The sequence below is a fragment of the Kribbella sp. NPDC049227 genome, from assembly GCF_043197265.1.
Lineage (GTDB): Bacteria > Actinomycetota > Actinomycetes > Propionibacteriales > Kribbellaceae > Kribbella.
The window spans coordinates 451,627-506,039 of record NZ_JBICST010000009.1 but is presented as its reverse complement, the minus strand read 5'-3'; the positions used below and the strand labels follow the sequence as shown (position 1 = coordinate 506,039).

Below are 54,413 nucleotides of genomic sequence, written 5' to 3'. Positions count from 1 at the left end.
GATCCCTCGGTCCCGTCGACATGGAACTCGACCAGCTCGTCGCGGAACACCCGCGTCGCCCAGGACGAGTTCATCTGCGCGATGATCCCGCCCTCCAGCTCGAAGACGCCGTACGCCGAGTCGTCCGCGGTGGCGGCGTACTCGTTGCCCTGTTCGTCGACCCGGGTCGGGATGTGGGTCGCGCCCTGGCAGTACACCGACTTGACCTGGCCGAAGGTCTGGTCGAGCACGTACCGCCAGTGGCAGAACATGTCGAGGATGATGCCGCCGCCCTCTTCGAGCTTGTAGTTCCACGACGGCCGCTGCGCTTCCTGCCAGTCACCCTCGAAGACCCAGTAGCCGAAGTCACCGCGGACCGAGAGGATCCGGCCGAAGAACCCACCGTCGACGAGGCGCTTGAGCTTCCGCAGGCCGGGCAGCGACAGCTTGTCCTGGACGATGCCGTTCTTCAGTCCGGCGTCGCGGACCAGCCGGGCCAGGTCGATCGCCGCGTCCAGGCTCTCCGCGATCGGCTTCTCGCAGTAGATCGCCTTGCCCGCTTCGACCGCGGCGCGGACGCCCTTCTCCCGGAGCTGGGTCAGCGACGAGTCGAAGTAGATCTCGACGTCCGGCTCGGCGAGCGCCTCGGACAGGTCGGTGGTCCACCGGGTCAGGCCGTGCTGCTCCGCGATCCGGCGCAGCTTCAGCTCGTTGCGGCCGACCAGGATCGGCTCGGGGATGATCATCGTCCCGTCGGCGGCGGGCAGGCCGCCCTGCGCGCGGATCGCCACGATGGAACGCTCGAGGTGCTGGCGCAGGCCCATCCGGCCGGTGACGCCGTTCATCACGATGCCGACGCGTCGCTCGTTCACTGTTCTGCCTCTCGCGAAGAAATGTCGTAGGTGTCGAGGCGACCGCACATGCCATGCAGGCCGAACTCGGTGGGGGCGGGTAGTTCGTGGAGTTCAGCGGTCTGTAGGTGCGGCGCCGTACCGGCTTCGAGAGCATCGAGGGCGGCGCCGGTCTGCTCGGCCAGCCGGCGAGCGCCCTGCGCCCAGCGGCGACGCCAGTCCGGCAGTTGCGGCTGGACGATCCGGATCGCCGCCGCGTAGAAGTCGTCCAGCGCGGACGGCCCGTCGGTCTCGTAGGACTCCCGCAGGACGGCGAAGCCGTCGAGCGCGAGGTTGCGCCGGGCCATCGCGGACGTGGTCCGGACCTCACCCTCGCCGGTGAGGGTGGTCGCCTTCAGATAGGTCGTGCGGTCCGTCAGGTGCTCCGGCGGCAACGTCAGTACCGCGTCGCCGGCCTCGGGGAGCCCGGAGTTCGACATCAGCGCCAGGATCTGGAGACCGCCGCCGTTGACCAGCCGGTGAATCGTCCCGGGGTCGAACCAGACCACAGCGCCGGCCTCGAGCGGGGTCTCCGCGAAGCCCTTGGGGTTCAGCGTCTGGACTGCGCCGGAGCCGGCGACCACGTAGTACCCCTCGGAGCAGGCCAGGTGCACGTGCGGGGAGCCGCCGGCCGAACCGTCCGGGGCCTGCCGGTCGTACACCTTCAGCAACGAGATGCCGATGCCGCCCGGCAGCGCCGTGGCCGAGCCCGGTCCGAACTCGCACATCGCTGCCTCCCCTCGTGAGCCTGGGAAAGGGCTTTCCGAGGCCTGTGGCCGCAACTTTAGGTGGGCCGTCACGACGAGTCAACCCGTCACGGAAAGCGATGTCCGACCGCATCCGGTCAGCGCACTCAGAGCGAGATGGACGTCACTTCGAGGTGCGAACCGAGGCGACCGCGGCCGCCCACTCGGCGCGGCGGCTCGCTCGCGCAGCGGGGTCGATGGCGGGCTTGAAGTCGCGGTAGCCGCGCTGGGTGGCCCAGCCGGTGGGAGCGCCGAGAGTGGTCCAGGCGAGTTCGGCGGCGCCGAGGGCCGAGATCTCGGCCACATCGGCGGCTTCCACGGGGTGGCCGAGCAGATCGGCCTGGGTCTGCATGAGGAGATCCGAGACGGTCGCGCCGCCGTCGGCGCGCAGGCGTGCGGGTGTGCCCGGAATGGTGTCGGTGACGTCGCAGATCTGGTGAGCGACGGCATCGACGCAGGCACGGGCCAGATGCGCGCGGGTGGTGGAGCTGCTCATCCCGGTGATCGCGGCCCGCGCGGCGCGGTCCCAGTGCGGGGCCCCGAGGCCGGCGAACGCGGGCACCAGGCTGACTCCGCCGGCGTCGTTCACGCTCGCCGCGAGTTCCATCAACGCGCCGACGTCCGGCAGTCCGAGCATGGTGGCAGTCCAGGCGAGCGCGGCGCCCGACGAGACGATGTTCCCCTCGAGCGCGTACAGCGGCTGGTCCGTCAGCCACGCCAGGGTGCATCCGTCCGCGACGAACTCATCGACCGGCGTCATCACCGACGACCCAGTCCCGTACGTCGCCTTGATCATCCCGGCCTGCGTGCAGCCCTGGCCGTACATCGCCGCATGCGAGTCCGCCAGCACGGCAACGATCGGGATCCCGTCCGGCAGGCCCGAAACGCCCGCGGTGACGCCGAATCCGGCGTTCGACGGTCGTACCTCGGGCAGTACGGATCGGGGTACGCCGAAGGCCTCGAGCAGTGCCGGGGACCAGTCGAGCTCGAGTACGTCGTACAGCAGAGTCCGTGAGGCATTGCCCGCGTCAGTCAGGTGCTCACGGCAACCAGTCAGCCGATGGATCAGCCACGAGTCCACGGTGCCCACCCGATCGGCGTTCGTGTGGTCGAGCAGCCAGCGCAGCTTCGGCGCCGAGAACATCGCATCCACCCGCAGTCCGGTGCGAGATCGCACCAGCGTGTCCAAGCCGGCCGGGAGCGACGAACACCAGGACGTCGTACGCACGTCCTGCCAACCGATGACCGGGCCCACAGCCTCGCCGGTACGACGGTCCCAGCCGACCACCGATTCACGCTGCGTCGACAATCCGATCCCGGCGATCTCGACGGGCCCCGCGGCGGCCAGACACGACGAGATCGCCTCGAGCACGCTGCGCCACAGGTCGTCGGCATCCTGCTCGGCCCAGCCGGGCCGCGGAGCCGAGAGCCGGACCGGCGCGGACCCGGTGGCCAGTACGGTGCCGTCGGCAGTCGCGAGGACGGCCTTCGAGTTCGTGGTGCCCTGGTCCACGGCGAGTACGGCCGGCGCCATCGATCGCCCTCCAAGTCAGACAACGTTCAACCGAGCCCTTGACGGGACTCTAGCGTCGTGGCGACACTCATGGCGACAGGTTATGCAGTAGTGAATATATATTCGAGCCACCGACGGAGGTCGACGCAGGTGAAGCCGAGCAGACGCCGGGTGATCATCAACACCGACGCCAAGAACGAGGCCGACGACCAGTTCGCGATCGTGCATGGGCTGTTGTCGCCCACCTTCGACATCCGCGGGCTGATTCCCGCGCACTTCGGCACCCGCCGGTCGGACCGGAGCATGGAGGAGTCACGCGAGGAGATCGACCTGCTGCTCGGCCTGCTGGACCTGACCGGCAAGGTGCCCGTCGCGAACGGCGCTCCGACAGGCATCCCGGACGAGCAGACCCCGCTGGACTCGCCCGGTGCGCAGCTGATCATCGAGGAGTCCAAGCTCGCCTCGAAGGACGACCCGCTGTTCGTCTCGTTCCTGGGCCCGCTCACCGACATGGCCTCGGCGATCCTGCTCGACCCGGCGATCGTCGACCGGGACGTCATCGTGATCTGGATCGGCGGTCGCGGCTACCAGGGTTACAGCGCGGACCACCGGATGGAGTTCAACCTGTCGAACGACATCCACGCCGCGAACGTGGTCTTCGGCTCCGGCATGACGGTGTGGCAGGTCACCAGCGACGTCTACACGAAGGTCTCGGTGAGCTACGCCGAGCTCGAGGAGAAGATCGGCGACGCCGGCCCGCTCGGCAAGTACCTGATCGACCAGCTGATCGACTGGAACGCCACCTGGCACGGCGAGCCGATCGAGTCCCGTTCGCTCGGCGACTCCCCGGCCATCTCACTGATGCTCTACCCGCACAGCGGCAACTTCCGGGTCCGGCCGGCACCGCGCTTCGGCGTCGACGGCTGGTACCTGCCCGGCACCGACAACCCGATCCACGTCTGCGAACAGGTCGACGTCCGCTTCCTGCTGGAGGACATGTTCGCCAAGATCCGCCGCTTCGCCCGCCAAAGGAGCACATCATGACCGACCTGCCGGTGTTCGGTGCCGGGATCTGGCACTTCGCGACGTACAAGGACCGCTACGCCACCGACGGCTACGGACCGCCGGTGGGGCTGCTCGAGCAGATCGACCGGGCCGGCGCCGTCGGCGACCTGTCCGTGGTCGACCTGAACTGGCCGTTCGCGGGGTACGACGGGACGCTGGACGAGGTGAAGGACGCGCTGAAGCGCAACAACCTCAAGGCGATCGCGATCACGCCGGAGATCTACACCCGCGACTTCGTCAAGGGCTCGCTGACCAACCCGGACCCGGGCGTTCGCAAGCAGGCGACGGAACTGTTGCACCAGGCAACCGAGCTGGCCAAGGACCTGGGCTGTTCGTACGTGAAGCTGTGGCCCGGCCAGGACGGCTGGGACTACCCGTTCCAGGTGAACTACCACGACATCTGGAACCTGGCACTGGACGGCCTGAAGGAGCTCGTCTCGGCGCACCCCGACATCAACTTCGTGATCGAGTACAAGCCGCGCGAGCCGCGGGTGAAGATCATCTTCCCGAACGTCGCCCGTACGCTGCTCGGCATCGAGAAGATCGGACTGCCGAACCTGGGCATCCTGCTCGACTTCGGCCACTCGCTCTACGGCCAGGAGACACCGGCCGACGCGGCGCAGTTGGCGATCGACTACAACCGCCTGTTCGCGATCGATGTGAACGACAACCTGCGGGGCTGGGACGACGACATGGTGGTCGGTTCGGTCCACCTGGTCGAGACGTTCGAGTTCTTCCACACGCTGCGGAAGAACAACTGGGAGGGCGTCTGGCAGCTGGACCAGTTCCCGTTCCGCGAGGACAGTGTCGAGGCCGCCAAGCAGGCGATCCGGTTCCTGAAGGCGGTGCACCACGCGCTCGACGTACTCGACGACGAGGCACTGGCCGCGGCCCAGGCGTCGCACGATGCTTTGGCGGCACAGAAGCTGGTGCAGAAGGTCTTGCTGAGTTCCATGGCGGAGATCGCATGACGCTGACCGTCGAACACACGACGATGCCGATGCTCGGGCGGCTGCCGATCCACAGCAGCCGCGCCGAGCAGGTGGCGCACATCGCCGAGGCGGCCCGGCAGATCCGGATCCAGGACCTCAAGCTGGTCCACTACGCCGGAGCCGGCCACATCGGCGGTGACTTCTCCGCCATCGACATCCTGGCCACCCTGTACGGCGCGGTCCTCGACATCACGCCGGACTCGGTCACCGACCCCGAGCGCGACCGGTTCATCCTCAGCAAGGGCCACGTCGCCGGGGCGCTGTACACCACGCTGGCCGCCTTCGGGTTCCTGCCGGTCGACGACCTGGCCACGTTCCTGAAGCCGCTGTCCGCGCTCAACGGTCACCCGAACCGGCGCAAGGTGGCCGGCGTCGAGGCGAACACCGGTCCGCTCGGTCACGGCCTGCCGGTCGCGGTCGGGCACGCGTTGTCGGCCAAGCTCGACGTGTCACTGCGGCGTACGTATGTGCTGGTCGGCGACGGCGAGTTGCAGGAGGGCAGCAACTGGGAGGCGATGATGGCCGCGTCCCAGTACCAGCTCGACCGGCTGACCGTGATCGTCGACCGGAACCGGCTGCAGCAGGGCGCCACCACGAAGGAGACCAACGACCTGGATCCGTTGCCGGACAAGGCGGCGGCGTTCGGGTTCGCGGTGGCCGAGGTGAACGGTCACGACCACGGCGAGCTGCTCGACGTGCTGTCCGCCGTACCGTTCCGGCCCGGGAAGCCGACCTTCGTGATCGCGCACACCCACAAGGGCCACCCGATCTCGTTCATGAGCAACAACGTCGCGTGGCACCACCGGGTGCCGGACGTGGCGGAGTTCCAGCAGGCACTGGCCGAGCTGGAAGCTGTTGTTCCCGGCTACGCCAAGGAGCTTCGATGACCATCGTCGAGACCTCGATCGCCGACCGGCCGCGGTACGACTGCCGGGACGCGTACGTCGAGACGCTGGTCGAGCTCGCGCACGCGGACCACCGGATCGTCGGGGTGGTGAACGACTCGGTCGGCTCGAGCAAGCTGAGCAGCTTCCGCAAGGCGTTCCCGGACCGGTTGATCAACGTCGGCATCGCCGAGCAGGACATGGTCGGGGTCGCCTCCGGCCTGGCCAACGGCGGCCGGATCCCGTTCGTGTCGGCCGCGTCCTGCTTTCTCACCGGCCGCGCGCTCGAGCAGATCAAGGCGGACGTCGCGTACTCGAACACCAACGTGAAGCTGTGCGGGATGAGTCCAGGGGTGGCGTACGGCGAACTCGGCCCCACCCACCACTCCATCGAGGACATCGCCTGGCTGCGGGCGATCTCCAACCTGACGGTGATCGTGCCGGCCGACCCGATCGAGACGGCGGCCGCGTTGCGCTGGGCGGCGGCCTCGGACGGGCCGGTGTTCATCCGGGTCAGCCGGATGAGCGTGCCGAAGGTGTACGACGAGGACTACGAGTTCCGGCTCGGCCGGGCGATCACCGTCCGGGCCGGCGACGACGTGACGCTGATCAGCAACGGGACCGTGCTGTGGCGAGCGATCGCCGCGGCCGAGCAGCTCGCCACGGAAGGGATCTCGGCCCGGGTGCTCTCGATGCCGACGGTGAAGCCGTTGGACACCGGTGCTGTGGTCGCGGCCGCGCGGGAGACGGCCGGAATCGTGACCGCCGAGGAGGCGGTGTCCGGCGGCGGGCTAGGTGGCGCCGTCGCGGAGACCGTCGTCCAGCAGCATCCGGCCCGCGTGACGATCCTCGGGATCCCCGAGTTCGCGCCCACCGGGTCAGCCGGATACCTGCTGGACCACTTCGGGCTCTCACCCGACGGCATCGCGGCGGCCGCCCGCAGGCTGATCAGCCGAGGAAGGTGACCAGATCCGCGATCGACACCATCGCGAAGCCGTGGGTGTCGGCGAAGGCGCGCAGGTCGGCTCCGGTCATCAGCGTGCCGTCGTCGTTCATCAGCTCGCCGATCACGCCGACCGGTGGCAGCCCGGCCAGCCGGACCAGTTCGACCGTGGCCTCGGTATGACCCGGCCGCTGGCGGACGCCGCCGGCCACCGCGCGCAGCGGCAGGATGTGGCCGGGCCGGATCAGGTCCGTGGGCCGGGCCGCCGGGTCGGCCAGCACCCGGACGGTCCGGGCCCGGTCGGCGGCCGAGATGCCGGTGCCGACGCCACTGCTCGCATCGACCGACACGGTGTACGCCGTACGCAGGCTGTCCTGGTTGTCCGGCACCATCAGCGGCAGTTCGAGCCGGTCGAGCACCTCCGGCGCGGCCGGCGCGCAGACGTAGCCGCTGGTGTGCCGGACGAGCAGCGCCATCAGCTCGGGGGTCGCGAGGCTCGCGGCGAACGTCAGGTCGCCCTCGTTCTCGCGGTCCTCGTCGTCGACGACCACCACGGGTCGCCCGAGGGCGATCTGGTCGACGGCGTGCTGGATGGTGTCCAGGCGGGTTGTCACGGTGGTCACGGTCGTTGTCCTCTCGGCCTGGCACTCCGGGGCAACGACAACTCCACGACGGGTCCGATCGCGCGGACAGCGCACACCGGACGGCATCGCGAAGACTGCCACGTGCATCTTCCCATCCGGACTTTCACCGTCGGTCCCGGAGTTCCACCAGGTCAACCGGACACCCTCGCGGGTGTACGGGTCGCGGACTGTCACCGCCGGCTCGGAATTTCACCGACCCCAGAGCACGTGTGGTCTTGCAAACTGCGGTCAGTTTATCGGGTTCGCCCGCCGCCGCTGACCTATAGTCCATTCCTGATCGTGTCCTAAGGGGAGTCGACGTGGCCAACGGCAACCGCGCGGTGCGCCAGCCCGGGCTGGACGAGTTGCGGCTGCTGGCGAAGGTGGCCCGGATGTACCACGAGAAGGGCATCCGGCAGCCGAGGATCGCGGCCGAGCTCAACCTCTCCCAGGCGCGAGTGTCGCGGATGCTCAAGCAGGCCGTCGAGGTCGGCATCGTGCACACAGTGGTGACCATGCCGAGCGGGGTGCACAGCGACCTCGAGGACGAGTTGCAGGGCCGCTACGGGCTTCGGGACGCGGTGGTCGTCGACACCGCGGGCGCCGGGGACGACGTACTGCCGGCGCTGGGTTCGGGTGCGGCGGCGTACCTGGACATGACGCTGACCGGTGCGCACGTGATCGGGATCTCGTCCTGGAGCGAGACGCTGATCAGCGCGGTCGACCGGATGCCCCGCAAGAGCGTCCCGGTGGTCGACCGGGTGGTCCAGATCGTCGGCGGCCTGGGTGACGCGGCGGTGCAGATGCAGGCGACCCGGCTGACCGCGCGGTTCGCCGAGCTGACCGGTGGGATGCCGGTCTACCTGCCCGCGCCCGGACTGGTCGGGACGCCCGCGGTCCGGCGGGCGATGATGAACGACGTGTCCGTTCGGGACGTTCTGGGCACCTGGGGACAGCTCACCGACGCCCTGGTCGGGATCGGCAGCCTCGAGCCCTCGCCGCTGCTGCAGCGCAGTGGGAACGCGGTCGCCGAGGCCGACCAGGACGAGCTTCGCCGGCTGGGTGCCGTCGGTGACGTCTGTTTCCGGTTCTTCGACGAAGAGGGAAGGCACGTGCGCTCGACGTTCGACCAGCGGGTCATCGGGGTGACCGCCAAGGAGTTGCTGGCGGTGCCGCGCCGGATCGGCGTCGCGGGCGGGGACCGGAAGTTCTCCGCGATCCGCGCCGCGTTGCTCGGGGGCTGGGTCAACATCCTGATCACCGACCTGGCGATGGCCCATCGCCTGCTAGGTGACGGCTGAGTGATGGAGCGGGACGAGCAGCGGGAGGTCTACCGGACCCTCGACCTGGCGTTGCGGGTCGGTGAGGTGCTGCTGTCCAGCGGTGCCGGTACGGCGGACGCTACCGCGACGATCCTGGGTGTGACCGCGGCCGGTGGTCTGCGCGGCTGCGAGGTCGACATCACGTTCACCTCGATGGCGATCTCGTACCAGGCGGCGCCGGACGTCGCGCCGGAGACGCACATCCGGCTGGTCCGCTACCGGTCGCAGGACTTCTCCCGGCTGACCGAGGTCGATCGGCTGGTACGGCGGTTCGCCCGCGGTGACCTGACCCGGGACGAGGCGAGTCGCGAACTGGCGCGGCTGACGTCGGCGGGTCCGCCGTACCCGCGCTGGACCGCCGTACTCGCCTGGGGTGTGATGGCCGGCGGCGCGACGCTGCTGCTCGGCGGAGGCTGGCTGATCACGCTGGTGGCGGTCGTCACCGCGGTCGTGATCGACCTGAACAACCGGTGGTTCAGCCGGCAGCGACTGCCCGCGTTCTACCAGCAGGTGGCCGGCGCGTTCGTTGCCAGCGCGGTCGCGCTGATCCTGTACGCCGTTCATGCGCCGGTGAAGCCGTCGTTGGTAGTTGCCGCGGGCATCATCATGCTGCTGGCCGGGATCGCGCTCACCGGTGCTGTCCAGGACGCGATCACCGGGTACTACGTGACTGCGGCGGCCCGCCTGCTGGAGGCGATGCTGCTGACCGGCGGGATCATCGCGGGTGTGAGTCTGGGGCTCGCACTAGGCCTGAGGTTCGGTCTGAACGTCGGTCTCGAGGCGCAGACGATCCAGCTGGCGAACCTGCCGATCATGGTCGGCTCCGGTGCGCTGATGGCGGTCGCGTTCGCCTACGCGTCGTACGCGCCGCTGCGGGCCCTGCTGCCGGTCGCGGTGATCGGCGCTGCCGGGTCGCTGGTGTTCACGCTGATGACCCGCGCGGACTTCGGGCCGGCGTGGTCGACCGCCGCGGCCGCGTTCACGGTCGGGATCGGTAGCTACTCGCTCGGTCGCCGGTTCGGCGTGCCGCCGCTGGTCGTGGTCGTGTCCGGGACGATCCCGTTGCTGCCCGGACTCACGATTTACAAGGGCTTGTACGAGCTGATGAGTCTCGGCGACCTGCTCGGCATCGTGAGCCTCGCCACCGCGGTCGCCATCGGCGTCGCGATCGCGTCGGGCGTCATCCTCGGCGAGTACGTCGCGCAGCCGATCCGCCGCGAGGCCCGGCGACTCGAGGATCGCCTCGCCGGACCCCGCCTGGTCGGACCCCGCCGCCCCGTCCGCCGCCGTACCGGCCCCCGCCGACGGCGCCGCCGCCCGGCTGAAGCCTCCTGACCGACCAGCGGGGGCGCAGGTCAGCGGCGTTCCAGGCGCCAGATCTGGGGCTGGAGGTTGTTGCAGCTCCAGACCTGCACATTGGCTCCGGGCGCCGGCGAGCCACCGGCCACGTCCAGGCACAGGCTGCTGTTCTGGCCGACGAACGTGTAGTAGCCGCGGCCCACGTTCACCGCCCGCCACCGCTGCCACCCGCCGTCCTGACACGTCCACTGCTGGACGTTCGCACCCGGCGTCGAGGAGTTGCTCGCGACTTCCATGCAGAGCCCGCTGTTCTGCCCGCGGAACCGGAAGAACCCGTTGCCCTCCGAGGTGAGCTGGAAGTTCTGCGGTCCGAGGTTGTTGCAGGTCCACTGCTGGATGTTGCCGCCAGGCTCGCGTGAGTCCGCCGCGACATCCAGGCAGTTCCCGCTCTGCGCACTCACCAGCCGGTACGTCGCATCCGTCACGCCGCTCGCGTCCTGGGTGCCGATCGCGGAGCCGGTGGCGTAGTAGGTCTTGCAGACGGTGCCGTCGTAGTCGGTGGCGAGTTCCAGGACGGTGTTGCCGTCGGCCGATGGGATCATCGGTGAGCTGTAGTTGGGGCAGTAGTTGTTGTAAGGGTTGTTGACGGCAACGGGTGCGGGCAGCTCGTACCAGTTGCCGTTCGATCCCTCGGTGTTGGCGAAGATCGTCCGCCCGTTGTCGGCGGCAACCGATCCGTCGGCGTTCTGCAGGATCTGGCCGATCAGCAGCAGCTTGCCGTTCGGCGCCGGCGCGAGTGTCGGCGCATGCGTGAAGTACTTCCCGTCCACCGTCTGCGCGCGGAAGCCGAGGTGGGACGGCGATCCCCAGTTCCAGCCGTCCGGCGACTGCCGGGTGTGGACGACGCAGTCGTACTGCCCGCCGAGGCCGCAGATCTCGTACGACATCACGTACGTCCCACTCGGCAACCGTCGTACGACGGGCATGCCAGGGCGATGCCCGAACGTCGGGCTGGACACCGTCGGCCGGGGATCGGTCCAGGTGACACCGTCGGTACTGCGGACCTCCATCAACTTCTGGCTGTGCGCGGGATCGGTCTCGTCCGAGTAGTGACAGACCAGCCGGCCGTCGGCTGCGACCGAGAACTCGGGCTCCCACAGTCCGCGGTCGTTCGGGGCAGTCGCGCAACTGGACAGGTACGACCACGTGCGGCCGACGTCGGTGCTCTTCAGGATCCGTAGTGACATCGGTCGCGCGTCGGCGCCCATCGACGCGGCCCACAGCAACGTCCCGGCCGGCATGGCGCCGATCGCTGTCGGCAGCTCGAAGAGGGTGGCGCAGCACAGCCCTTTGCCGTCCGCGGCCCCGGAGTCCTCGACGGTGCCGACCTGGGTGAAGTTGGCACCGTTGTTCGTGCTCTCGTAGATCGCGCCGACGCCGTCCGCGTTGCCCTGGAAGGTCACGACACTGGCCAGGATCCGGCCGTTCGCCGCGCCGCTGTGCTCGAGCCGGATCGCCCGCGGATACAGGCCGGTGTCGTCGCGCAGCAGTTGCCCCGTCGCGGCTTCCGCGGTGCCCGTCGTGACCAGGCAGCCGGCGATGATCGCGAGGACGAGGACCAGCCGCCTCACCGGATCTCCTCCACGACGACGTCGTCCAGTTGCAGCCACACATCCTGACCGTGACCGAAGAAGCCGCCGTACAGCTGGACGAGCGACTCACTTCCGGAGTCGAAGTCCACACTGACCTTCGCGTACGCCGGATGCGCGCCGCCGGTCTGCTGCGCGATGGTCTTGCCGCGGAGAGTGCGTACGCCGAGCATGGTCTCGGAGTTGTTCTCCGCGGTCCGCATCCAGGCGGACAGCCGGTACTTGTGATGGGGGCGGACGGCAACAGTCTGCTGGAGCTGGTGCGCGCCGATCGAGTCGCGGACGTACGCGTTGTTGGCGCCGCTGTGGCCGAGGTTGGTGCGGTCGATGCCGCCGCGTCCACTCAGTTGCCAGGGTGCGGTCGGCGTACTGCCGGTCTGGGCTTCGAAGCCGGGATCGGTGACCAGGTTGGTGACCTGTCCGTCGTCAGTCAGCTTGGTGTGCATCAGGAACACGTTGTACGGGTCCCACTGCGACATCGTGAAGTACAGGTCCGGGCCGGACGACCACGGGTGCATGAAGGTCCCGTACAGGCCGGGGTAGTCGGTGCCCTTGACAACGACCTGCTCGCCGCTCCACGGTCCGGTCAAGGATTTCGCCGAACGCAGTACGACGGAGGCCCGCGACTCGTCGAGGTACATCATCAGCCACTTGCCCAGGTACGCGTTGTACTGCACCGAGACTTCGCTGATCGGACCGACCGCGATCGGCGCGGCGGCCGACTCCTGCGGTGACCAGGTCCGGCCGTCCCAGTAGCGCCAGGCCTTCTTCTCCAGCACGAGCTTCTCCGGGACCCGAGCGACGTGGGCGTTGCCGAAGCGTCCGTTCGGCGTACCGACCATGTAGACGTAGCCCTGGTCGCGGGTCAGCGCGACCATCTGGAAGTTGTCGTCCCAGGCCTTGGTGTTCTGCCAGCGCGCGTCCGCGTCCTTGGTCCAGGTCTCGCCGTTGTCGTCGGAGTAGGCGAAGCCCGAGTAGTTGGTGAACCAGCTGCCGGCCGGACCCCAGTAGTTGACCGACATGTACTGCACGTATTGGCGCTTACCGACCGAGATGCCCGCGGTCGGAATGACGGTGTGCTCGTCGCGGTCGACCTTCTTGCAGTCCAGGAACTGCTTGGCGTGACCAGGCCGGTCCTCGGCCGCGGAGTCCAGCGTCATCCCGTCGGCCAGGTTGCGGTCCTTGCTGCGCAGGAGCAGGTTGCACCGCCAGTCGATGGTGGCCTGGTCGCCGGTCCCGCCGCCCGGCCCGGTCCAGCCGCTGCCGTAGCTGTCACCGAACGCGGTCAGGATCTCCCCGGATCCGTTGTCCCACAGGATGCCGAGGTCGGTCGCCTTCAGCCCGAACCGGGCCTCCGTGTCGTTGATCGACTCCGGGCCGGTCAGCTTCGCGACCCGCTCGGCGGGCGACGGTACCGGCGCGGCCTGGGCCGGTGGGGACTGGTCGGCGGGCACCAGGGCCGCTCCGATCAGGGCAGGGACGAGGAGCAACCATCGTTTCCGCATGCGTGTCTCCTAGGGCGGGAGGGCAGAGCTCTGGCTGAGAAATCGATTTCCGGTCACGGTAACCTCGGCTGTCACGACGGTCAACGGCTGGCGTGTGGTTTACTGCCGACTGGTGCGATTCCAGGTGTGACGGTCGGGAGCGATCCCGGGCCCGTCGGCTCCGCCGGACGGCGGAGTGACCCGGCCACGACCGGGGCCACGCGGTGATACCCCGCTTCAGCTCGGACCCGTGCGGGTCCCTGGCCGGATCCTTCTGCCGGAGAGCGAAGCATGTTCACAGGACGAATCGAGCACACCGCCACGGTCGTCGAGGTCACCGACGACGTACTGCGGATCAAATCCGGACTCGAGGTCGCGCCGGGTGGTGCGGTCTGTGTCGACGGGGTCAGGTTCACCGCGGAGCCGGCCGCTCCCGGTGAACTCCGGGTGACCGTGACCGCCGAGACCCGGCGCCGTACGACGCTGGATCGCATCACCTCCGGTAGGACGGTGCACGTCGAGCTGCCGGTCGCGGTGGGCGATCGGATCGACGGTCACCTGATCCAGGGGCATGTCGAGGGAGTGGGCAAGGTGCTCCGGGTCGGCGACGAACCGGCCGGCCGCCGGGTCTGGATCAAGCCGCCGGACCGCCTGCTCGCCCGACTGGTGGCGAAGTCGTCGGTCGGGATCGACGGCGTGAGCATCACGGTCGCCGAAGTGCTGAAGGATCGGTTCTCGGTCGTCCTGGTGCCGAACACCTTGCAGAAGACGAAGCTCGGGACGCTGGTCGAAGGCGATCGGGTCAACCTGGAGAGCGACCTCCTGGTCCGGATGGCGCGCGAGGGGCACGGTCCCGAGTTGCTGCGGGCGGTGTCGCAGTTGCCGTGGGCCGGTCAGTTGAGCGGCGAGGTCGGCGTACAGAAGGTGGTTGCGCAGATCGCCGCCGGTGGCGGAGCCGTGGTGTGGGATCCGACGGCGGAGAGCGAGGGCGATGTCGTCTTCGCCGGTGAGCGGTTCCGGCCGGAGGCGATGACGTTCCTGCTCACGCAGGTCTGCGGACACACGACGATTCCGTGTGCGGCCGACGTACTGGAGCGGTTGGAGATCCCGCCGATGCCGGGTGAGGGCGATCGGCAGGGGACGGCGATGCATGTGTCGGTGGACCTGGCGTCCTCGTCCGGGACCGGGGTGGCCGCTGCCGAGCGGGCGGCGACGATCCGCAGGTTGGCGTCGGCGGACGCCGTACCGACCGACTTCCTGCGGCCTGGGCATGTGTTTCCGCTCGCGGCGCGGCCCGGGCTGCTGGCCGAACGGCAAGGGCACACGGAGGCGACGGTCGCGCTGTGTGTCGCGGCCGGGCTGGCGCCGGTCGGTGTGTGCTGCGAGGTGATGCGACCGGACGGCGTGATGGCGGGACCGGCCGACCTGGAGCAGTTCGCGCTGCGGTGGGAACTGCCGATGATCGACATCCACGACCTGGAGCGCTGGCTGTGAAGGGCTCCGAGGTGTACGACGATCCGGCGTTCCTGCACGGCTACCGCGAACTGCGGCGGACCGGACTCGGGTTGAACGACGAACTCGAGATCCCCGCGATGGACGCCGTACTGCCGCCGGTCGGGGAACTGCGGGTTGTCGATCTCGGGTGTGGTGAAGGTGGTCTGGCGGTCCGGCTTGCGGAGGCGGGTGCGGACGAGGTGATCGCGGTCGACGCTTCGGAACAGATGCTGGCAGCGGCGGCTCAGCATCCGGCTGTTCGTTATGTGCGGTCGGATCTGGCCGCCTTCGATCTGGAGCCGGGATGTGCGGATCTCGTGGTGAGCAGCATGGCGCTGCACTATGTCGAGGACTTCTCCGACCTGGTCGCGCGGGTCGCCCGATGGCTGACGCCGGGTGGCTCGTTGGTGTTCTCGGTCGAGCATCCGGTGATGACGGCGCCGGTGGTTGCCGCCGACTGCGTCGTGGACGACTACGCCGACGAAGGGGTGCGGCGGCGTTCCTGGTTCGTCGACGGTGTGATCAAGTATCACCGCACTATCGGCTCGACGCTGGCCGCTCTCCGCCGGCACGGCTTCAGCCTCGACGTGGTCGACGAGCCCCTCCCGACTCCCGGCCAGGTCGCTCACCACCCGCACCTCGCCATCCACCGCCGCCGCCCGCCTGTGCTGCTGGTCGCATCCAGCCTGGGGTGACCTTCGCGTCGGCGAGCCGTTAGAGTTACCGACTGGAAACATCGGCTGATCGCCGGGGTGGCCCGGCGGGCTCGGAGGATCGACGTGGCTTTGGGTAGGACATCCCCGCGGGACCTGCCGCTGTTCGCGGATCTGTCCGGACGGGACATCAGGGACATCTTCCGGGCCGGTGAGGAGGTCTCTGTGCCGGCCGGCTGGTCGCTGATCCTGGAGCAGACCCCGCCGGACGCGGCGTACCTGATCCTGAGCGGTACGGCGGCGGTCCGGGTCAAGGGCGAGGAGATCGCCGAGCTCGGCCCGGGTGACATCGCGGGCGAGGTCGCGGTCCGGAAGAACACGTTGCGCACGGCAACCGTCACGGCGAAGTCGCGGCTGCAGCTGCTGCACTTCACCCGGGAGAAGTTCGACGAGCTGACCCGCAAGTTGCCCGCGTTCCGCGATGCCATCGACGCCACCATCGTCGAGCGTCGTGGTTCCTGACCCTGGCGCCGATCCGGGTGCGAACGGGCAGGTGGATCTGGCCGGTATGCAGCGGGAGTTCGAGCGGGCGTTGCTCGGCGGGGAGCGGAAGTTCACCCGGCTCGAGGTGTCGCAGCGGGCCGGGATCTCGAGCGACCGGGCCGAGCGGATGTGGCACGCGCTCGGGTTCGCGACCGTGCCGGACGACGAGGTCGCCTTCACCGACGACGACGTCGAGGCGCTGAGGCTGGTCGCCGCGCTGGAGGACGACAACTTCGTCGCCGAGGAGATGGAGTCGTCGCTGGCCCGCAAGCTCGGCCAGACCCAGTCCCGGCTGGCGTCCTGGCAGTCCGCGATGTTCCTGGAGTTCCTGGCCGGCTCGAAGCTGTCCGCGGACGAGGCGATCGAGGTGGCCGGGCAACTGCTGCCCGCGATGGAGCGCCTGCAGACCTACGTGTGGCGCCGCCACCTGGCCGCCGCGGCCGGGCGCGCGGTGGCCGGCTCCGACGAGCTGGCCCGCGGGATCCGGGCGGTCGGCTTCGCCGACATCGTCAGCTACACCCGGCTGGCCCGGCGGATGACCGAGACCGAGCTCGGCCAGCTGATCGAGCGGTTCGAGGGCATGGCCGCTGATGTGGTCGCGCTGAACGGCGGCCGGGTGATCAAGTCGATCGGCGACGAGGTCCTGTTCGTCACCGACACCGCGGCCCAGGGCGCGGCGGTCGCGCTGGCCCTGCAGGAAGCCGTCACCGCGGCCGGAGACATGCCCGAGCTGCGGATCGGTCTGTCGTACGGCGGCATCCTGATCCGGCTCGGCGACGTGTACGGCGAGGTCGTCAACCTGGCCGCCCGCCTCACCGCGGAGTGCAAGCCCGGCCGCGTCCTGGCCGACCGCGAGCTGGCCGCGGCCCTCGACGGCCACCCCGCCTACCGCCTGCGCCGCCTCCGCCGCGTCTCGGTCCGCGGCTACCACCACCTCGTCCCCTACGCCGTCCAGCGGGCTGAGTCACAATAGTTGCGTGCGCAAGATTCTGACGTCGGCCGACCTGATCCGGGCGAGTGCCGGCGATCCTTTGATCGTCTGGGCGGGGCAAGGCTTCAGCGAAGGCGTCCAGGCCTGGTACGACGGCGACGCGGTGGCCGTGGCGGCGCCGGATCTCTCGAAACGGGATCGACTGGCTGTCGCCGGGCCCGTGGACGCCGTGGCTCGGTTGACGTCGAAGGTGGTTGCCGAGGTAGGACCGACGTACCGCCCTTTTGGTGACGAGCAGTTGCTGCGGGAGCTGGCGGATCTCGTGCCGGGGATGGAGTTCTCGGCGTCGTTCGGCTGGATGGACACGGCCGAGGTGCCGGTGGTGACGACCACGGCGGCCTGGCTCGACGGCGACGACGGCGTGGAGGAGTTGCTGGCGGAGGCCTCGCCGTCGTCGTACGCGTGGCCCGGGCGTGGCGGCGTACGGCGGTGGGCGGCGTTGACCGGTGACGGTGGTGAGCTGCTGAGTATCGCGGCTGATGCCTGGAGTGCACCGGAGGTCGGGTTCCTGGCCGGTGTCGCCACCCGGTCCGTTGCTCGAGGCAAGGGGTTGTCGCGGCAGGTGTGCGGGTTCGTGACCGCTGAGCTGGTCAAGCGGCACGGGCGCGCGGCGCTGATGGTGGATCGCGACAACGCTGCCGCGATCGCGGTCTACCGGCGGCTCGGCTACACGTATCGCAGCGTCGCCGCGGCCCACCTGTGATCAGTCCGGCAGGTCGGCGATCCGGGTCGAGATCCGCTCCAGGACTGCGAGCTCCTCAGCGCTGAGGTGGTCGATGAACCGCCCACGGACCGAGTCGAGGTGACCTGGCGCGGCCTCGGCGAGGACCTCGAATCCCTGGTCGGTCAGGTGGTAGATCGAGCCGCGGGCGTCGGACGGATCCGGCTCCCGCTCGATCAGCCCGCGCGCCTCCATCCGGGCCGCGTGGTGCGACAGCCGGCTGCGTGACCACTGCATCTTCTCCGCGAAGTCCTTCAGTCCCCAGCGCCGGTCCGGCTTCTCCGACAGCGTGCTCAGCACCTCGTAGTCGGCTGTCGAGAGACCGAGTTGGTTCAGGTCGCGAGCCAGCCGCGACGGTACGACGGTCAGCAGCCGGCGGACCGCCCGCCACGCCCGCTCCTCGTCGGTGCTCAACCATCGGGTTCCGGTCACGGGCCGATCCTACTCTTTGACGTGTCAAAGATGGCGAGCTACGCTCTTTGACGTGTCAAAGAAAATCCTGGTCGTCATCGCCAGCACCCGCCCCGGCCGGCTCGGGCCTGCGGTCGGTGACTGGTTCACCAGCGCCACGGCGGCTACGGCGGCCGAGCTCGGAGTGGAGCTCGGCGTGGCCGATCTGGCCGAGATCGGACTGCCGTTCCTCGACGAGCCGGAGCATCCAGCGACCGGCAACTACGTGCACGAACACACGCGCGCGTGGAGCCGGAGGGTTGCAGCGGCCGACGCGTTCGTCTTCGTGACAAGCGAGTACAACTTCGGGATGCCTGCGACGTTGAAGAATGCCTTCGACTATCTGCATGCCGAGTGGGCGTGGAAGCCCTGCCTTTTCATCGGGTACGGGAACACGTCGGCCGGGACGCGCGGCGTACAGATGGCTCGTGGTGTCGCCACGTCGCTACGCATGTTGTCGATCGGCGGGGACATCTTCCTGCGGATTGTCGACGATGTGCGGGACGGGCGCGTGATCGCGACGGATCGGCTGACTGTGCGGGCTCGCGGTGCGCTCGTCGAGCTGAATCGAGTGGCCGACGTACTGCGGCCGCTGTACCGAGACGGTGAGGACATTGTTCCGGTTGCTGTGAGCGATGCCGCGGAGCTGCTGGTTCTGCAGCGGTGCTGCTGGGTTGATGAGGCGATCGCCAACTCGCGACTCGATCTTCCGGCGCTGCTGGAATCGGAGGGCGAGGTCGCGGAGGGTCTGCGTACGTGGTCGACCTGGTGCGTGCGATCGGGCGGGCGCATCGTCGGCTCGGTGCGTGCGCGCCGCGATGGAGATGCTTGGGAGATCGGTCGGCTGATGGTGGCGCCGGATCGGCGTCACACCGGTTTGGGGCGGCGGCTCCTCGCCTTCGCCGAGGGGCAGGCGCCGAATGATGTCGCGGCCGCCACGCTCTTCACGGGTGAGCACAGCGACCGCAACATCCTGCTGTACCAGAAGGCCGGCTATGCGCTGTCCGCCGACCCGGCGCCGGTGGGCGCCGTACGTCTCACCAAGTCCCTGGCCGCCTAGCGGGTCGGCGAGACCGTCAGCGTCACTCCCGGCTTCGGCGTCGGGGCCTTGGCGGTCGGCTGGGTGCTCTTGGCCGGCGTCGGGTTGGGAGTCGGCGTCGGGTTCGGAGTCGGGGTGGGCGGGAGCGACGTGGCCGGGGCCGGTGGCGGTACGAACGGCGCCTTGGCGGAGTCCTTGCAGGTTGCCTCGTCGACGTTCCCGTTCTCGTCCGGGCTCACCACGGCCTGCGGGAAGAGGTTGCCGGTCTGTGGCTGGTTCCTGCCGTAGTTCGCCGCGCAGTCCTGCAGCGGCAGGCTGATCGGGTTGCCGTCCTGGTCGTACAGCCGCACCGAGACCTGCTTGCCCTGGGCATCGAACGGGTAGAGGTTCGACACGTTCGTGCCGCCGTACATGAGCCCGTCCGGCGGGTTGTACGACGACGAGCTGCCGCGGTAGTCGCCGTAGTTGTTGAGGAACCCGAACGACGCACCCATGTACGCCGCGGCCAGGAAGGCCGGGACGGCGATCGTCGCGACGACGTTGAGGGGTACGACGTACCAGAGCCAGCGGCGGTCCTGCTGGGTCCGACGGCCGATCCAGATCGAGACCGCGGCGCCGGCCACCGCGCCGACCACGGTGACCGCCCCGGCGCCCCACAGCGCGAAGAACCCGCCGCCGCCGATCACGCCGCGGACCACCCACCAGACCGGCTGGCCGATCGAGACGAGCTCGTACCGGACGTTCGGCGGGATCTGCTCGATCATGCCGCGGATCGTGGTCGCGCCCTGCTCACCTCGAGGAGTGTCCAGCACGATCCTGGGGTCGTGACCGCGCAGCGCCCGGACCCCGAGGTACGCCGCGCCGAACAGCACCGCGAACCCGACGAACCCGAAGAACGCGCTCTCCGCGTGCGACCAGGCGAAGACGCCGACGGCAACGAAGAACGGGCCGACGGTGGCCGCGATCAGGCCCCAGCGCAGCGCCTTCCGGCCGGCGTCGCGATCGGCCACCGGCTGCGTCCGCGGGGGATACCCGGCCGCGGTCCGCAGTTCGTCGGCGTACTGCCGCGGCGTACCCAACCGCTCCCGCAAGGCGGCGGAGGTCGGCTCCTCGTCGAACTCGCCGGCCACCTCGGAGAGGTGACCGCTGACGTCCTCGAGCACGTCCTCCAGCTCGCCGGCCGGCAGGTCGCTCAGCTCGGCCCGCACCTGGGCCAGGTAGGTCGCGACCGCTCCGGTCAGAGTGCTGTTCACGCCGCCTCCTTCTCCAGCAGCAGCACCGACATCGTGTCGGCGAAGTGGTTCCAGGTCTTGGTGGACCGGTCGAGCAGCTCACGGCCGGTCTTGTTCAGCCCGTAGTACTTCCGGTGCGGCCCTTCCTCGCTCGGCTGCACGTACGACGTCAGAGCACCGGCCGCGAACAACCGCCGCAACGTCCCGTACACCGATGCGTCCGCGACATCCTCCAGCCCCGCCGCCCGTAGCCGCCGCAGTACGTCGTACCCGTAGCCGTCCGCATCCCGCAGCACCGCGAGCACCGCAAGATCCAGCACACCCTTGAGCAACTGGCTCGTGTCCATGACCCTCCCTCGGCGCACCGGGAGGACGGACCCCTCAGACCACCCTCCCGGTGCTCTGCCCAACACACTACTACACACTGCGGAGTACTCCGCACCGCGATAACCCGTGGTCCGCAATTTCGATCAAGTGTGGTGGGGCCGGGGAGTGCAGAGTGGGGGTATGGCGGATGTGTTCGAGGAGTTCGTGGCAGTGGTGGCCGAGGGGCTGGCCGGGCCGTGTGAGGTGGTGAACGGGGCCGATCTCGCGGGGCGCGTGCATCTGTCGCGGTTCCACTTCGATCGGGTGATCGGGGCGGTGGCCGGAGAATCGCCGTTCGCGTTCCGGCGGCGGTTGTTGCTGGAACGGGCGGCGTACCGGTTGCTGGCCGAGCAGGTCGCCGTACTGGATGTCGCGGTGGAGGCCGGGTACGGGTCGCACGAGGCGTTCACGCGGGCGTTCGCCAGGGCTTATGGGATGTCGCCGCGGGAGTGGCGGCGGGAGGCGTCGCGGGTGTTCTTCCTGACGGCGCCCAGTGGGGTTCATTTTCAGCCACCGGCGGGTCTGCGCCTGCCGGCCAGGGAAGAGGTGAGAGGCATGGACGTACTGGTCAGAATGGTCGAGCACCACGTCTGGTTGACCGGCGAGATGATCGAGCGCGGTGGGCGGCTCGACGCGGCGACGCTGGACCGGCCGATCGAGCTCTCGGTGGAAGGGATCGACGACGACATCTCGATCCGGTACCTGCTGGACCGGCTGGTCTGGCAGGAGGAGATGTGGCTGGCGTCGGTGGAGGACCGGCCGTTCCAGGTGCCGGAGTGCGGGCGGCAGGTGGTCACACCGATCTCCGAACTCCGCGTCCGGCACGCGGAGGCGGGATCGCGGTTCGTTGCCCTGGTCAACCAGTTGAACGAGGACGGCCGCTTCGACGAGAGCTTCGTCGACACGACGTGCGAACCACCGCGCGTCTTCACGTACGGCGGAATGGTCGCGCACGTACTCACGTTCGCCGCCCACCGGCGCTCACTGCTGATCGGCGCCTTCTACACCGCCGGCACCACCGACCTCGGCTTCGGCGACCCGATGCATTTCGTAGCCGAAGCCAAGTAGTACCGGAAGAACCCGGCGGCTTCGCCCGCAACGTCGTACCAAGTCTGGCCCTCGTAGCGGGCGTCCGGATCGGGGCGGAGGTTGTGGTGACCGCCGTCGACCGAGATCAGCCGCGTGTCCGCACCAGCTTCCATCAGGGCGCGATGCAGGCGCTCGGACTGCTCGTAGGGGACGGTCTCGTCGCGGGTGCCGTGGATGATCAGGATCGGCGGTGCGTCGGCGGTGACGTGAGCGATCGGGCTGGCGGCGCGCAACTGTTCGGCGTGCGTGGTCACGTCGCCGCCCACGAGAGCCGTCACGGGGGACGGTCGATCGATCCGCATCTCGCCGCCCGGTCGCAGGAGATCGCTCGGGCCGCTGATGGTGACGACGGCCTGTACGTCGGCGCCGGGCATGAGGCCGGCCAGGGCAGCGAGGTGACCGCCGGCTGACTGTCCCCACATGCCGATGTGCTCGGTGTCGACTGGGAGGCCGAGCGGATTGGATCGCAGCCAGGTGAGGGCTGCTTGGACGTCATGTAGTTGGGCGGGGAAGGTTGCTTGGCCGCTGTGCCGGACAGAGATGGCAACGGTCAGGAAGCCTGCCTGGGCGAGTGCCGGGTTCACGAACGGGAGCATGGCCGACGATCGGTCTCCGGGGCCCCAGGCTGGACAACCGTCGATCCGTAGTACGGCTGGGGGCGGCTTGGGCGGACGCTTCGGCATGAGGATGTCGAGGCGGAGGGGGATGCCGTCCGGGCTTGCGTACTGGATGTCCGGCAGGAAGGTGCGGTCGGTGTCAGGCATTTGCTCGTAGCCTCCTCCGCGGCCGGGTGGGGATCCAGAGCTATGGGACGGTGATTACCGCGGGGGCGCTCGGATTGGTGAGGGTGTGGAGGTAGGCGGCGGCCACCACGGCGGCGGGGGTTGAGTTCGGGACGTCCCAGTCGGGCGGGATGCTCTCGGTGACCCAGCCTGGGGACACGACGTGGGCGCGGATGCCTTCGGGGAGCTCGCGGCGGGCGGCGGTGATGAAGGCGGCGAGTGCTGCGTTGACAGTCGTGCCGCCGGATCCCCCGTCCAGCTCCGGCGCCGCACCGCCGGTGAGTACGACGACGCCGTTCGTCATCACGGTGGCCGCGACCCGCAGTGCTTCGATCTGGCCGAAGAGTTTGCCGGCGAAGTCCGTCTGGAGTTGGGCCGGTGTGAGTTCACCCAACGGGCGCAACGGCGTACCAGGACCAAGGCACACGAGGGCGTCGAACGGCGCCAGGGCTGCCAGCGCATCCTCGAGCGACTCCGGCCGGCTGAGATCGACCGGCGGCTCCGACGACCGGGACACGCCGGCAACCTCGTGCCCCTCGGTCTTGAGAAGGGCAACAAGCGCACTCCCCAACGTGCCCGCGGCCCCGACCACGACGATTCTCATGACGACCATCAGTACCACGCAAGGGTTTCCCGGGCGGGCGGAGAATCCTGAGTGTGCTGCTTGGTCTCCGGCCGAGGACGCGGTGCAGGAGGCCTGGCTGAGGCTGGCGCGTCAGGATGCGGACTCGATCGACAACCTGGCCGGCTGAGTAGTCTGCGGGTTGTGAGTGTTGCGATCGAGGTGCTGGGTGAGATCACCGACGAGGTGGAAGAGGCTTTCGGCCGGTTGATGCCGCAGTTGTCGGCGTCGGCCGAGCCGCTCGACCGGGAGGCGTTGGAGCGGTTGGTGGCTTGTCAGACCAACACGGTTCTGCTGGCGCGTAGTGGTGACACGATCGTGGGCACGCTGACGTTGGTGATGTTCCCGATTCCCACCGGCCTGCGGGCGCGGATCGAGGACGTCGTGGTCGACGACGCAGCACGCGGCCAAGGAGTCGGCGCTGCGTTGACCGAGGACGCTCTTCGCATCGCGCGGTTGGCAGGCGCCAAGACAGTCGACCTGACGTCCCGCCCGTCGCGCGCAGCAGCAAACCGCCTGTACCAACGCCTAGGCTTCCAACCCCGCGAGTCCCAGGTCTACCGATTCACGTTCGAGTAGGACCGTGCCCACCTGAGGAGCACTACACCATGGTGTGGGCAGCAAGCCGGGCGACGCACGAGTCCGGCGCGAGCAAGGAACGGGTCCGGGTGGGAACAGTCGCGTAGCACGCGACAGCAGAACCATGTGCAGGCAGATCCCGGTGACTTCTGCCGCCGGTTATCCCCTCGTCTTGCGGGTTCTCCGTGCGCACACGAGCAGATAACCCACAACACGAGCGGATATCCGCTTGTTGTGACTGCGGTGGGGTTCGCGCCTGCAACGGAGTCGAGGCCTGCAGCAGGCGCGTGGGGGGAACTACCCGGGCGGACTGGCTCAGTTGGTTGGGTCGTGGAGGTCCGGGCGTTGGGACGGGGTCTTGATGTCAACGTCGATCGGCTGGACCTTCGCGGGCGCCGGGACCTTGCCGGTTGTGAGCGGGAGGTTGAGTTGGCTGCCGGCCAGGTCGATGTCGATGGTGGCGCCGGTGTCGTTGGGGGTGGTCCACTCGGTGTCGGACAGGGTGACGGCGAGGCCGAGGACGCGGCCCTCCGGGATCACCTCGTCCTGGGCGCGGAGAGGGACGTTGACCGTGGTCCACTTGCCGGGCGTGAGCGGTTTCGGCTTGCTCATTGAGGCGCTGTGGGCGGCGTCGATCCAGCCGCGGCCGACGATGCCGTGGTCGCTCTGCTCGGTGACCTTGTCGACAGTGAAGTAGCAACTGTCGTCGTAGTCGACGCTCGACCCTTCACACGTGCTGTCATCGGTACGACGTACGCCGGTGTACCGCTCCGCATCGCCGTACTCGATCAGGCGAGCGGTGACCGGCGTGGTGATCGAGTCGGACTTGATCTTCAGCGTCACCGTCGGCGTACCGCTGATCCGGATCGACCGCGGCAGTGGCGCGGACAGGAACATCTGCCGGCCCGCGATCACCTCGGACGGGTCGGCGACGATGTCGTCCTCGGTCAGGTCCGGATCGTCGGTGACGGTGACGGATCCCTTGCCCAGGGCACCTAGTTTGCCGGCGGACAGCGGCACCGGGATCGAGTGGTTCACGGCCGGCCAGGTCTTGTAGTCGCGCCACACGTCGGGCGCGGTCTCGACCGATGCCATCGGCTCCTTCATCACGCCGTTCTGCAGGCCCTGCAGCCAGTAGTCGAACCACTTGTGCAGTTCGTCGACCCAGGCGTCGCGGCGGAACTCGAACGGATCGACATGGTCCTCGAGACCCAGCCAGAGCTTGCGCGGCACGTTGTTCTTCGCCAGCGCCGCCCACCACTGGGAGAAGTGGTTGGTCTGCACGTTGTAGTCGCTCAGACCGTGCGTCATGAACACCGACGCCTTCACCTTGCCGGCGTCCTTCAGGTAGTCCCGCTCGGCCCAGAACTTCGTGTAATCGCCGGTTTCGTCGTCGTCGTTGTCCCCGAGATCACCGCGAACCGCTTCACAGGCAGGGCTGTCGTGCCCGACGTACCCGCCCAGCCAGGGCATGTAGTCGTCGGAGTACGGAACGCCGCCGGAGCGGGTGTAGTCGTACCACGAGGAGATCGCCGAGATCGGCACGATCGTCTTCAGCCCCCGGACGCCGGTCGCCGCGACACCGTTGGCCAGCGTGCCGTCGTACGACTTGCCGATCATGCCGACCGCGCCGTTGGTCCAGGTCGCGCGCACTGGTCGACCGTCCGCGGTGTGTGCGCTGTTGCGGCCGTTCAGCCAGTTGATCACCGCAACAACGGAGTCGATCTCGTCCTTGCCGCCGACGTCGCCGCAACCACTCGACCGGCCGGTGCCGACGACGTCGACGCCGACCACGGCGTACCCGCGCGGGACGAAGTAGTTGTCGTAGTACAACGGCATCTTCTGGATGACGCCGTTCTCGTCGTACGTCTTCTTCTCGCTCTCGTTGCCGCGTCCGCAGCAGGAGTAGTACGGCGACGCGTCCATGATCACCGGGATGCGCAGGCCGGTCAGTTCGGTCTCGCTCGGCCGCACGATGTCGACCGCGATCACGTCGTCCTTGCCGTCGGAGTCGGTGTCCATCGTGGTGTCGACGTACACGGACTCGCGGACCGCGGAGGCGTAGTCATAGATCGGCTCGGTGCTGTGCCTGGCCGGGTCGACGTACGGCGGTACGCCGGTCACGGCCGGTGCGGGAGCGACCGGCGTACCGGAGTCGTCCGGGAGCGGAGCAGCCGCGGCGGTACCGGTGACGGTTGCAAGGCTGAGCACGGTGGACGAGACCAGGATCGTCACCCTGGCGCGGACGGTCGTCATGGCTGGGAAGGCTAGTCACTCCCGCGTCCCAATGCCAGGCTCTGCCGGTATTGGCAGCGACTTGACTGCACACAGCGTGACCGGTCGCGGCTGCGCAGCGGTGACGGAGCGCGAATTCCGATAAGGTGACCGCCACCGCCCCGGGGGAGAGTACGGAAGGGTAGGCCAGTGAATCTTCGAGCACCGGTGACATTGCTGGACGTGGCACAGCGCGCGGGTGTGTCGGTCGCGACCGCCTCTCGCGTGCTCAATGGCGGGGACCGGGTGCCCCGTCCGGAGCTGCAGGAACGGGTCAAGGCCGCCGCCGACGAACTCGGCTACACGCCGAACGCGCAGGCGCAGGCGCTGGCGAAGTCGTCGACGAACGTGGTCGGCATCCTCGTGCACGACATCGAGGACCCGTACTTCGCGGCGATCGCGAACGGCGTGATGCGGGCCGCGGACGAACGCAACCTGCTGGTGATGATGGCCAGCACGTTCCGCGACTCCGACCGCGAGATCGCCTACCTGTCGTCGTTGCGGGCGCAGCGGGCGCGGGCCGCGGTGATGATCGGCAGCCGGCGTACCGACGAGGAGAGCCTTGCGCGGACGGCGACCGAGGTCGAGACGTTCCTGAACTCCGGCGCCGGCCTCGCCCTGGTCAGCCAGTCCGGGATGCCCGCGCACACGATCGAGCCCGACAACCGTGCCGGTGCGGCCGAGATGGCGCGTTCGCTGGTGCGGTTGGGCTGGCGCAAGTTCGCCGTACTCGGTGGACCGGACAGTCTGGCGACCGCGCGCGATCGGCGCGACGGATTCGTTGCCGCACTCGCCGAGGCCGGACTGCGGCCGCTGGTGGTGCAGGCCGGCGAGTTCACTCGCGACGGTGGGTACGCCGCTGCCGGCGAACTGCTGGATCGCAAGGCCGACGTGGATTGTCTGTTCGCGGTGAACGACGTGATGGCGGTCGGCGCGATGTCCGCGTTGCGGGCGCGCGGGGTCGACGTACCGAACGAGATCGGCGTGGCCGGCTTCGACGACATCGCGACGCTGCGGGACGTGTGGCCGGGGCTGACCACGGTTCGGCTGCCGCTGGAGCAGATGGGCCGGCGTGCGCTCGAGCTGGCGATCGCGGGTGGCGAGCCGACCACCGAGACGTTCAAGGCCGAGGTGGTCCTGCGCGAAAGTACCGCCAAAGCCTGAAATATGCTCGCGGACGTGACCGAATCCGCGTTCGTCTCCGAGATCTTCGACCCGTCGGCCTGGAAGCAGGTCGACGGGTTCGAGCTGACCGACATCACCTACCACCGGGCGGTCGACGCCGGGGTGGTGCGGATCGCGTTCAACCGGCCCGAGGTGCGCAACGCGTTCCGGCCGCACACGGTGGACGAGCTGTACCGGGTGATGGACCACGCGCGGATGTCGACCGACGTCGGCTGCGTGCTGCTCACCGGCAACGGACCGTCGCCGCGGGACGGTGGCTGGGCGTTCTGCTCGGGCGGCGACCAGCGGATCCGGGGCAAGGACGGTTACAAGTACGCCGAGGGCACCACGGCGGACAGCATCGACCCGGCGAAGGCCGGCCGGCTGCACATCCTCGAGGTACAGCGGTTGATCCGGTTCATGTCGAAGGTCGTCATCTGCGTCGTACCCGGCTGGGCCGCGGGTGGCGGGCACAGCCTGCACGTGGTCGCGGACCTGACGCTGGCGTCCGCGGAACACGCGCGGTTCAAGCAGACCGACTCGGATGTGGCGTCGTTCGACGGTGGCTTCGGCTCGGCGTACCTGGCCCGGCAGGTGGGGCAGAAGTTCGCGCGGGAGATCTTCTTCCTGGGCGACGAGTACTCCGCGGAGGACGCGTACCGGATGGGCATGGTGAACAAGGTCGTGCCGCACGCCGAGCTCGAGGCGGTCGCGCTGGAGTGGGGCCGGAAGATCTGCGCGAAGTCGCCGACCGCGCAGCGGATGCTGAAGTACGCCTTCAACCTGATCGACGACGGGCTGGTCGGGCAGCAGTTGTTCGCCGGCGAGGCGACCCGGCTCGCCTACGGCACCGACGAGGCCGCCGAGGGTCGCGACGCGTTCCTGGAGAAGCGCCCGGCCGACTGGTCGCCGTACCCGTACGCGTTCTAACACTCTTGGATGATTAGTTAGCAGAAAATCTTGCGCGGACTGCTGACAGTTCGCGGTAAATCGCTTACGGTCGGCGCTATGGACAACCTCTCCCGCCGTGGGTTGCTGGCCGGTGCCGGTGCGATGCTCGTCGCCGGCGCCGTCGGATCACCCGCCGCCGCCCGCACAGCCAGCCTCCCGCCGAGCCGACGTTTCGCCCTCGACGGGCCGGGTGGCGAACTGTTCCGCAGCAAGCCGCTGGCCGATGTGACCGTCATGCAGTCGATTGCCTTCGACAACGTGAACCAGCGGCTGTTCTCCGGGCAACTGCGCTCCAAGACAGCCTCGAACAGCGGTGATCTCACGCTGACGCGGCTCAGTCTCGCCGGTGACGTCGTCGGGCACATGTACCTGAGCGGGTTCGGCCACGCGGTCTCGATCGGGGCCGAGGCGGTCGGGCGTACGACGTACCTGTGGACCGAGACCGATGTGGACACGGTGAACGCCCGGGGCCGCCAGATCGCCCGCTTCCGCTGGCAGGACGGCGCGACGCTGACCAAGGACTCGCCGGGGCTGCGGAGCTGGAAGCCGGTCGCGGACGGTGCTGTCTTCACACCGTCGGTCGACCAGCGGCACGGACAGATCGGGATCCGGCACACGCTGTCCGACGGCTTCCACATCAACGTCTACTCGCTGATCGCCGCCCGGGCGGGCAACTTCTCACGACCGATCGCGTCGTTCAAGCAGCCCGCGATGACCGAGGGCATCGACTTCCAGGGCTGGGCGCTGTACGGCTCGTACGTCTACCTCTGGGAGGGTGAGGCGTACGCCGGTGCGCCCGATCCGGCACTGTTCACTTCGAAGCTCTGGTGCTTCGACATCAACAGCGGCCAGGTCGTCGAGTCCGTGCGGATCCTGGACGGGGCAGACCTCGTGTATCGCGAGGCCGAAGGTGTTGGGGTGCACGTCGACCGCTTCGGGCGCCCGCGGCTCTGCTTCGGCTTCGCCTCCGGTGTCACCGGCGACCGTCGCGCCAACCTCTTCTACCGCGACACCTTCGTCTGACGGCTACTGGGCGACGCCGTACAAACGATCACCGGCGTCGCCCAGGCCCTCTTCCCAACAACTGCTTTTTCTTTTACTGCGCGACGCCGTACAGGCGGTCACCCGCATCGCCCAGGCCGGGCACGATGTAGCCCTTCTCGTTCAGGTGCGAGTCCATGCCCGCGATGACGAGGTTGCAGGGGACGTCGAGGTGGGTGAGTTCGCGTTCCACGTGCTCGACGCCTTCGGGCGCGGCCAGCAGGCAGATCGCGGTGATGTGGTCTGCGCCGCGATCGACCAGGAACTGGATCGCCGCGGACAGCGTCCCGCCGGTCGCCAGCATCGGGTCCAGGACGTAGCACTGCCGACCGGACAGGTCCTCCGGCAGGCGTTCGGCGTAAGTCGACGCCCGCAGGGTCTCCTCGTCGCGGATCATGCCGAGGAAGCCGACCTCCGCGGTCGGCAGCAGCCGCGACATCCCCTCCAGCATGCCGAGGCCGGCCCGCAGGATCGGGACGACCAGCGGCTTCGGCGCGGACAGCTTGACGCCCTGGGCCTCGGCGACCGGGGTCTGCACGGTGACCGGACCGGTGCGGACGTCGCGGGTCGCCTCGTAGGCGAGCAGCGTGACGAGCTCCTCGGTCAGCCGCCGGAACGTGGGCGAGTCCGTGCGCTCGTCCCGCAGCGCGGTGAGCTTGTGGGCGACGAGCGGGTGGTCCACGACGAGGATCTGCATAAGCCGGAACGGTACCGTCGGCGATTCGGCGCGGGAAAGCTCGCTCGCTGTCAGACTCGAAAGTGCATTGGAATGAGCCCTGCCTCGCCCCCCAGGGAGTACGCCGATGACGGACAGCGGTGCCAAGACGCCCGAACAACTCGATCGCCTCCGGCGCCGCGCCGCGTTCCTCCGGGAGCTCGAGGAAGCGCGCGCACTCCGGGACCGGATCGCACCCCGGCGAGCCCGGGTCCGGCAGCTGCGGGAAGCGATGCGCAGAGCGACGTACCATCACTGAGAGCAAGTGTTGTGACTCCGTGTGTTCGCGGTACCGATATCACGTCGAGATCGCGAATATCTCCCTTGTACGGCGCGAGTCTGCGACGATGATCCGGTGTCTGATGCCACGGCAGGGCCGATGACCACCGACCTCGACTTCGCGGTCGCCGCTTACACCGAGGACGGCGTCTGGAACGTCACCCCGCTGGTGCTGCGCGGTGAGCCTGAGCTGTCCACCCTGGTGTCGGCCCTGCGCCGCTACCCCGGTGAGGCCGGGGTGCTGGGGATGATCTCGGTCGACGAGGACTTCTTCCTGCTGCTGCGCGTGATCGGCGGCCGGGCCCGGTTGCTGATCTCCGACGTCACCGCCGCGACCGAGTGGCCGCTGGCCCGGCAGGTGGTGGACGAACTCGACATCCCGCTGGCCGATGACGACGACGAACAGGTCCCGGCCGGTGACCTGGCGATCATCGCCGACCTCGGCATGAGTGCGATGGACCTGGGCGCGCTGTGCGACGACGTCGACCTCTACCCGGAGGAGATGCTCGAGGAGGTCGCCGAGGCCCTTGGGTTCGGCAACCAGTTCCACGAGGCGATCGAAGCCCTTGGTTAGCCCGGCGGTCCAGCGGGAGTGGGCCCGGCTGATGGCCCTGGCGCTGGCGGAAGGCGAGAAGGCGCTGCCCGACGTACCGATCGGGGCGATCGTGGTGGACGCCTCGGGCGAGGTGATCGGACGTGGTCACAACGAGCGCGAAGCGACCGGGGATCCGACCGCGCATGCCGAAGTACTCGCGATCCGCGAGGCCGCCCGGCACGTGGGCGAGTGGCGGCTCACCGGCTGCACTCTCGTGGTCACGCTGGAGCCCTGCACGATGTGCGCGGGCGCGGTCGTGCTGTCCCGGCTGGACCGGCTGATCTTCGCGGCGTACGACGAGAAGGCGGGCGCGGTGGGGTCGTTGTGGGACGTCGTCCGGGATCGCCGGCTGAATCATCGGCCCGAAGTGGTGGGCGGTGTGATGGCCGACGAGGCGGGCGCGCGGCTGCGCGATTTCTTCATCGGGCACAGACCTTGATAGCCTCTCCGGCGGTGGCGTGTCCGAGCGGCCGAAGGAGCGCGCCTCGAAAGCGCGTGACGGGCAACCCCCGTCCGAGGGTTCAAATCCCTCCGCCACCGCCATACCGCCCTCCGGGGTGGCTGAAGGCCGGAGACCCTGATGCTGTGTGATGCGTCAGGGTCTTCGTCTCTCGGGACCTGACGCAGCGGGGGGCCCCAATGGATGTCGCGGAGCTCGACCGGATTCTGCTGGCCGGTGCGGCCGTGCTGCTGGTCGCGATTGTCGCGGTCCGGTTGTCCGGGCGGCTCGGGCTCCCCTCGCTGCTGATCTACCTCGGGATGGGCCTGGTGCTGGGCGAGTCCGGCCCGGGACACATCCACTTCGAGGACGCGCAGCTCGCGCACGCCCTCGGGTTCGCCGCGCTGGTGGTGATCCTGACCGAGGGCGGTCTGACCACCCGGTGGAACGAAGTACGCCCGGTGATGCCACTGGGCGTCGTACTGGCGACCGTCGGCGTCGCGATCAGCGTCGGGGTGGTCGCGTGTGTCGCGCACTTCGTACTCGGGCTGGACTGGCAGTTCGCGGTCCTGCTCGGCGCGGTCACCTCACCGACCGACGCCGCGGCGGTCTTCTCCGTACTGCGTCGTGTCCCGATCAGACCGAGGTTGCGGGGTGCGCTCGAGGCCGAGTCCGGTCTGAACGACGCGCCGACGGTCTTGCTGGTCACATTGGTGAGCACGGGCGAGGTCGGCGAGAAGGGCATCTGGTACTTCACCGGTCTGGTGCTCTACGAGCTGGTCGTCGGCGCGCTGTTCGGATTCCTGATCGGTTGGATCAGCGTCGGACTGCTCCGCCGGGTCGCGCTCGGCTCGGCCGGTCTGTACCCGGTCGCGGTCCTGTCGCTCGCGTTCCTTTCGTACGCCGGTGGCGCGGTGCTGCTGCATGTGTCGGGGTTCGCGGCGGTCTACGTGACCTCGCTGATCCTCGGGCGGGCCGAGCTGCCGCACCGGCTGGCGACCCGTTCGTTCGTCGACGGGATCGCCTGGCTGGCGCAGATCGGGCTGTTCATCATGCTCGGGCTGCTCGCGTCCCCGGCCCGGATCGGGCTGGACGACCTGGTGATCGCGCTGGTGATCGGGGTCGCGGTGACCGTGGTCGGGCGGTTCGCGTCGGTCGCGGTGTCGGCGGCGCCGTTCCGGATGCCGTGGAGTGAGCAGACGTTCATCGCGTGGGCCGGCCTCCGCGGTGCGGTGCCGATCGTGCTGGCGACCATCCCGCTGGCGGCGGGCGTGCCTCAGGCGGACCGGATCTTCGATGTGGTGTTCGTGCTGGTCCTGCTGTTCACGCTGCTGCAGGGTCCGTCCCTGCCGTGGCTGGCCCGCCGGTTGAAGGTGCTCGACGAGAACGCGTCGTACGAGGTGGACATCGATGTCGCGCCGCTGGAGTCGCTCGGGGCCGACATGCTCCAGGTGCACGTACCGAGCGAGTCCCGCCTGGCCGGCGTCGAGATCGGCGAACTGCGCCTGCCCGTCGGCGTGTCCGTCTCGCTGATCATCCGCGGCGACCGAGCCTTCGTCCCCGACCGCCGTACCGTCCTCCGAGCCGGCGACTCCCTCCTCGTCGTCGCCCCCAGCCCGCTCCGCGACCAAACCGCCCGCCGCCTCCGCGCCGTCTCCCGCGCCGGCCGCCTGGCCGGCTGGTTCGGCGAACGAGGCCGCGAACAACACTGAAAGCGGCTTGCCCAGCCGTGAGTTCTGAACTACTTTTGAAGTATGCCGGAACTGCAGGAAGTGAACTTCTCCGATCTACTCCAGCGCCCGAACGAAACAGTGGAGAAGCTGAAGGCGAGCCGGAGCCGAGCGCTGCGCATCCACCGCCGCGGCTCCGAAGACGACCTCGTGCTGACAACCGCCGACCGGGCGACCGAGGAGAGCGAACTGGCGGACGTCACCGTGCGAATGCTGCGTGCGGTGATGGGCAATCCGGTGCTGCGGTCGCAGTATTTGCTCGACGTCCTGCCGCAGGTGTTTCCCTGGGTCGCGTTCCTGCCTCCGGAGGACCGGATCGGCTTCGCGCAGGAGTTGGTCGACGTGATGGACGCCAGCTTAGAGCTCGGCGTTCCGGCGCCTGTGCTCATCCTGATCGCTCAGTGGCGCAATACAGCCGAGGTCTGGGCCGACCCTGAGCTGCTCGCCATCCTCCGATCATCAGACAAGGGCGATTTCGGCCCGGTGCCCGAGCCTGCAGGCGAGTGAGTCCCGCCAAGCGCGGCGATCGGGTCGCTCCTCCCGCAGGAACCGATCACTGGGAGCTGAGGTTCTTCAGCACTCCCGCCGCCAAAGGATGGGAGGAACTGTGTCGACAGGTTCCTGGGAACACGGCGAGGGTATGGGCGGAGATCCGGGTTGAGCCGCAACCGTTTCCTCAGTCGGGCCGGCACCACCGCTTGAAGGGAACCTTGTCCACCCAGGACGGACTCGAGCAGTGGCAGTACGAGGTAACTGGTGGAGGGCGGATCTGGTATCTCGTCGACCCGGAAGTGCGGACGGTGTGGATCACGTACGCCGGGACGGGGCACCCTAAGCCGACTGGCTGATCAGTTTGGGTTTTGGCCGGAGGGGATGGGTTGGGGGGTGTGGATGACGGGGAGGCAGAGGGTGGTGTCGGGGGGCAGGGCTACGGAGGGGAGGCCTTTGGCCTTGAGGCCGGTGTAGCGGGGGCCGAGGACCAGGTCGACGGTGTGGTCGGTGCGCTCGTCGCCGATGGTCAGGGCCTTCTGGCTGAGTTGGCCGGCGATCAGGAGGAGTTCGGGCGACTTGTCGGTCGCGCCGCGGATCGCGACGACGTCGATCTTGTCGCCCTTCGGCTCGTTCGCGATCCTCGCGACGTGGAACCCGCGCTTCTTCAGTACGTCGGCCACGGCGGCCGCCGTACCCGCCTTGGCTCCACCGTTGTAGACGTTCACCACCACCTGCTTGGGCACCAGGCGGTTGTTCGGCAGCTTCTGGTCGACGCAGGTCGGCTCGGCGCTGCTGTTGATCAACGAGTTCCAGCCCCACCAGGCGCCGCCGACCAGGATCACCAGCAGTGCCACCATCGTGATCGGCGTCCGCCAATGGATCCGCGAATGCGGCCTCGGCTGTGGATGGATCGCGGTCATCGGCTCAACCCCCCGTGAGCAGGCATCTGGTCAGTCCACGACCAGTACCCGGGCATGCAGGACCAAACGCTGCTGCAGCGCGGCACGCAGGGCGCGGTGCAGGCCGTCCTCGAGGAACATCTCACCCTTCCACTCGACGACATGCGCGAACAGATCGCCGTAGAAGGTGGAGTCCTCATCGAGGAGCGCGTTCAGATCGAGGGTGCCCTTGGTGGTGACGAGCTCGTCCAGCCGCACCTGCCTCGGCGGCAGCGAAGACCAGTCCTTCGGCTGCAGGCCATGGTCCGGGTATGGGCGTTCCTCCCCGACGCGCTTGAAGATCACCCCTCGAAGTCTAGCGGGGTAAAAGGTCTTGTGAGAGGTCATGAACGTCACCGGATCAGACGGGGGTGGGGACTCAACCTTTCGGTGCCGGTGGACGTCCTATCCGGAGAGGCAGTGGTGGGCGTGGGTTCCTCGCCCACGACCAAGGGGGTGAACCGCATGCGAATTCTTTCCAAACTCGGGCTCGCCGCAGCGGCCGTGACGCTGGTCGCGGCAGGTACGGCGCTGCCGGCCGACGCGCTCACGGTGACACAGGCGAAGGCGGCTCAGACACGGCTGAACAAGCTCGGCTGCACGGCCGGGCCGGTGGACGGCAGGATCGGCGCGATGACCCAGGCGGCCACGGTCCGGTTCCAGTCCGCCAACGTCCTGAGCCAGTCCGGTGCCCTGAACAGTACGACGTACTCGCGGCTGATGGCGACGACCGCGAAACGGTGTGACGTGCGGTCGGTGCCGCGGCGGTCGGGGAGCGGGCGGCGGATCGTCATCAGCCAGACGCAGAACTGGGTGTGGCTGATCGATGCCCGCGGCAAAGTCGTCCGGCAGGGCGGGATCATCGACAACCCGTCGTACCTGCGCGCCGGGAACTACACGAGCGGCGCGAAGTGCGGGCGGGCGGCGCGGATCCGGAAGAACACCGACGGCGCGAGCCTGTACCTGAACAACTTCGTCCGGTTCGCGCCCTGCGGGATCGGGTTCCACCAGATCCCGACGTACAAGTCGAACGGGAAGCAGATCCACGCCGACTGGCTGCTCGGCACCAACTACCGCGCCTCGCACGGCTGCATCCGGGTCACAGCGTCGATGTCCGCCGCCATCTGGACCTTCGCCGCCGGAGCCACCCACGTGGTCGTCATGCGCTGACCAGCGACCGTCCTCGGGTGTGGATAACTCTCCCATCCACACCCGAGGGCACTAGCATGCGCAGCGAGTGGTTCCTTCAAATCGGGGAAAGGCACGCTGACATGGCCGAGACAGCTGATGTCGTGGAGACCGTCACGCAGGGGTACGCGTTCGAAGGGGCGGCGATCGAACTCGGCGCGCTGCTGGTCGGCGACGAGCCGAAACCGGAGGCGGCGGTCCGGATCCCGTTGGCGATGGTGAACCGGCACGGCCTGGTCGCGGGCGCGACCGGTACCGGTAAGACGAAGACCCTGCAGTTGATGGCCGAGCAGCTGTCGGCGGCCGGGGTCGCGGTGTTCGCCGCCGACATCAAGGGTGACCTGTCCGGCATCTCCCAGCCGGGCCAGGAGAGCGAGAAGCTGCTGGCCCGGACCAAGACGATCGGCCAGGAGTGGACCGCCACCGGGTTCCCGACCGAGTTCTACGCGCTCGGCGGGCAGGGCTCCGGGATCCCGATCCGGGCGACCATCACGTCGTTCGGCCCGGTGCTGCTGTCCAAGGTGCTGGGGCTGAACGACGTCCAGGAGTCGTCGCTCGGGCTGATCTTCCACTACGCCGACAAGCAGGGCCTGACGCTGCTCGACCTGAAGGACCTCCGGTCGGTCATCACCCACCTGACCAGCGACGAGGGCAAGGGCGACCTCAAGGAGCTCGGCGGGTTGTCGGCCGCGACCGCCGGGGTGATCCTGCGGTCGCTGATCGGGTTCGCCGACCAGGGTGCGGAGGCGTTCTTCGGTGAGACGGAGTTCGACACCGCGGACCTGCTGCAGCAGCGCGACGGCAAGGGCCTGATCTCGCTGCTCGAACTGCCGAACCTGCAGGACCGGCCGGCGCTGTTCTCCACCTTCTTGATGTGGCTGCTGGCCGATCTGTTCCACGACCTGCCCGAGGTCGGCGACGTCGACAAGCCGAAGCTGGTGTTCTTCTTCGACGAGGCGCACCTGCTGTTCAACGACGCGTCGAAGGCGTTCCTGGACTCGATCGCACAGACCGTTCGGCTGATCCGGTCGAAGGGGGTCGGCGTCTTCTTCGTCACCCAGACCCCCAAGGACGTGCCGGACGACGTGCTCGCCCAGCTCGGTTCGCGGGTGCAGCACCAGTTGCGGGCGCACACGCCGAACGACGCGAAGGCGCTGAAGGCGACCGTGTCGACGTTCCCGAGTTCGTCGTACGACCTGGCCGAGGTGCTGACCCAGCTCGGGATCGGCGAGGCGATCGTGACGGTGATGAACGAGAAGGGTGCGCCGACGCCGGTCGCGTGGACCCGGCTGCGGGCGCCGCTGTCGCTGATGGCGCCGGCCACGGCCGAGCAGTTGACCGCATCGGTGCAGGCGTCGCCGAACAACGCGAAGTACACCGAGGTGATCGACCGCGAGTCGGCTTACGAGACGCTCGCCGCCAAGGTGCAGGCCGGCGCCGAGCAGGCCGAGGCCGAGCGTCAGGCGGAGGAGCAGGCCAAGCCAGCACCAGAGCCGAGGCCGCGGGCGCAGAAGCAGGACAAGTCGATGGTCGAGCAGGTGATCGGCTCGTCCGCGTTCAAACAGTTCGCCCGCTCCGCCGGACGCGAGATCGTCCGGGGCCTGTTCGGCTCGGCTCGCCGCCGCCGCTGATCCTCCGGTTCGGCCGGACCGTCCGGCAGGACATTTCGAACCCGGACGGTCCAACTTCTGCTTGTCCTGTAAGGGTTTGCCGGTTTGATCCTTGATCAAACGACTGAATGGTCAGTGACGCAGCCATCGTTTCCAACTCGTCATCGGCACCGCGCCGTCGCGGATTGGGACGAGACGCTTACTCGTCGTACGGTGTGAGGTGATGGTTGCGCAGAGTAGGCGAGCGGTACGGTATTGGGCGCTGTGGACGCTGACGGTCCCGGCGTTCGTCGTTGTGGTGCTCGTCGACCTCGCGGCCATCGGGTACGCCGTCCAGGCGTTCACGGATCTGCCGAGTTGGCGCGGTGTGGACCTGGTGTTCGCGCTGACCGTGTCCGCGCTGATCTCGGTCGAGGGTGCGCGCCGCGTGGAGAACCGGCGCCGGCGGGGCGGAGCGTTGCACAAGGACCTCGCGCCGGCGTGGATGATCGCGGCCGCGCTGATCCTGCACCCGGCGCTGGCGGTCCTGGTCGCCGTCCTGCTCCGGATCTGGTGGCGGATCCGGGCCGGTAAGTGCATCCCGTACCGCTGGGCGTTCTCGACCGCGGTCCACGTGCTGGGCGTCGGCGCCGCGCACGCCACCTTCACCGCCACGCGCGACCTGACCGGAGACAGCGGTCTCGGACTCGTGGTGTCCATGGTCGCGGGGGCACTGGCTCTGGTCGCGACGGACACCGTGCTCTGCGGTCTCGCGATCTCACTGATCATCCCCGGCAGCACGTGGCGCGAGACCGTCGGCGGGATCGACGACCTGTGCACCGATGCCACGGCCGCGACGCTCGGCTGCCTGCTGGCCGCCGCGTGCCTGATCAGCCCGTGGTTCGCGTTCGTCGCCATCCCGATCACCCTCACCGCGCAGCGGGCCCTGCTGCTCGGCCAGTTGGAGTCCGAGGCACAGACGGACCCGAAGACGAACTTGAGCCGCGTCGACTGGTGGCGGCGTCGTACCGAGGAGATGCTGCGGACCGCGCGGACCCAGCGCGAGCCGATGGCGGTGCTGCTGATCGACATCGACCACTTCAAGCAGGTCAACGACCGGCATGGCCACCTGGTCGGTGACGAGGCCCTGCGCGCGGTCGCGACGATCCTGCGCAGTGCGATCCGGGCCAAGGACGTGATCGGCCGGTTCGGCGGCGAGGAGTTCGTGATCGCGCTGCCGGACACCGGTATCGACGAGGCGACAGTCACCGCGGACCGGCTCCGCAACGCGGTCGCGGCCAGTCCACTGGCCGCGATGTGCGCCGGCGTTCTCGACGACCCCGATCTGGACCCGGACACCTTTCACCTGACCATCTCCATCGGCGTCGCCGTCTACCCCGCCGACGGGGTCGATGTCGACGACCTCCTGCTCCGCGCCGACCGGGCGATGTACGCCGCCAAGGCCGCCGGCCGCAACCGGGTCCGCCTGGCTGCGGACACCCTCCCGCCCGTGCGCCTCGCGCCGCCGTCGGAGCCGCCGTCCGGCCGCTCGGCGGCTCACGTGTCCCGCCCCGACTCCCCGGTCCCCTCGCCGACTCTCTCCGGCGTACGTCAGGACCGCTCCACCTCCGCAGCCGACCGCCGCTGACGATGGGGCCGCCCGGCCCTGCTTTGCCGGAAGATTCCCAGAACCTTTCGGCGGCGTACGGCGTCCTGATGGGGTGAGGGACGGAGGACGGAGAGGGTATGCCGGGTTCGGGCAACCGGGACGACGACTTCACGGCATTCGTGCTGGCCAGATCCGCGCGGCTGATCCACTTCGCGCGGATGCTGTGCGGCGATGCCGGGCTGGCCGAGGATCTGGTGCAGACCGCGCTGGAGAAGGCGTACCTGCGCTGGGACCGGATCGAGATGGCCGACCCGTTCGGCTACGTCCGCCAGGCCGTGGTCAATCAACACCTGTCGTGGGTACGACGTCGCCCGTGGCGTGAGCGGCCGAGCGGTGACGCGGCCGAACTGGAGTCGCACCTCGGCCTGAGCGTCGCGGACCAGTCGGGCACGGTCGACCGACGGGTCGCGATCGGCGCCGCGATGTCGACGCTGAGCCGGCGCGAGCGTGCGGTCGTCGTACTGCGGTATGTCGAGGACCTGACCGAGCGGCAGACGGCGGCGGTCCTCGGGGTGGCGGTCGGCACGGTCAAGAGCGCGAACGCGCGGGCGCTCGGCAAGTTGCGGGCGGCTCCCGAGCTGAGCGGTACTTATGTAGGAGAGCGAGCATGAACGAGAAGGGCAGGCGGCCCGAGGACGAGGTCCGGGACGCACTGGCGCCCGACGGCAGCATCGAGCCGCTGGATCCGGCCCGGGTGATCGCGGGAGCGCGCCGTCGCCACAGGACTCACGTCCTCGCCACCGCGGCGGCGGCGTCGGTCGCGGTGATCGCGATCGCCACCGGTGGCTTCCTGGTCCGGGGTGACAACCTGGGCAAGGCCCCCGAGCCCGCGAACCACGGACCGACCGCACCGGTGTCGGCCCCGCACCCCACGGCCACCCACTCGCCGTCGCTCGCCGGTGTCACACCTCGCCCGCCGGCAGTGCTCCCGTCGACGAAGCGCGTGCCCGTCCCGAGTGCCAACCCGCACGTGCCCGAGACACCAGGGACATCGGCCCGGCTGACCGTCGCGAGTTGCCGAACGGCCGCGGACGGCGAACCGGGACCGGGTGGCGCGGCGAAGCTCAGAGGAACAGTGAGCGATGAAGCGGGCAGGACGATCGTGATCGCGGACAGCCGCTACTGGATGGCGTGTGACAGCACCTACGGCTCGGAGGTGTCGGCCCGCAAGCCGGCGACTCTGAAGAAGCCAGGAGTGCAGGACAACAACGCGTTCGCGGTCGCGAACAACACCGTCGACACCGTGGACGGGCAGCTGGACTACTTCTGGGCGGCCGGACTGCTGCCGAACGGTGTCGCGACCGTGCGCTACAGCTTCGCGGACGGCGAGACCGTGGATGCCGAGATCAGCAACGGCTTCTGGCTGATGCGGCACGTCTCCAGCATCCCGCCGGGTGCCCACGACCTGGGCGACCGGGTCCGAGTTCAGTTGCTCTCGGCAACAGGCGGCGTACTGAACGACGTCCGGCTCAACTGGGGCACGCAGACCTGCGCCCAGATCAGCCACGGCTGCTGAGCAGAACCTTTCGGACCGTAGGCCGCGTCCTTCAGCTCGACAAACCCCGATGTGGTGTGGAGGGCAACGATGATGGAACAGGTCCGGAACGGCCGGGTGGCCAGGATCCTGATCAGTGGACTCGCGGTCGCGGCGGTGGCCGGTGTCGCGATCGCGGGGACGGCGATGGCGCGGAACGGGCAGTCGTCGACCGACACGACGGTCGCCGGCGGCGGGCCGGCCACGCCGTCCGCCGAGCCGTCGACAGCGTCGACACCGTCGCCAAGCCTCGAGCCGACCGCTACCCCAAGCGCTCCTTCGCCAAGGGTTTCGCCGACCGCCAAGCCACCGGCCACCCCGAGCGAACAGCCGTCTGTCGCGCCGAGTGCTCCGCGGCAGATCCTGCAGACTCCAGGCGTCAAGCCGGTCGTGCCCACGCCGAAGGTCCAGGAACCGCCGGCCGATCCGGTGGCGGCGTGCAAGGGCTGGCTGAAGGATGTCGACGGGCCGGGGAGCTCCGCGAAGGTCGTCGCCCGGCTGGACGGTGCGCCGGGCAGTGTGCTGATCCTTGCCGACAGCAAGTACTGGGCCGGCTGCGACACGGCGTACGCGCGGCATGGCGGCGACGGCTCGATCCGGCAGCCCGCGAAGCTCGGTACGGCGTCCACCAGCACGGACGCGTTCGCCGTCGCGAACAACCTGATCCCGATCAAGGGCAAGGAGTACGAGTACTACTGGGCCGCCGGGCTGCTCCCCGCCGGGATCACGACGATCGCGTACACGTTCCCCGACGGCAAGACCACGAATGCCGTGATCAAGGGCGGCTACTGGGTGATGCAGCACCAGACCGCGACGCCCTGGAAGGAAGGCACGGCGCCAGCAGGGCAGATCAAGGTCACCCTGACCGGCAAGAACGGGAAGACCTTCAAGCTCGTCTGGGGCGAGCAGACCTGCGCCCAGATCAGCCACGGCTGCTGAACCCCGAACCGCCAGGCCATCACAATCACCGCCCCTCGCGCTCCGGACGGGGGCGGGTCGCGTCGGGGACGGGATTGTGATGGCCTGGGTGTTCAGCAGGCTCCGAACGTCCCGGCTGAGATGAACGCCTTGGCGACGTACATGCCGCTGTGGACGCGGAGCCAGACGTTGCTGGTGCCCTGCGACCCCGTGACGCTCTGGCCGGTGGTCTGGCATTCGACCGTCACCTGCGCGGACTTGCCCGCCATCCCGACGACCGCGCCGCTGGAGTTCGGCGAGTTGCGCACGTTCAGGTAGCCGGACGTGATCGCGACCGTGCCGCGGCCGCCGTCACCTGTCCACAGGTACGTCACGTCGACGAACCCGTTGTTCGACATCGCGAGCGCGTCCCAGAACACACCGTCGGCCAGGTCGATCCCGGCTGGGTTGGCGACCGTCCGGCCGAACTGGTCCTTCCCGCCGTTGTAGCCGTTCTGGTACGCCGCCTGTGCCTCGGGACGACCCTGCGGCAGGTCCTTCCACATCTCCCGGGTCGCGCTCGGGTTCCAGTAGTCGTCCTTGGTGTTCCACGGGCCGACGTCCCACACCGGCTCGAACGCGCACCGCGACGCCGTACAGACCTTGACCGAGTAGGTGCCGGAGCCGTTGCCGGCCAGTCCGCGCCGCGACGGCAGTGCGACGAAGTGGTCGCGGCTGATGATGACGTGCCCGTTGGCCGTCGTACCGCCGACCAGTCCTTCGCGGGTGGCGAAGACGCGCGACTGCAGCGGCGAAGCCTGGACGGTCATGCCGCTCGGGACGGCCTTGTCGGTGGGCTGGACGGTCAGGTCGCCGACCCACGGGTTCGCACCGGTCGGCGGCGCGGTCACGATGATGCGCAACTGCACCTGGTCGCTGGCACCGGGCAACGCGGTCGGCGTACCGGCCTTGGCGGAGGTCCACTCCGACCACCGGTCCTTCACCCACGCGCGTACGTCGACCTCCGCCGACGAACCGTCCGGCGTAGAGGAGGTGTAGCCGACGACGACGGCCGAGGTGGCAGTGGAGAAGCGGACCGGGGTGAGCTCGGCGAGACCCGAGCGCTGCCTGAGTTCGGTGGAGCCGATGGTGGCCGGGGCGTCGCCGAGGATGATCCGGCTGCCCTCGATCCGGACGTTGCTGGATCCGGCAGGTTGGGCCGCGACGGCGATCGGATCGGTCGAGGCGGCCGTGCTGGGCAAGGTGGCGGTAAAGATCGCCAGCGTCGCAGCCAGACCGGCGGCGAGCTTGGCACTTCGGGTGATACGCATGGGCGGGTTACCTCCGGGGCGGTGAAGGTGTGTGCCGGTCGTGAGGACCGGCTCACCCAATGTGACAAACAAACGCCACTCTTGTATAGACCGTGAATAAATTTCTTCGAAGGAGTTGGTGACAGAACAGAACCCGATCGATCACCCAGGGGGTTTGGACCGGTGTGACAGAGGCAGAGGAGAATCGATGACCCGGACCGCGGACGCCGATTTCGAGCGCTTCGTGTTGGCGCAGTCGACACCCTTGCTCCGCTTCGCGGAGATGCTGTGCGGCGATCGGCACACTGCCGAGGACCTGGTGCAGCAGGCGTTGATGCGGTCGTACCCGAAATGGCACAGGCTGAGCGGTGATCCGCTCCGCTACGTGCGCCGGGTACTGGTCAACCGGTTCCTCTCGCAGGCCCGCCGGCGCTGGAACAACGAAGTACCCAGTGACCCGGTGCAGAACGATTGGGACCAGCGAGCGGTAGCGGACTTCGCCGGGGAGGTGCAGACCAGGGAGGCCGTGCTCTCGGCCCTCGGAGGTCTGACCGTCCGGGAGAGAGCCGTCGTCGCGCTGCGCTACTCGCAGGATCTCTCCGAGGCCGAGACCGCCGAGCTGCTCGGTATGGCGGCCGGGACCGTGAAGAGCACGGCCTCCCGGGCGCTGGCCAAGCTGCGTCTGGCACCCGACCTGATCGATACCGGAGTTGGAGGAAACTGATGAGTGACGAGCAGCAGATTCGCAGCGCGCTCGACTATGAGCTGGAGCCCTGGCAGCCCGACGCAGCCGACCTGATGCGGCGCGGCAAGCGGCTGGCCTGGCTCCGCCGGGGACTGGCCGCGGCGGGCGTCACCGCCCTGGCCGGAACCGTAGCGACGGTGTCCGCCGCGGTCGGCGGACCGGCGCCGGTGAAGAACCTGCTGGCCGGCGGCGGCAAGCCGCCGGTGCCGGTGGTGGTTCCGACCGCGCAGCCGCAGGTGCCGTCGGTCGACCCGACCTGCCTGCCGGCCAAGCCGGAGCTGCCGAAGGTCACGGTGAACAAGACCATCGACCCGAACAGCTTGCCGACCGGCAAGCCGTCGTTGCCCGCGAAGCCGTCCCTGCCGAGCGTGAAGCCCTCGCTGCCCGCGAAGCCCACGCTGCCGAGCATCAAGCCGTCGCTGCCGGGCAAGCCTGGCCTCCCGACGACGAAGCCCTCGCTGCCGACCGGGAAGCCGTCGCTCCCGACGGGCAAGCCGAGCCTTCCGACGTTGCCCGCCAAGCCGACCCTGCCCGCCAAGCCGACGCTGCCTGCGAAGCCGACGCTGCCGAGCGGGAAGCCGTCGCTGCCGGCCTTGCCGAGCCTCCCGACGTCCAAGCCTTCGCTGCCGAGCGGCAAGCCGTCGTTGCCCGCGAAGCCGTCCCTGCCGAGCGTCAAGCCGTCGCTGCCGGGCAAGGGTGTCCCGACCCTGCCTGACTGCGTGAACGGCGTACCGGACGGCAAGCCGTCGGTTCCGTCGGTCCCGAAGCCGAACGTTCCGGGCAAGCCGAGCCTGCCAACCACCAAGCCGTCCCTGCCGAAGCCGGCCGTTCCGACGGTGAAGGTGTCCGGCGGTGTCACCGTCGATCCGGGTCAGCAGCCGACGATCCACCTGCCGGCCAAGCCGACGCTCCCGACCACGAAGCCGAGCCTCCCGAAGCCGAGCTTCCCCACCGGTCTCCCCTCCTCAGACCGGTAGGGCTCCCGCCGGGACACCGGCGAGTAGGCGACGGGCGGAATCACCTACTCGCCGGTGACCCCATCAACGAGTTCGCGGACGACGTCCAGTTGGCCGGTGTGCCGGGCGTACTCCTGCAGGACGTGGAAGAGGATCCAGCTCACGGTCGGGCGGTCCGCCTCACCGAACCGCCCACCGGCCGCGCCCAGGGTCGAGAGATCGACGCCGGTCACCAGTCGGCGCGTCGTCGCGCCGCCCTCGCGCAGTCTGCCGAGGAGCTCTTCGAGACTCTCGTCCGCGCCGACCGTCCAGCGGCCCTCGGGATCACCGCCCGAGTCGCCCCACGGCTCGTCGACCTGCTCACCCGCGAATCCCCAGCGCAGCCAGCGTCGCTCGACGTACACGAGATGGCGCAGCAGTTCGAGCGGCGACCAGCCGGACGGCAGCCGGCTCGACCTCAGGTCGGCGTCGCTCAGTCCCGTCAGCTTGGTCTCGACGACGCCGCGGTAGTAGTCGAGCCAGCCGAGCTGCAGCTCGATGGTGTCGCCCTCGCAGATGGGTGGTGGTTCGTTCACGCCAGCGTCCGCAGGTAGTCGGCGGTCTGGTCGTCGGCCGGGTAGAACGACTCGATCATCAGCTCGGACACCGTGACGTCGAGTGGCGTCCCGAAGGTCGCGATCATCGTCAGCAGCGACAGTTCGTGCCCGTTGTGCACGAGCCGGAACGGTACGACGACCTCGGCCGTCGCCGGTTTGACCGGCCGGTCGTTCGCGGCGTACTCGCGGAGTTCGTCGTACAGGTCCTGGAGGTCGGGGTCGGCGGTGCTGGCGACCTGGCGTTGCAGGCTTGCGAGGGCTGCGGCGCGGACCTCGGCGATGTTGCCGATCCGGCGGGCCAGGCCGTCCGGGTGCAGGGTCAGTCGCAGGGCGTTGACCGGTGCCTGCAGCAACTTCTCGTCGACGTCCGTGGTGAACAGCTGGATGCCGGCGTTGGCCTCGACGATGTTCCACCAGCGGTCGACCACGAGCGCCGGGTACGGCTCGTGCGCCTTGAGCAGGCGGCGAAGCGTCGTACGGATCGCGAGCATCGCCGGCGAGTGCAAGGACGACTCGGTGTAGATCGGTGCGTAGCCGCCGGCCAGCAGGAGCTGGTTGCGGTCCCGCAGCGGTACGTCGAGATGCTCGGCCAGCCGCAGCACCATCTCGCGGCTCGGTTTGGACCGGCCGGTCTCCACGAAACTCACGTGCCTGGTGGACACCTCCACGCGGTTCGCCAGCTCGAGCTGACTGAGCCGGCGGCGTTCCCGCCAGCCGCGCAGAAGCTCGCCCACCGGACGCTGGAACGTCTCCTCGATCGTCGCTGCCATGGTTCGACCGTAACCGGTGGCAGAGACAGCGCCATTACCTCCGACGTCATCGACCGGAGCGCGGGGCCGACGGCAAGGTTCTGGTCATCCGAACGAAACCGAGGAGAACACGATGACCAGCACGACTCTTGCCGAGCAGTACTTCGCGATGTGGAACGAGGCCGACGCGGACCGCCGGGCCGAGCTGATCGCGGGGACCTGGACCGAGGACGCGACGTTCGTCGACCCGAGCTTCGAGACGAACGGCCACGACGAGCTGAACAAGCTGGTCGGCGCCGCCCAGCAGATGTTCCCGGGCCTGTCCTTCGTCCGCATCGACGACATCGACGAGCACCACACCTACCTGCGCTGGACCTGGCACCTCAAGGCCGACGGCCAGGAGCCCGTCGCCGGCGGCACCGACATCGTCCTCCTGACCGAGGACGGCCGCATCCAGCGCCTGATCGGATTCCACGACTTCGCCCCCGCCCACTAACCTCACCGTGTGCGGAGGGGAACGAAGGTCCTGATCTGGTCGGGGGCGACGGTGGCCGGTCTCGGGGTCCTGGCGGTGTTCGGGACCGGCCTGTGGATGTACATGAATCACGATCACATCGACCAGATCGACGATCCGGTCGTGGCAGAGGCGGTCAGCAGCGCGTGCGCCACGATGACGGACAAGGTCCGCGCGGCCGTCGTACCGCCGGGGAGCTCTCCCGCGGTGCGGGTTGCGGCCATCAGGCGGCAGAACCAGGCGGTCTGGGACTTCGTGGAAGAGGTGCTCACAGTCGGCAACGAGCGCTTGGACGGGGATCTGCCGTCCAGGCGCTGGTTGCAGGACTGGGAGACGATCATGAGCCTGCGGGAGCGTGCCGCGGTGGCACTCGCGGTCGGCTCAGCGCCGTCCTTCACGATGCCTTCCGTCGAAGGGCACCCGATCGTCGAGCGGATGAATCGTACGTCGGACTGTGTGGTTCCGGTCGAGCTCACCACCTTGCCGTAGGTTTCCGGGTTGTTGCTGTTGGCAACGCTTTGGGTAATTCGGTGGCGGGAGTGGGGTGGTCGGGCGGAGCATGGGGGGATGCTCGACGCCCAGGAGCTGGAAGTTTTTGAGCGGGACGGGATCGTGAAGGTTCCCTCCGCGTTCTCGGCCGATGATGCCGATCGGATGCGCAGCGTTCTGTGGAGCGAACTGCGGACCCGGCACGGGATGGAGCGCGACGATCGTTCCACCTGGACGAACCTGCGGCCGACCAAGCTGAAGAACACCAAGACCAACCCGGTCGCGAACGCGATCCTCGGTCCGCCGCTCCGGTCGGCGCTCGACACCTTGCTCGGTGAGTGGACCAAGCCGCCGCATCAGGGCCAGGTGCTCGTCACCATGCCGACGGGCGAACCCTGGTCAGTCCCACATCGCCAGTGGCACACGGACCTCGGGTTCGAGTTGCCGCCGGACAACCTGGTGGCGGTGAAGATCTGGGCCCTGCTCAGTGATCTCGAACCCGGTGGCGGCGGCACTCCCCAGGTGGCAGGCTCCCACCGCGTGATCGCGCGGCACCTGACCACGACTTCGGAGCGGGACTTCACCACCATCCGCGACCAGGTCCTGCGATCCGATCCGTGGTTCCGCGCGCTCACCAGCGCCGATCGCTCGACAGATCCGATGGTCGAGGCCGATCTGGACGGTCTGCCGGTGCGCGTTGTCGAGCTCACCGGCCGCGCGGGCGACGTCTACATCACCCACCCGTGGATCCTGCACTCGATCGCCACCAACGCGAACGACACCCCGCGGATGATGCGCAGCCGGTTCATCTGGCGGTCAGAACGCGGCGACCAGGCGGGCGCAGCGAACGGGGTCCTCGGTCAGACCGACTGACAGCCCCCAGAGCCAGTAGTCGACCGTACGGAAGACGACCCAGTCACGAGCCCGGTCGCGCTCCAGGCCGGCCTCGCCGACAGCCGTGTCGAAGTGCGGAACGATGTCGACCATCTCGTCGAGCCGGGTCCACAGCACCCGCGCGAGGTCGTACTCGATATCGCCGCGCAGCAACACCGGATCGACCGTCAGCCACGGCTCGCGCCTGCCTGCGAGCACCTGGTCCGAATGCAGATCCCCGTTGACCGCGAGCTCGGACGTCGTCTCGGCCAGCTTCGGTGCCACGTCCAGCGCCTGCCGCAGAATGCCGACGTCGAACGGCCGACCGAGTCGCTCCCACTCCGGCTCGAGCTGACTCGAGCGCCGAGCCACGATCTCCGCGGTCGACGGCGCATCGTCCGGTGCCGGCACCGCGAGCCGCCGCATCAGTTGTCCCAGTACGGCGACCGCTTCCGCGACCGGTCGGGTCGTCAACGGCGTCGACAACCGCTCCAGCAGCATCGCACCGGCGTCGAGATCGGCGTCGTACAGCATGACCATCCCGCGCCCGTCCCACCACCGCAGCGCTCGCGCCTGCTCCTCGACTTCGGGTCCGGGCGGGTTCATCCGCAGGACGAACTCCTCGCCGCCTCGCGTCACCGGCACGACCAGCGCGTTCGAGCCGTACGCGACGTCTCCGTCGACCTCCAAGCCCCACCGCTCGGTCTGCTTGTCGACCGCCTGAGCCAGACCGTCCAGCCACGCCGAGCCGTCGCTCCACCATCGCGGCATCCGCCGGAATCCCTCGGGTACGTCGATCACCCGGCCAAGGTAGTGCGATCTCACCTGGAGCGCGTCCGAATTACGTACCGCGTGGAGTCTCCCCGCGATGGCAGGTCGCGGTTGATGATGAAGGTATGGGCGGAGAGACCGGCGTGAACGGGTTGCAGTTCGATCCTGAAGTGTCGCGGCAGATGGAGACGATGTACACGACTCCGGACGTAATCGAGCAGCGACGGGTGGTGCGGACCGCGCTGGCCCTGCGGCCGGGAGACCGGGTGCTGGACGTCGGCGTCGGGCCGGGGCTCCTGGCCGAGGAGATGGCGGCCGAGGTCGGGCCGAGCGGGCGGATCTGCGGGATCGACATCAGCGACAGCATGCTCGCGATCGCTCGCGCTCGCGCCGAGGTGCCCGGCGGGCCAGGGATCGAACTCGAACTGGCGCCCGCGGACCGGATCCCGCACGCCTCGGAAAGCTTCGACGTGGTCGTCTCCACCCAGGTCTTCGAGTACATCGACGAAGTCCCGAGCGCCTTGGACGAGGTACGCCGCGTGCTGCGTCCCGCGGGCCGCGTCGTCCTGCTGGACACCGACTGGGGTTCGGTGGTGTGGCGGTCGACCGACGACGTCCGGATGGGCCGGGTGCTGACGGCGTTCGAGGACCATCTCGCGGATCCGCATCTGCCCCGGACGCTGGCCGGCGTACTGGACAAGGCCGGTTTCACCGTCACCCACCGGCAGGTGGTGCCGATCCTGAACGCGGGGTACGACCAGCACACCTACAGCGCCGGCCTGATCGACATCGTCGGCGACTTCGTGCCCGGTCATGGTGAGGTCACGGCCGAGGAGGCCCAGGCATGGGCCGATGACCTGCGCTCGCTCGGCGCAGGCTACTTCTTCAGTCTGAACCGCTACCTGTTCGTCGCATCGGCTCTCTGAGGGCTCCGACTCGGCGGGCGCGCCTGGGAGCACGCCCGCCGGGGCCGGTCGTTCTCCCGCCCCTCAGTGGGAGAACTCGCGGCTCGGTGAACTCCACCCATGCCCGAATGGCGCTGACCGAACCGCGGGACCACCTACAGGTACCCCATCTCCGCCGTACGCACACGTCGAGGCACGCGGCCGTGCCGAAACTTCACGTTCTTCAAACCTTCGGCCGCAGGAACCGACCCCACCGCCGCCTACGCTGTACGGCGAGTTCCGCGCGCCGCCCGGTCGCGGAACGTCCGGGGGAAGGACACAGCACCATGTCAGAGCTCTTCGACGACGAGTTGAGCGACGCCGACCTGGATCGGCTCGAGGCGCTCGGGGCCGCGGAGGACGCGGACCTGATCCTCGGCCCGGCCAGTGAGGAAGACGATGCCTGAGGCAAGGATCGTCTGGCGCGGCAAGCAGTTGAACAAGCGGACCGTGGCGATGGCCGAGGCCGCGGAGAATCCATCCCACCGCGACCTTCTACCCGGCCGTCGCCGACCTGATGAAGCGCTACGGCTACACGATCGTCGCCTGATCGGGCCGACCATCGACAAGGCCCCACCGGTAGCAGCCGGTGGGGCCTTGGTGGTCCACTACCGCCCGGGCATTCCCGGTGCAGCTGTGGAGGTGGAGAGCGGAACCGACGCCGATGCAGGGGTCAAGACGTCAGCTCCGCTTGCCTGTGTGGAGTTATCTCGAGTCGGCCGCCCAGACATGTGCCTGGTGGAACTCGAGGTGTTGCTGCGTCGCCGCCGGAGTGCCGACCGTGCCGAGGTGGTTCATCGTCGGTACGACGACCGCGTGGACGCCGGACCGCTTCACCTCTTCGAGCAGTGCGTGAAAGGCGGTGGACTCGGCCGCGTCGCGCTCGGTGTAGACCGTCCCGAGGGTGTATCCCTCGGCACTGGCGAAGGCGACGAGTGAATCCGTCGCCGCGGCCAGCTCCTCCGCGCAACTGAGCGCGTCGGCCCGGACGTAGCCGAGAAGCGTCGGCCGGGTCGTCATCGCCCCGGCTCCGCCGTACTGTCGACCAGCACCGGCTCGCTGGTCACCCGGAGGGACGCGAACCGCCGCCGCATTGCTTCCTCGTACTGCGCTGCCTGCTCCACCGCGGCCGTGTGGTCCGCGATCGGGTGAGCGCCGAACCAGACCCGCACCCGGCGGTGCGAGGCGGGGGATTCGAGCGTCTCGGTCATCTTCGTTCCTCGTGGTGAGTCGATCCGTGGCGGCGAACGGCTTTGTCCGCTGCTGAGTAAAGAACACCTCACCGCGCGTGCCCTCCGGAACAGTTTCGAAGGGACCTTTACAGACACCTAACGCAGAGTAGGGAAACCTTCGAATCCGCTGGTCAGAGCCGTCGGGAAGGGCTCTCCGAGCGGGCCGGAATGGCTGTCAAGAATGGTTGCAGGAATGTGCCGATAACGATTTGGCAGCTATCACTTTTCGAGCCCGGTCGAATTGTTGGATGTCCTGCTGACCGTTTGCGACCACCCGCTTACGCACCGGTATGCGTCCGGGTGAAATGCGCCGGATGACGCGGTACGGCGACCAGCGTCAGCGGTGCCGCGAGGACCGCGAACGCCGCCAGCAGATTGAGGGTCAGCGGGAGATCGAGGAGCAGTGTCACCGCCGGAGCGGCGAGTGCACCGACGAGCAGAGCCAAGGAGTCCGCCGCGAAGAAGAGTGCGCCGATGCGGCCGAGCACGGCCGGTGGTGCGGTGCGCTGGATCGCGGTCTGCGCGGTGATCAGCAGCACGCTGCCCGGGAGGCCGATCAGTACGGCGGCGGCGATCGCCCAAGGGACGTTCGGGGCGTTGAAGAGAGCGAAGAAGGCGGCGGCGGTCGCGAACTGGGTGACGGCGAGGATGTCGCGGATGCTCAGCCAGGTCTGGACTCTGGTGCTCAAGGCCGCACCGAGCAGATAGCCGGCGCCGAGCCCCGAGATCAGATAGCCGAGCACATAGCCGGGTGCGTGCAGGCGGTCGACGGTGAAGGGGACGAGCAGGGCGGTCAGGCCGGCGTTCGCGGTCAGGAAGATCGTCTGGCCGAGCAGGATCCCGCGCAGTACTCGGTTGCGGGCGACGTACTGGAAACCGGCGAGCGGGCTGTCGCTGATGCTCGAGGTGGTCGGGTGGCGATGGGTGCGGACCGTCGCGATGACCGCAGCGGAGACGAGATAGCTGGCGATGTCGACGGCGAGGACGAACTTGATGCCGGGACCGGCGAGGAGAACGGCGCCGAGCGGTGGGGCGGCCAGGCGGATCGCGCTGCCTGTGAAGGCATTCAGCGCGTTCGCCGCCGCGAGTTCGTCGCCGGTGCCGACGACGGCGGGAAGCAAAGCCCGCGAGGCCGGGCGGAACACCATCGTGGCGACATTCTCGCCGAGGATCGCCAGATAGATCGGCCAGAGGCGATCCGTGTCGGCGAACAGAATCAGTGCGACCGCGGCGGCGCTGACCAGATCCGCGATCCACATCGCGCGGGTGAGATCCCAGCGGTCGAGCAACGCCCCCGCCCATGGCCCGAGGACGAGCGCGGGGAGTGCCTCCAGGGCGAGCGCGAGGCCAGTCGCGACCGTGGAGCCGGTCAGGTCGAACACATAGAACGGGATGGCGACGATCAGCAACCACGAGCCGATGCCGGACACACCCCCGCTGATCCACAGTCGGCGGAAATCACGGTTCCCCAGAGTCCTCATGGAGCGAGACGCTATCTTGTGAAGATAGATTCAAGCAAGAGTGTTTTCTCAGAATATGTCCCCTGGGAATAGAGTGGCGGGCGTGGAACTGGGTGAAGTCCTCCGTGAGCGTCGCAAGGCGGCCGGCCGCACGATCGCGTCGGTCGCCGTCGACGCCGGTCTGTCCGTGCCGTACATCGCCAACCTGGAGAACGGTCGCGGCAATCCCACGGTCTCCGCGCTCGACCGGCTGGCCACCGCTCTGGGTGCCCGGCTCGAGGTCGGCATCGCCGACGAGCCGCTGGTGGAGCCGCCCTCGATCGGCGCCGAGTTGCTGAGCGGGTCTGATCGGTCCGCGCAGGTCGTCAACACTCTTGCCGCCGCTCAGTCCCGATCCCGGCCCGCCGTTCGGGCCGAGGTGATCCGGACTCTCGATGCGCTGGCCGGGGCGCTGGGGCGCGCGCCGGCGGAGGCCGATCTCGGCCGGCTGCTGGATCTCCTGCTGCTGGCAGAAACCGGGTCGAGTGGGACGGGCGCACCGTAGGGTCCGATCATGGACATTGGGGCGCGGATCGCGCGGGCGCAGTTGGCGGGTCGGGCGGCATCGCGGCGGCAGATCGTCGCGGGACCCTTGACCGGACTGCTGCACGACGACGACACCTGGTACCTGTCGGGGATGGTCGCCACCGAACCCGGTGAGCCTTTCGATCAGGACGCCGTACCGGAGGCGCTGGCGATCATTCGCCGGGCGTTCGCGGCCGAGGGACGGTGGCTGAGCGCCGAGTTGATCGAGGAGGCCAGTCCCGGCCTGGCCGACGTACTCGAGGCCAACGGGATGACGGTCGCCTCGCGGCCGCCACTGCTGGTCGTGGAGCCGGCCGACCTTCTGGAACCCGACCTGTCGGACGTCGTCATGTCCGTGGTGAGTTCCGAGGAGGAGCAGGCTGAGGCGAACGCCGTTTCCGTCGAGGCCTACGAGTCCGAGGACGCCGCGGTCGCCTTCGAGCCCGATCCCGCGGACGGCGGATGGATCCTGCTGCGCGTCGACGGCGTTCCCGTGGCGAGTGCGTCCTGGGGCGCTGTCTCGGACGGCGTCACCGAGATCGCCGGTGTCGGCACGATCCACAGTCATCGCCGCCGGGGCCTCGGCGCGATCGCGACGGCGTACGCGACCCGGCAGTCCTTCGAGTTGGGCGGCGCCACCCTCGCCTGGCTCACTCCCGGCGACGACGGCGCGGACCGCATCTACCGCCGCCTCAGCTTCACGCCCAGGGCCACCGCCGTGCACCTCGGCGACCCCGGCGGCCACCTCGCCGATCTCCGCTGATCCGCGATGCAACCTCGATGGCTCCCGGCTCCGTACTGAGGGGGCAAGGGAGAGCGGAGGGCGACGGTGGATCGGGACCAGGAGTACGTCGAGTTCGTCGAAGCGTCGAGTGCGTCGTTGCGGCGGACGGCGGGTGTTCGACGACGGGTTCGCGCAGTTCGGGATCGGCTACGACCAGGGATGCACCGGGTGCGAGACGAAGTACTACGACGGATTCGGGCGAGTGGCCTCGAACATCGCGAGGATCCGGATCGCACCGGCAGGCAGCCGCAACGTCCATGACATCACGGTCAAGGACGGCTGGTACGCACTGTCCTGGTTCGACCCGGACCCGCACGGCACTGGCAAGTACACGCTCACGGCGTACGACAAGGCGGGTGCTGTGCTGAAGACCGTCCACAACTGACGGCGTCAGCCTGGCTGCAGGAGGCGTACGGCGCTGGCTCGGAGGGCGGCGGTGGCTTTCCGGGCCGGCAGCCGGTTGGCGGCTACTGCCTCGCCCGCCGTGTGGCCGAGGGCGATGAGTGCCGCGACCAGCCAGCTGAGCGGGAGGTCGCGGGTGATCTCGCCGGCGCGCTGACCGCGGCGGATCAGCCGTTCGAGCCGTTCCACCACCGGATCGTGGCGCTCGTCCTGGCCGGCGGACTGAGGAAGGTGAAGGAGCAACGGGTGTTTCTCGAAGCTCCGCCAGCCGACGTCGATCAGGTCGAGCAGTGTGTCCAGTGCCGGTCCGTGGCCGAGATCGAGAGCGTCGATCGCCGCCATCGTCTCCCGGTTGAGTTCGTCGATGACGGCGTCGAGCAGGACGTCGCGGGACGCGAAGTGGGCGTAGACGGTCTGCCGGGTGACGCCGGCGGCCGAAGCGACGGCTTCCATCCCCGCGTCGGGCCGCTCGTCCAGCAGCGTGATGGCGGCCGTCAGGATCGCGGTCCGGCTCCGATCCGCGTCCGCACGGCGCCTGCGTCGTACCGGCTCTTTGTTTGACACCTTGTCAAGATTAGT

At 68.8% G+C, this 54,413-nt stretch carries 61 protein-coding genes, 1 tRNA gene and 1 riboswitch (1 of these 63 running past the window's edge); of the genes, 39 read left to right on the top strand and 23 right to left on the bottom strand.

Annotation, left to right across the window (positions count from 1 at the left end; translation table 11 throughout):
- The 3 genes from ACGFH6_RS39015 to ACGFH6_RS39005 form a co-directional block, all read right to left on the bottom strand.
- Positions 1–851, bottom strand: the 5' portion of a protein-coding gene (locus tag ACGFH6_RS39015; RefSeq protein ID WP_393394901.1) for a Gfo/Idh/MocA family protein. It extends 313 nt beyond the left edge of the window; the window shows 851 of its 1,164 coding nt (coding positions 1–851); it begins with the start codon at positions 849–851; the stop codon falls past the left edge of the window.
- Positions 848–1,597 (bottom strand): cupin domain-containing protein, encoded by a 750-nt coding sequence (locus tag ACGFH6_RS39010; RefSeq protein ID WP_393394898.1) that lies wholly within the window; start codon positions 1,595–1,597, stop codon positions 848–850. Before ACGFH6_RS39010 ends, ACGFH6_RS39015 begins: the two co-directional genes overlap by 4 nt.
- 142 nt (positions 1,598–1,739) lie before the next feature.
- Positions 1,740–3,149, bottom strand: coding sequence for an FGGY family carbohydrate kinase (locus ACGFH6_RS39005; protein WP_393394895.1), 1,410 nt, complete (start codon positions 3,147–3,149; stop codon positions 1,740–1,742).
- A 129-nt stretch (positions 3,150–3,278) separates the two neighbouring features.
- On the opposite strand from ACGFH6_RS39005, the gene ACGFH6_RS39000 reads away from it, so the two are divergent.
- From ACGFH6_RS39000 to ACGFH6_RS38985, 4 genes are read left to right on the top strand one after another with little or no spacing between them, the layout of a single operon-like run.
- On the top strand, positions 3,279–4,172 hold the full coding sequence (locus ACGFH6_RS39000) for a nucleoside hydrolase (protein WP_393394893.1): 894 nt from the start codon (positions 3,279–3,281) through the stop codon (positions 4,170–4,172).
- On the top strand, positions 4,169–5,164 hold the full coding sequence (locus ACGFH6_RS38995) for a sugar phosphate isomerase/epimerase family protein (RefSeq protein WP_393394890.1): 996 nt from the start codon (positions 4,169–4,171) through the stop codon (positions 5,162–5,164). Before ACGFH6_RS39000 ends, ACGFH6_RS38995 begins: the two co-directional genes overlap by 4 nt.
- The gene (locus ACGFH6_RS38990; RefSeq protein ID WP_393394887.1) at positions 5,161–6,072 is read left to right on the top strand and encodes a transketolase; all 912 of its coding nucleotides are present in this window, start codon (positions 5,161–5,163) and stop codon (positions 6,070–6,072) included. Before ACGFH6_RS38995 ends, ACGFH6_RS38990 begins: the two co-directional genes overlap by 4 nt.
- Positions 6,069–7,034, top strand: coding sequence for a transketolase family protein (locus ACGFH6_RS38985; protein WP_393394884.1), 966 nt, complete (start codon positions 6,069–6,071; stop codon positions 7,032–7,034). Before ACGFH6_RS38990 ends, ACGFH6_RS38985 begins: the two co-directional genes overlap by 4 nt.
- Here ACGFH6_RS38985 and ribB read toward each other — a convergent pair.
- Positions 7,018–7,635: a 3,4-dihydroxy-2-butanone-4-phosphate synthase gene (gene ribB, locus ACGFH6_RS38980; protein WP_360436937.1), complete on the bottom strand. Its 618-nt coding sequence runs from the start codon at positions 7,633–7,635 to the stop codon at positions 7,018–7,020. The two genes, ACGFH6_RS38985 and ribB, sit on opposite strands and share 17 nt — an antisense overlap.
- Positions 7,636–7,733: 98 nt before the next feature.
- A riboswitch (FMN riboswitch) is annotated at positions 7,734–7,867 on the bottom strand.
- Positions 7,868–7,955: 88 nt separating this feature from the next.
- On the opposite strand from ribB, the gene ACGFH6_RS38975 reads away from it, so the two are divergent.
- Positions 7,956–8,936: a sugar-binding transcriptional regulator gene (locus tag ACGFH6_RS38975; RefSeq protein ID WP_393394881.1), complete on the top strand. Its 981-nt coding sequence runs from the start codon at positions 7,956–7,958 to the stop codon at positions 8,934–8,936.
- A 3-nt stretch (positions 8,937–8,939) separates the two neighbouring features.
- Complete coding sequence (locus ACGFH6_RS38970) at positions 8,940–10,292, top strand: threonine/serine exporter ThrE family protein (RefSeq protein ID WP_393394878.1); 1,353 nt, start codon at positions 8,940–8,942, stop codon at positions 10,290–10,292.
- 20 nt (positions 10,293–10,312) lie between these two features.
- On the opposite strand, the gene ACGFH6_RS38965 is transcribed toward ACGFH6_RS38970, so the two are convergent.
- Both ACGFH6_RS38965 and ACGFH6_RS38960 read right to left on the bottom strand, forming a co-directional pair.
- On the bottom strand, positions 10,313–11,887 hold the full coding sequence (locus ACGFH6_RS38965; RefSeq protein ID WP_393394875.1) for an RICIN domain-containing protein: 1,575 nt from the start codon (positions 11,885–11,887) through the stop codon (positions 10,313–10,315).
- Positions 11,884–13,410, bottom strand: a complete 1,527-nt coding sequence (locus ACGFH6_RS38960) for a DUF4185 domain-containing protein (RefSeq protein ID WP_393394872.1) — start codon at positions 13,408–13,410, stop codon at positions 11,884–11,886. The genes ACGFH6_RS38965 and ACGFH6_RS38960 overlap by 4 nt, the downstream gene beginning before the upstream one ends.
- 270 nt (positions 13,411–13,680) lie before the next feature.
- Between ACGFH6_RS38960 and ACGFH6_RS38955 the strand changes: the two genes are divergently transcribed.
- From ACGFH6_RS38955 to ACGFH6_RS38935, 5 genes are all read left to right on the top strand, one after another.
- Complete coding sequence (locus ACGFH6_RS38955; protein WP_393394870.1) at positions 13,681–14,883, top strand: 3,4-dihydroxy-2-butanone-4-phosphate synthase; 1,203 nt, start codon at positions 13,681–13,683, stop codon at positions 14,881–14,883.
- A complete protein-coding gene (locus ACGFH6_RS38950; protein ID WP_393394867.1) occupies positions 14,880–15,578 on the top strand; it encodes a class I SAM-dependent methyltransferase in 699 nt (232 codons plus the stop codon). Before ACGFH6_RS38955 ends, ACGFH6_RS38950 begins: the two co-directional genes overlap by 4 nt.
- Before the next feature lie 84 nt (positions 15,579–15,662).
- Entirely contained in the window at positions 15,663–16,058 is a 396-nt protein-coding gene (locus ACGFH6_RS38945; RefSeq protein ID WP_131365731.1) for a cyclic nucleotide-binding domain-containing protein, read from the top strand.
- Positions 16,048–17,052: an adenylate/guanylate cyclase domain-containing protein gene (locus ACGFH6_RS38940; RefSeq protein WP_393394863.1), complete on the top strand. Its 1,005-nt coding sequence runs from the start codon at positions 16,048–16,050 to the stop codon at positions 17,050–17,052. Before ACGFH6_RS38945 ends, ACGFH6_RS38940 begins: the two co-directional genes overlap by 11 nt.
- Before the next feature lie 4 nt (positions 17,053–17,056).
- On the top strand, positions 17,057–17,773 hold the full coding sequence (locus tag ACGFH6_RS38935) for a GNAT family N-acetyltransferase (RefSeq protein WP_393394860.1): 717 nt from the start codon (positions 17,057–17,059) through the stop codon (positions 17,771–17,773).
- Here ACGFH6_RS38935 and ACGFH6_RS38930 read toward each other — a convergent pair whose 3' ends face one another.
- The gene (locus tag ACGFH6_RS38930; protein ID WP_393394857.1) at positions 17,774–18,223 is read right to left on the bottom strand and encodes a MarR family winged helix-turn-helix transcriptional regulator; all 450 of its coding nucleotides are present in this window, start codon (positions 18,221–18,223) and stop codon (positions 17,774–17,776) included. It lies immediately after the preceding gene.
- A gap of 52 nt (positions 18,224–18,275) precedes the next feature.
- On the opposite strand from ACGFH6_RS38930, the gene ACGFH6_RS38925 reads away from it, so the two are divergent.
- Entirely contained in the window at positions 18,276–19,301 is a 1,026-nt protein-coding gene (locus ACGFH6_RS38925) for a GNAT family N-acetyltransferase (RefSeq protein WP_393394854.1), read from the top strand.
- On the opposite strand, the gene ACGFH6_RS38920 is transcribed toward ACGFH6_RS38925, so the two are convergent.
- Together ACGFH6_RS38920 and ACGFH6_RS38915 are read right to left on the bottom strand one after the other, a co-directional pair.
- Complete coding sequence (locus ACGFH6_RS38920; RefSeq protein WP_393394851.1) at positions 19,298–20,533, bottom strand: DUF1700 domain-containing protein; 1,236 nt, start codon at positions 20,531–20,533, stop codon at positions 19,298–19,300. The two genes, ACGFH6_RS38925 and ACGFH6_RS38920, sit on opposite strands and share 4 nt — an antisense overlap.
- On the bottom strand, positions 20,530–20,859 hold the full coding sequence (locus tag ACGFH6_RS38915) for a PadR family transcriptional regulator (protein ID WP_131365736.1): 330 nt from the start codon (positions 20,857–20,859) through the stop codon (positions 20,530–20,532). The genes ACGFH6_RS38920 and ACGFH6_RS38915 overlap by 4 nt, the downstream gene beginning before the upstream one ends.
- Before the next feature lie 160 nt (positions 20,860–21,019).
- Between ACGFH6_RS38915 and ACGFH6_RS38910 the strand changes: the two genes are divergently transcribed.
- Complete coding sequence (locus tag ACGFH6_RS38910) at positions 21,020–21,946, top strand: helix-turn-helix domain-containing protein (RefSeq protein ID WP_393394847.1); 927 nt, start codon at positions 21,020–21,022, stop codon at positions 21,944–21,946.
- Here the strand turns inward: ACGFH6_RS38910 and ACGFH6_RS38905 are convergent.
- Positions 21,880–22,731 carry a prolyl oligopeptidase family serine peptidase gene (locus ACGFH6_RS38905; protein ID WP_393394844.1) on the bottom strand — a complete coding sequence of 284 codons (852 nt, stop codon included), beginning with the start codon at positions 22,729–22,731 and terminating at the stop codon, positions 21,880–21,882. The two genes, ACGFH6_RS38910 and ACGFH6_RS38905, sit on opposite strands and share 67 nt — an antisense overlap.
- 40 nt (positions 22,732–22,771) lie before the next feature.
- Entirely contained in the window at positions 22,772–23,362 is a 591-nt protein-coding gene (locus ACGFH6_RS38900) for an NAD-dependent epimerase/dehydratase family protein (RefSeq protein ID WP_393394841.1), read from the bottom strand.
- Here ACGFH6_RS38900 and ACGFH6_RS38895 point away from each other — a divergent pair.
- Both ACGFH6_RS38895 and ACGFH6_RS38890 read left to right on the top strand, forming a co-directional pair.
- The gene (locus ACGFH6_RS38895) at positions 23,352–23,501 is read left to right on the top strand and encodes a hypothetical protein (protein ID WP_393394838.1); all 150 of its coding nucleotides are present in this window, start codon (positions 23,352–23,354) and stop codon (positions 23,499–23,501) included. The genes ACGFH6_RS38900 and ACGFH6_RS38895 overlap by 11 nt on opposite strands.
- A gap of 14 nt (positions 23,502–23,515) precedes the next feature.
- Positions 23,516–23,950, top strand: a complete 435-nt coding sequence (locus ACGFH6_RS38890) for a GNAT family N-acetyltransferase (protein ID WP_393394835.1) — start codon at positions 23,516–23,518, stop codon at positions 23,948–23,950.
- Between the two features lie 315 nt (positions 23,951–24,265).
- Here ACGFH6_RS38890 and ACGFH6_RS38885 read toward each other — a convergent pair whose 3' ends face one another.
- A complete protein-coding gene (locus ACGFH6_RS38885; RefSeq protein ID WP_393394832.1) occupies positions 24,266–26,206 on the bottom strand; it encodes a Xaa-Pro dipeptidyl-peptidase in 1,941 nt (646 codons plus the stop codon).
- 201 nt (positions 26,207–26,407) lie between these two features.
- Between ACGFH6_RS38885 and ACGFH6_RS38880 the strand changes: the two genes are divergently transcribed.
- The 3 genes from ACGFH6_RS38880 (at position 26,408) to ACGFH6_RS38870 (ending at position 29,362) form a co-directional block, all read left to right on the top strand.
- Complete coding sequence (locus tag ACGFH6_RS38880) at positions 26,408–27,388, top strand: LacI family DNA-binding transcriptional regulator (protein ID WP_393394829.1); 981 nt, start codon at positions 26,408–26,410, stop codon at positions 27,386–27,388.
- A 15-nt stretch (positions 27,389–27,403) separates the two neighbouring features.
- Positions 27,404–28,318 carry a 1,4-dihydroxy-2-naphthoyl-CoA synthase gene (locus ACGFH6_RS38875; protein WP_238162770.1) on the top strand — a complete coding sequence of 305 codons (915 nt, stop codon included), beginning with the start codon at positions 27,404–27,406 and terminating at the stop codon, positions 28,316–28,318.
- 78 nt (positions 28,319–28,396) lie between these two features.
- Positions 28,397–29,362, top strand: coding sequence for a hypothetical protein (locus ACGFH6_RS38870; RefSeq protein WP_393394825.1), 966 nt, complete (start codon positions 28,397–28,399; stop codon positions 29,360–29,362).
- 73 nt (positions 29,363–29,435) lie between these two features.
- Here ACGFH6_RS38870 and upp read toward each other — a convergent pair whose 3' ends face one another.
- A complete protein-coding gene (upp, locus tag ACGFH6_RS38865) occupies positions 29,436–30,077 on the bottom strand; it encodes a uracil phosphoribosyltransferase (RefSeq protein WP_131365749.1) in 642 nt (213 codons plus the stop codon).
- Between the two features lie 106 nt (positions 30,078–30,183).
- Here upp and ACGFH6_RS38860 point away from each other — a divergent pair, with 106 nt between their 5' ends.
- The 6 genes from ACGFH6_RS38860 (at position 30,184) to ACGFH6_RS38835 (ending at position 33,645) form a co-directional block, all read left to right on the top strand.
- Positions 30,184–30,354 carry a hypothetical protein gene (locus ACGFH6_RS38860; protein WP_165556040.1) on the top strand — a complete coding sequence of 57 codons (171 nt, stop codon included), beginning with the start codon at positions 30,184–30,186 and terminating at the stop codon, positions 30,352–30,354.
- A 96-nt stretch (positions 30,355–30,450) separates the two neighbouring features.
- The gene (locus tag ACGFH6_RS38855; protein WP_337589493.1) at positions 30,451–30,948 is read left to right on the top strand and encodes a tRNA adenosine deaminase-associated protein; all 498 of its coding nucleotides are present in this window, start codon (positions 30,451–30,453) and stop codon (positions 30,946–30,948) included.
- A gap of 31 nt (positions 30,949–30,979) precedes the next feature.
- Positions 30,980–31,408, top strand: a complete 429-nt coding sequence (locus ACGFH6_RS38850) for a nucleoside deaminase (protein ID WP_393395111.1) — start codon at positions 30,980–30,982, stop codon at positions 31,406–31,408.
- Between the two features lie 13 nt (positions 31,409–31,421).
- Positions 31,422–31,512: transfer RNA gene (locus tag ACGFH6_RS38845), tRNA-Ser, on the top strand.
- Between the two features lie 96 nt (positions 31,513–31,608).
- Positions 31,609–33,120 (top strand): potassium/proton antiporter, encoded by a 1,512-nt coding sequence (locus ACGFH6_RS38840; protein WP_393394820.1) that lies wholly within the window; start codon positions 31,609–31,611, stop codon positions 33,118–33,120.
- Between the two features lie 42 nt (positions 33,121–33,162).
- Positions 33,163–33,645: a hypothetical protein gene (locus ACGFH6_RS38835; RefSeq protein ID WP_393394817.1), complete on the top strand. Its 483-nt coding sequence runs from the start codon at positions 33,163–33,165 to the stop codon at positions 33,643–33,645.
- A gap of 341 nt (positions 33,646–33,986) precedes the next feature.
- Here the strand turns inward: ACGFH6_RS38835 and ACGFH6_RS38830 are convergent, their stop codons facing one another.
- Positions 33,987–34,550, bottom strand: coding sequence for a LytR C-terminal domain-containing protein (locus ACGFH6_RS38830; protein ID WP_393394814.1), 564 nt, complete (start codon positions 34,548–34,550; stop codon positions 33,987–33,989).
- 30 nt (positions 34,551–34,580) lie between these two features.
- Positions 34,581–34,874, bottom strand: a complete 294-nt coding sequence (locus tag ACGFH6_RS38825) for a type II toxin-antitoxin system VapB family antitoxin (protein WP_131365755.1) — start codon at positions 34,872–34,874, stop codon at positions 34,581–34,583.
- 159 nt (positions 34,875–35,033) lie between these two features.
- On the opposite strand from ACGFH6_RS38825, the gene ACGFH6_RS38820 reads away from it, so the two are divergent.
- The 6 genes from ACGFH6_RS38820 to ACGFH6_RS38795 all read left to right on the top strand — a co-directional run bounded on the left by ACGFH6_RS38820 (position 35,034) and on the right by ACGFH6_RS38795 (position 41,487).
- On the top strand, positions 35,034–35,738 hold the full coding sequence (locus ACGFH6_RS38820) for a peptidoglycan-binding protein (protein WP_393394811.1): 705 nt from the start codon (positions 35,034–35,036) through the stop codon (positions 35,736–35,738).
- Between the two features lie 101 nt (positions 35,739–35,839).
- Positions 35,840–37,387, top strand: a complete 1,548-nt coding sequence (locus ACGFH6_RS38815) for a helicase HerA-like domain-containing protein (protein ID WP_393394807.1) — start codon at positions 35,840–35,842, stop codon at positions 37,385–37,387.
- 202 nt (positions 37,388–37,589) lie between these two features.
- Positions 37,590–38,993: a diguanylate cyclase gene (locus tag ACGFH6_RS38810; protein WP_393394804.1), complete on the top strand. Its 1,404-nt coding sequence runs from the start codon at positions 37,590–37,592 to the stop codon at positions 38,991–38,993.
- A 98-nt stretch (positions 38,994–39,091) separates the two neighbouring features.
- A complete protein-coding gene (locus tag ACGFH6_RS38805; RefSeq protein ID WP_131511343.1) occupies positions 39,092–39,625 on the top strand; it encodes a SigE family RNA polymerase sigma factor in 534 nt (177 codons plus the stop codon).
- On the top strand, positions 39,622–40,530 hold the full coding sequence (locus ACGFH6_RS38800; protein ID WP_393394800.1) for a hypothetical protein: 909 nt from the start codon (positions 39,622–39,624) through the stop codon (positions 40,528–40,530). Before ACGFH6_RS38805 ends, ACGFH6_RS38800 begins: the two co-directional genes overlap by 4 nt.
- A gap of 69 nt (positions 40,531–40,599) precedes the next feature.
- Complete coding sequence (locus ACGFH6_RS38795; protein WP_393394798.1) at positions 40,600–41,487, top strand: hypothetical protein; 888 nt, start codon at positions 40,600–40,602, stop codon at positions 41,485–41,487.
- Between the two features lie 92 nt (positions 41,488–41,579).
- Here ACGFH6_RS38795 and ACGFH6_RS38790 read toward each other — a convergent pair whose 3' ends face one another.
- The gene (locus ACGFH6_RS38790; RefSeq protein ID WP_393394795.1) at positions 41,580–42,776 is read right to left on the bottom strand and encodes a hypothetical protein; all 1,197 of its coding nucleotides are present in this window, start codon (positions 42,774–42,776) and stop codon (positions 41,580–41,582) included.
- 187 nt (positions 42,777–42,963) lie between these two features.
- On the opposite strand from ACGFH6_RS38790, the gene ACGFH6_RS38785 reads away from it, so the two are divergent.
- Together ACGFH6_RS38785 and ACGFH6_RS38780 are read left to right on the top strand one after the other, a co-directional pair.
- Positions 42,964–43,479 (top strand): SigE family RNA polymerase sigma factor, encoded by a 516-nt coding sequence (locus ACGFH6_RS38785; RefSeq protein WP_393394792.1) that lies wholly within the window; start codon positions 42,964–42,966, stop codon positions 43,477–43,479.
- Positions 43,479–44,477 carry a hypothetical protein gene (locus ACGFH6_RS38780; RefSeq protein WP_393394789.1) on the top strand — a complete coding sequence of 333 codons (999 nt, stop codon included), beginning with the start codon at positions 43,479–43,481 and terminating at the stop codon, positions 44,475–44,477. Before ACGFH6_RS38785 ends, ACGFH6_RS38780 begins: the two co-directional genes overlap by 1 nt.
- 44 nt (positions 44,478–44,521) lie before the next feature.
- Here ACGFH6_RS38780 and ACGFH6_RS38775 read toward each other — a convergent pair whose 3' ends face one another.
- Both ACGFH6_RS38775 and ACGFH6_RS38770 read right to left on the bottom strand, forming a co-directional pair.
- A complete protein-coding gene (locus ACGFH6_RS38775; RefSeq protein ID WP_393394786.1) occupies positions 44,522–45,031 on the bottom strand; it encodes a DinB family protein in 510 nt (169 codons plus the stop codon).
- Positions 45,028–45,822, bottom strand: coding sequence for a helix-turn-helix domain-containing protein (locus ACGFH6_RS38770; RefSeq protein WP_393394783.1), 795 nt, complete (start codon positions 45,820–45,822; stop codon positions 45,028–45,030). Before ACGFH6_RS38770 ends, ACGFH6_RS38775 begins: the two co-directional genes overlap by 4 nt.
- Positions 45,823–45,934: 112 nt before the next feature.
- Between ACGFH6_RS38770 and ACGFH6_RS38765 the strand changes: the two genes are divergently transcribed.
- From ACGFH6_RS38765 to ACGFH6_RS38755, 3 genes are all read left to right on the top strand, one after another.
- Complete coding sequence (locus ACGFH6_RS38765; protein WP_393394780.1) at positions 45,935–46,297, top strand: nuclear transport factor 2 family protein; 363 nt, start codon at positions 45,935–45,937, stop codon at positions 46,295–46,297.
- A 9-nt stretch (positions 46,298–46,306) separates the two neighbouring features.
- On the top strand, positions 46,307–46,804 hold the full coding sequence (locus ACGFH6_RS38760) for a hypothetical protein (protein WP_393394777.1): 498 nt from the start codon (positions 46,307–46,309) through the stop codon (positions 46,802–46,804).
- Positions 46,805–46,882: 78 nt separating this feature from the next.
- Positions 46,883–47,677 carry a phytanoyl-CoA dioxygenase family protein gene (locus ACGFH6_RS38755; protein ID WP_393394774.1) on the top strand — a complete coding sequence of 265 codons (795 nt, stop codon included), beginning with the start codon at positions 46,883–46,885 and terminating at the stop codon, positions 47,675–47,677.
- Here the strand turns inward: ACGFH6_RS38755 and ACGFH6_RS38750 are convergent.
- Positions 47,621–48,478 (bottom strand): aminoglycoside phosphotransferase family protein, encoded by an 858-nt coding sequence (locus tag ACGFH6_RS38750; RefSeq protein ID WP_393394771.1) that lies wholly within the window; start codon positions 48,476–48,478, stop codon positions 47,621–47,623. The genes ACGFH6_RS38755 and ACGFH6_RS38750 overlap by 57 nt on opposite strands.
- Before the next feature lie 95 nt (positions 48,479–48,573).
- Here ACGFH6_RS38750 and ACGFH6_RS38745 point away from each other — a divergent pair, with 95 nt between their 5' ends.
- Entirely contained in the window at positions 48,574–49,374 is an 801-nt protein-coding gene (locus ACGFH6_RS38745; protein WP_393394768.1) for a methyltransferase domain-containing protein, read from the top strand.
- 723 nt (positions 49,375–50,097) lie between these two features.
- Here ACGFH6_RS38745 and ACGFH6_RS38740 read toward each other — a convergent pair.
- From ACGFH6_RS38740 to ACGFH6_RS38730, 3 genes are all read right to left on the bottom strand, one after another.
- Entirely contained in the window at positions 50,098–50,412 is a 315-nt protein-coding gene (locus ACGFH6_RS38740; protein WP_360436835.1) for a hypothetical protein, read from the bottom strand.
- Entirely contained in the window at positions 50,409–50,603 is a 195-nt protein-coding gene (locus tag ACGFH6_RS38735; protein ID WP_131365786.1) for a hypothetical protein, read from the bottom strand. Before ACGFH6_RS38735 ends, ACGFH6_RS38740 begins: the two co-directional genes overlap by 4 nt.
- 299 nt (positions 50,604–50,902) lie before the next feature.
- Positions 50,903–52,105 carry an MFS transporter gene (locus ACGFH6_RS38730; RefSeq protein ID WP_393394763.1) on the bottom strand — a complete coding sequence of 401 codons (1,203 nt, stop codon included), beginning with the start codon at positions 52,103–52,105 and terminating at the stop codon, positions 50,903–50,905.
- 82 nt (positions 52,106–52,187) lie between these two features.
- Here ACGFH6_RS38730 and ACGFH6_RS38725 point away from each other — a divergent pair, with 82 nt between their 5' ends.
- From ACGFH6_RS38725 to ACGFH6_RS38715, 3 genes are all read left to right on the top strand, one after another.
- Positions 52,188–52,628, top strand: a complete 441-nt coding sequence (locus ACGFH6_RS38725; RefSeq protein WP_393394760.1) for a helix-turn-helix domain-containing protein — start codon at positions 52,188–52,190, stop codon at positions 52,626–52,628.
- A 9-nt stretch (positions 52,629–52,637) separates the two neighbouring features.
- Positions 52,638–53,411 carry a GNAT family N-acetyltransferase gene (locus tag ACGFH6_RS38720; RefSeq protein WP_393394757.1) on the top strand — a complete coding sequence of 258 codons (774 nt, stop codon included), beginning with the start codon at positions 52,638–52,640 and terminating at the stop codon, positions 53,409–53,411.
- 133 nt (positions 53,412–53,544) lie between these two features.
- The gene (locus ACGFH6_RS38715) at positions 53,545–53,817 is read left to right on the top strand and encodes a hypothetical protein (protein WP_393394754.1); all 273 of its coding nucleotides are present in this window, start codon (positions 53,545–53,547) and stop codon (positions 53,815–53,817) included.
- Between the two features lie 5 nt (positions 53,818–53,822).
- On the opposite strand, the gene ACGFH6_RS38710 is transcribed toward ACGFH6_RS38715, so the two are convergent.
- Positions 53,823–54,398 (bottom strand): TetR/AcrR family transcriptional regulator, encoded by a 576-nt coding sequence (locus tag ACGFH6_RS38710; protein WP_393394751.1) that lies wholly within the window; start codon positions 54,396–54,398, stop codon positions 53,823–53,825.
- Positions 54,399–54,413: the final 15 nt, after the last annotated feature.

Coding starts and splice junctions, on each gene's coding strand:
- ACGFH6_RS38900 (WP_393394841.1), bottom strand. CDS start 23,362: ATGGTCGTCATGAGAATCGTCGTGGTCGGGGCCGCGGGCACGTTGGGG.
- ACGFH6_RS38800 (WP_393394800.1), top strand. CDS start 39,622: ATGAACGAGAAGGGCAGGCGGCCCGAGGACGAGGTCCGGGACGCACTG.
- ACGFH6_RS38960 (WP_393394872.1), bottom strand. CDS start 13,410: ATGCGGAAACGATGGTTGCTCCTCGTCCCTGCCCTGATCGGAGCGGCC.
- ACGFH6_RS38915 (WP_131365736.1), bottom strand. CDS start 20,859: ATGGACACGAGCCAGTTGCTCAAGGGTGTGCTGGATCTTGCGGTGCTC.
- ACGFH6_RS38805 (WP_131511343.1), top strand. CDS start 39,092: ATGCCGGGTTCGGGCAACCGGGACGACGACTTCACGGCATTCGTGCTG.
- ACGFH6_RS38785 (WP_393394792.1), top strand. CDS start 42,964: ATGACCCGGACCGCGGACGCCGATTTCGAGCGCTTCGTGTTGGCGCAG.
- ACGFH6_RS38770 (WP_393394783.1), bottom strand. CDS start 45,822: ATGGCAGCGACGATCGAGGAGACGTTCCAGCGTCCGGTGGGCGAGCTT.
- ACGFH6_RS39005 (WP_393394895.1), bottom strand. CDS start 3,149: ATGGCGCCGGCCGTACTCGCCGTGGACCAGGGCACCACGAACTCGAAG.
- ACGFH6_RS38745 (WP_393394768.1), top strand. CDS start 48,574: ATGGGCGGAGAGACCGGCGTGAACGGGTTGCAGTTCGATCCTGAAGTG.
- ACGFH6_RS38835 (WP_393394817.1), top strand. CDS start 33,163: ATGCCGGAACTGCAGGAAGTGAACTTCTCCGATCTACTCCAGCGCCCG.
- ACGFH6_RS38765 (WP_393394780.1), top strand. CDS start 45,935: ATGACCAGCACGACTCTTGCCGAGCAGTACTTCGCGATGTGGAACGAG.
- ACGFH6_RS38740 (WP_360436835.1), bottom strand. CDS start 50,412: ATGACGACCCGGCCGACGCTTCTCGGCTACGTCCGGGCCGACGCGCTC.
- ACGFH6_RS38970 (WP_393394878.1), top strand. CDS start 8,940: ATGGAGCGGGACGAGCAGCGGGAGGTCTACCGGACCCTCGACCTGGCG.
- ACGFH6_RS38985 (WP_393394884.1), top strand. CDS start 6,069: ATGACCATCGTCGAGACCTCGATCGCCGACCGGCCGCGGTACGACTGC.
- ACGFH6_RS39010 (WP_393394898.1), bottom strand. CDS start 1,597: ATGTGCGAGTTCGGACCGGGCTCGGCCACGGCGCTGCCGGGCGGCATC.
- ACGFH6_RS38870 (WP_393394825.1), top strand. CDS start 28,397: ATGGACAACCTCTCCCGCCGTGGGTTGCTGGCCGGTGCCGGTGCGATG.
- ACGFH6_RS38720 (WP_393394757.1), top strand. CDS start 52,638: ATGGACATTGGGGCGCGGATCGCGCGGGCGCAGTTGGCGGGTCGGGCG.
- ACGFH6_RS38895 (WP_393394838.1), top strand. CDS start 23,352: ATGACGACCATCAGTACCACGCAAGGGTTTCCCGGGCGGGCGGAGAAT.
- ACGFH6_RS38755 (WP_393394774.1), top strand. CDS start 46,883: ATGCTCGACGCCCAGGAGCTGGAAGTTTTTGAGCGGGACGGGATCGTG.
- ACGFH6_RS38910 (WP_393394847.1), top strand. CDS start 21,020: ATGGCGGATGTGTTCGAGGAGTTCGTGGCAGTGGTGGCCGAGGGGCTG.
- upp (WP_131365749.1), bottom strand. CDS start 30,077: ATGCAGATCCTCGTCGTGGACCACCCGCTCGTCGCCCACAAGCTCACC.
- ACGFH6_RS38735 (WP_131365786.1), bottom strand. CDS start 50,603: ATGACCGAGACGCTCGAATCCCCCGCCTCGCACCGCCGGGTGCGGGTC.
- ACGFH6_RS38790 (WP_393394795.1), bottom strand. CDS start 42,776: ATGCGTATCACCCGAAGTGCCAAGCTCGCCGCCGGTCTGGCTGCGACG.
- ACGFH6_RS38995 (WP_393394890.1), top strand. CDS start 4,169: ATGACCGACCTGCCGGTGTTCGGTGCCGGGATCTGGCACTTCGCGACG.
- ACGFH6_RS38955 (WP_393394870.1), top strand. CDS start 13,681: ATGTTCACAGGACGAATCGAGCACACCGCCACGGTCGTCGAGGTCACC.
- ACGFH6_RS38830 (WP_393394814.1), bottom strand. CDS start 34,550: ATGACCGCGATCCATCCACAGCCGAGGCCGCATTCGCGGATCCATTGG.
- ACGFH6_RS38820 (WP_393394811.1), top strand. CDS start 35,034: ATGCGAATTCTTTCCAAACTCGGGCTCGCCGCAGCGGCCGTGACGCTG.
- ACGFH6_RS38990 (WP_393394887.1), top strand. CDS start 5,161: ATGACGCTGACCGTCGAACACACGACGATGCCGATGCTCGGGCGGCTG.
- ACGFH6_RS38815 (WP_393394807.1), top strand. CDS start 35,840: ATGGCCGAGACAGCTGATGTCGTGGAGACCGTCACGCAGGGGTACGCG.
- ACGFH6_RS38730 (WP_393394763.1), bottom strand. CDS start 52,105: ATGAGGACTCTGGGGAACCGTGATTTCCGCCGACTGTGGATCAGCGGG.
- ACGFH6_RS38885 (WP_393394832.1), bottom strand. CDS start 26,206: ATGACGACCGTCCGCGCCAGGGTGACGATCCTGGTCTCGTCCACCGTG.
- ACGFH6_RS38810 (WP_393394804.1), top strand. CDS start 37,590: ATGGTTGCGCAGAGTAGGCGAGCGGTACGGTATTGGGCGCTGTGGACG.
- ACGFH6_RS38850 (WP_393395111.1), top strand. CDS start 30,980: ATGGCCCTGGCGCTGGCGGAAGGCGAGAAGGCGCTGCCCGACGTACCG.
- ACGFH6_RS38795 (WP_393394798.1), top strand. CDS start 40,600: ATGATGGAACAGGTCCGGAACGGCCGGGTGGCCAGGATCCTGATCAGT.
- ACGFH6_RS38780 (WP_393394789.1), top strand. CDS start 43,479: ATGAGTGACGAGCAGCAGATTCGCAGCGCGCTCGACTATGAGCTGGAG.
- ACGFH6_RS38840 (WP_393394820.1), top strand. CDS start 31,609: ATGGATGTCGCGGAGCTCGACCGGATTCTGCTGGCCGGTGCGGCCGTG.
- ACGFH6_RS38860 (WP_165556040.1), top strand. CDS start 30,184: ATGACGGACAGCGGTGCCAAGACGCCCGAACAACTCGATCGCCTCCGG.
- ACGFH6_RS38905 (WP_393394844.1), bottom strand. CDS start 22,731: ATGCCTGACACCGACCGCACCTTCCTGCCGGACATCCAGTACGCAAGC.